This window comes from Microbacterium canaveralium, assembly GCF_047238045.1.
Classification (GTDB): domain Bacteria; phylum Actinomycetota; class Actinomycetes; order Actinomycetales; family Microbacteriaceae; genus Microbacterium.
The window spans coordinates 1,641,746-1,698,825 of record NZ_JBDFMA010000003.1; the positions used below are offsets into that span (position 1 = coordinate 1,641,746).

Genomic DNA, 57,080 nt, shown 5'->3' on the forward strand with positions numbered 1-57,080 from the left:
CAGCTGGGCCGTCGATTCTCCTCGGTCAGCCAGACGGATTCCGGCGCGACCGTCGTCCTCGACGACGGAACGTCGCTCGATGCCGACTACGTTCTCGTGGCCGTCGGGCGCGGACCCGCGACGGCGGGGATGGGCTTCGAAGAGTCCGGCGTGACCCTCGACCGCGGATTCGTTCGAACCGACGACCGCTTGCGCACGGCGACCCCGCACGTGTGGGCCGTGGGCGACATCGTTCCCGGGCTGCAGCTGGCCCATCGCGGATTCCAGCAGGGCATCTTCGTCGCCGAGGAGATCGCGGGTCTTTCCCCGGTCCTGGTGCCGGACGTCGACGTGCCGCGCGTCGCGTATTCGCATCCCGAGGTCGCCTCCGTCGGATTGACCGAGGAGCAGGCGCGTGAGCGGTTCGGCGCCGACGCCGTCCGCGCGTACGAATACAACCTCGCCGGCAACGGGCGCAGCGAGATCATCGGCACAGCGGGCATCGTGAAGGTGGTCCGCCGCGTCGACGGTCCGATCCTGGGCACGCATCTCGTGGGCGACCGCGTCGGTGAACTCATCACCGAGGCGCAGCTCGCCGTGGGGTGGGAAGCCCACCCCGAGGACATCGCTCCGTTCATCCACGCCCACCCGACGCAGAGCGAAGCCCTCGGCGAGGCCTACCTCGCACTGGCCGGCAAGCCTCTGCACGCACTCTGATCCCCCAGCCGTCACTAAGCTAGACACCGCATCCGGTACGAAGGAGACATATCCATGAGCACTTCCGTCGTCCTCCCCGCTCTCGGCGAGAGCGTGACCGAGGGAACGGTCACCCGCTGGCTCAAGCAGGTCGGTGACACCGTCCAGGAGGACGAAGGTCTCTTGGAGATCTCGACCGACAAGGTCGACACCGAGATCCCCTCGCCCGTCTCGGGCGTGATCGAGGAGATCCTCGTCCAGGAGGACGAGACCGTCGAAGTCGGCGCCATCCTCGCCAAGATCGGCGACGGCTCGGGTTCCGCGCCTGCCGACGACGCTCCGGCGGCCGCCCCCACTGAGGAGACCCCCGCCCCCGCGGAAGAGGCTCCCGCCGCGGAAGCAGCCCCCGCCGCGCCCGCGCCCACCGAGCAGCCCGCCGCCGCCCCCGCGGCCTCGAGCGACGCCACCGAGGTCACGCTGCCCGAGCTGGGCGAGAGCGTCACCGAGGGCACCATCACCCGCTGGCTCAAGGCCGTCGGCGACGACGTCGCCGTCGACGAGCCCCTTCTCGAGATCTCGACCGACAAGGTCGACACCGAGATCCCGTCGCCCGTGGCCGGCACGCTGCAGGAGATCCTCGTCCAGGAGGACGAGACGGTCGCCGTCGGGTCCGCTCTCGCTCGCATCGGCAGCGGTGCGGCCGCGCCCGCTCAGGCACAGCCCGCGCCCGCCATCGAGGAAAAGCCCCTCCAGCAGCCTCAGCCGTCCGAGGTGCAGGAGCAGCCCGCTGCCCCCGCCGAGGAGAAGCCCGCTGAGCCTGCTCCCGCTCCGGCCGCCGAGCCCGCTGCCGCACCGCAGCCGGCCGCACAGCCCTCGGCGCCCGCCTCCAGCGGCGACGAGATCACCTACGTCACGCCGCTCGTCCGCCGCCTCGCGCAGCAGCAGGGCGTCGACCTCGCCACGGTGACCGGCAGCGGCGTGGGTGGACGCATCCGCAAGGAGGACGTCCTCAAGGCCGCCGAGGCCGCGAAGAGCGCTCCCGCCGCGGCGCCGGCCGCTCCGGCCGCAGCTGCTCCCGCCGCGCCGGTGGAGGTTTCGCCGCTGCGCGGGACCACTCAGAAGATGTCGCGTCTGCGCAAGGTCATCGCCGAGCGTGCCGTCGCTTCGATGCAGGCCACGGCGCAGCTCACCACGGTGGTCGAGGTCGACGTGACGAAGGTCGCGGCGCTTCGCGATCGTGTGAAGGGCGAGTTCCAGCAGAAGACGGGCGACAAGCTGTCGTTCCTCCCGTTCTTCGCCCTGGCCGCCGTCGAGGCACTCAAGACGTACCCGATCGTGAACTCCACGGTCGAGGGCGACGAGATCGTCTACCCCGCGCACGAGAACGTCGCGATCGCCGTCGACACGGAGCGTGGCTTGCTCACGCCCGTCGTGAAGAACGCCGGTGAGAAGAACATCGCACAGCTCGCCCGCGAGATCGCCGACCTGGCGGCCCGCACGCGCGACAACAAGCTGAAGCCCGACGAGCTCGCCGGCGGCACGTTCACGCTGACCAACACCGGCTCGCGTGGCGCGCTGTTCGACACGCCGATCGTCTTCCTGCCGCAGTCGGCCATCCTCGGCCTCGGCGCGGTGGTGAAGAAGCCTGGCGTCGTGTCGGTCGACGGCAAGGATGCGATCTCGGTCCGCTCGTACGTCTACCTCGCGCTGTCGTACGACCACCGGATCATCGATGGTGCCGATGCGGCTCGTTTCCTGGGAGCCGTGAAGACCCGCCTCGAGGCTGCGCAGTTCGAAGGCGATCTCGGGATCTGATCTCCCCTTCGGCCGCCTCATGATGGCTGGTCCGCGACCTCTTCGAGGGAACGGACCAGCCATCGGTCGTTGTGCCGAACGAGAGTGACGTACTGCGTCTGCTCGTCGCCGGTCAGGCGAACGACGGCCACACCGCCGAAGTCGTCGATCACGTCGAGTTCGGCGCCCGTCGGATCCAGAGGCGCGAGCGCTTCCGGGGGCCGCGACTCCCACAGTGCGGAAGAGCAGTCGTCGTCCGCGCAGGAGGCGAGGGTGCGGAGGAGAGCCAGGGCAGCGGTTCTCACGTCCCCGTCCGGCGGGACCGACGTCTCGCTCGGCGGCGTGCTGATCCGGGCCGCTTCGGGGCCTTCCGGCGCCGGCTCGGGACCGGCCGTGGCGACTCCACCTGGCGCGATGGGCATCACCGTCTCGTCGGCACCGGGCGATCGGCCCGCGCTCGGTGACGACAGAGATGCACCGCTCCCGTTCCGCGCGTCCGCCGGCGCCGCGGGCTGGGATATCACCGTGGCCCCGACCACGAGAGCCACCGTGACGCCGACGCCGACGAGGAGGGCTCGCGGCGAGACACGGCGCACCGCGTCACGAAGACGATCGAGGAGCGTCTCGGCACCTTCACGCGAATCTTCATGGGCGCCACGAGACAGTTCCTCGTCGGCGACAGGGGTCAGCGGCCCGAGGACGAGGGGTCGAGGCTCGACGACCGAGAGCAGCCGTCTCACCGAGATGTCCCACGCCGGCGGAGGGTCGGTCAGCACGCCGTCGCGAAGTCGCGCGAACCCGGGTCGGACATCGGCGTCCACGAGCGAGACCAGCTCGTCCAAGACGGCGACCGTAGCCGTCACGATGTCGGCACCACCCGGATGATCCTCGAGAACGGGACGCCCTTCCGCCGTCAGGCGCCACTCCCCTCCGGCCGCACGAGAAGGCGCCGCGGCACAGCCGCGCACGACGCCGATCGCGAGTGTGGCGGCCTCGCCGGTCGTCAGGGCGAAGGCACTGCGACGCCGACGGTGCAGATAGCCCGCGACGCTGTCGATGGTGGTGTCGAGCGGAGTCCAGTGCATGGTCCGATGCTCGCGTGCCGACGCAACGGGCGTGGGCGAAGGCGACGCATTCGGGGGACGGGACTGCGATCCGCGCCGATGGGGAGGAGGCGTGCCGGGGGCGAAGATAGAATCGACGGCATGGCCGCTCGCACCTCCACCCCCGAGAAGCGTCCGGGATTCTTCTCCCAGCTTCGCACCCTCTACACCTTCACGCAGAAGGAGTACCGCTGGCTGCCCTTCGCGTTGGCGGGCATCGTGCTCGTGGGCACCGCCCTCGGTGTCCTCGTCGGCTTCCTCATCCCCGGATCCGCCGCGTGGAGCATCGTTCTGTGGGGTGTCACGGGGCTCCTCGCCGGCATCCTGGTCGGCATGATCGCCATGACGCGGTTGTCGACGAGTGCGATGTACCGGAAGATCGATGGAATGCCGGGTGCGACCGGTCAGGTGCTCTCCTCGTCGCTGGGGCGCAACTGGCAGGCCTCCGAGACGCCGATCGGTGTCAACCCGCGCACGCAGGAGGCGGTCTATCGTGCCATCGGTCGCGGCGGTGTCGTCCTGATCGGCGAGGGTTCGCGGACGCGTCTCTCGCGCCTCGTGAACGAGGAACGCGCACGTGTGCAGCGGGTCGCCGCGGGCGTGCCCGTGACGGTGCTCTACGTCGGGCACGGTGAGGACGACGTGCAGATCAAGGACTTGGCGTCCGCGATCAAGTCCCTCCCGAAGAAGGTGAACCGCACCACGCAGGCCGCCGTCATCAAGCGCGTGTCGTCCGTGTCGCAGGGGCTGTCGTCCCTCCCGATCCCGAAGGGCGTCGACCCGACCAAGATGCGGGCTCCGCGCCCCCGCTGACCACGATGAACGGCCCCGCACCCGCGGGGCCGTCTTCGTTTCAGCTGCGGACGAGAACCGTGCCGGCGGCCTTGTCGTGCAACCCGCGCTGATCGGCATCCCACACCACGGCGGGAATGATGAGCCCGAGCAGCAGCGTGCGGACGATCGGCCGCCACAGCCCGACCCAGCCCCCGGACGCCCGCTCGAGGCGCATGCCGAGCAGCCGATGCCCCGGGCTTCCACCGATGAGCGGAATGAAGACGATCTGGACGAGGAAGAAGATGATGTTCGTCGCCACCGGGTTCGCGAACGGGACGCCGGTTACGGGATCGGGCGCGGAGAAGAAGGCGTACCCGATCAATCCGGCGCACGCGACATCGACGAGCAGGGCGGCGACACGCCGTCCGGGACGGGCGATGGAGCCGCGTCCTTCGCGAGGAAACCCGAGCCGCTGGCCCGGATAGTCGTTGTCTGCGGGGGCGGTCACACCTCCAGCGTAATCGGGGCGGTGTAACACGCCCGAAACATCCGAGATATCGCCGAGACACCGGTTCTGGATAGGGTCAGGGAGGCTGGCCGAGGTCGGCCGATCCCGAATGTTCTACCTCTGGAGTCTTCATGTTCAAAGATTCGTCCGAGGTGCTGAAGTTCATCCAGGACGAGGACGTCAAGTTCCTCGACATCCGTTTCACGGACCTTCCTGGTGTGCAGCAGCACTTCAACATTCCCGCGTCGACCGTCGACGAGGAGTTCTTCACCGTCGGACAGCTGTTCGATGGCTCGTCGATCCGCGGGTTCGCGAACATCCACGAGTCGGACATGCAGCTCATTCCCGACGTGACGACGGCGTACCTCGACCCGTTCCGCGAGGCGAAGACGCTCATCATGGTCTTCGACATCTACAACCCGCGCAACGGCGAGATCTACTCGAAGGACCCGCGTCAGGTCGCCAAGAAGGCGGAGAAGTTCCTCGCCTCCACCGGCATCGCCGACACGGCCTTCTTCGCTCCCGAAGCCGAGTTCTACATCTTCGACGACGTCCGCTACGAAGTGAAGCAGAACTCGAGCTTCTACTCGGTGGACTCCGAAGAGGGTGCCTGGAACACCGGTCGCGTGGAAGAGGGCGGAAACCTCGCCAACAAGACGCCCTACAAGGGCGGCTACTTCCCCGTCTCGCCCGTCGACAAGCAGGCCGACCTGCGTGACGACATCAGCCTGAAGCTGATCGACGCCGGTCTCATCCTCGAGCGTGCACACCACGAGGTGGGCACCGGTGGACAGGCCGAGATCAACTACCGCTTCGACACCATGGTGCACGCGGCTGACGACATCCTGAAGTTCAAGTACATCGTCAAGAACACCGCCCTCGAGTGGGGCAAGGTCGCGACCTTCATGCCCAAGCCCCTCTTCGGCGACAACGGTTCGGGCATGCACACGCACCAGTCGCTGTGGAACGACGGCAAGCCGCTGTTCTACGACGAGGCCGGCTACGGCGGTCTCTCCGACATCGCTCGGTGGTACATCGGTGGCATCCTGGCCCACGCGCCCGCGGTGCTCGCGTTCACCAACCCGACGCTCAACAGCTACCACCGTCTGGTGAAGGGCTTCGAGGCTCCCGTCAACCTGGTGTACTCGGCCGGTAACCGCTCGGCGGCCATCCGTATCCCGATCACGGGTACCAACCCGAAGGCCAAGCGCATCGAGTTCCGTGCTCCGGATGCCTCGGGCAACCCGTACCTCGCCTTCGCTGCGCAGCTGATGGCCGGTATCGACGGCATCAAGAACCGCATCGAGCCGCACGAGCCCGTCGACAAGGACCTCTACGAGCTCCCCCCCGAGGAGGCCAAGAACATCCCGCAGGTGCCGAACTCGCTGCTCGACTCGCTCGAGGCGCTCCGCGCCGACCACGAGTTCCTGCTCGCCGGCGGCGTCTTCACGGAAGAGCTCATCGAGACCTGGATCGAGTACAAGATCGAGAACGAGATCCAGCCGATCGCTCAGCGCCCGCACCCCTTCGAGTACGAGCTGTACTTCGGGGTCTGATCGCCGGATCATCCACGACGAAGCCCGTCCCCGCCGTTTCGCGGGGGCGGGCTTCGACGTTCGCGGGGCGGCACTGTAGAGGATTTTGCCCGTCAACGGGAGTGCCCCTGGTGGTTCGGACGGGATCCGGCATAGTGAAAATCCGATGAAGGGGGCCATCGTGAGCGACTACCGGGTGGATCCCGACCGCGTGATCGGCGTGCTGGCGGGCGTGGACGACGCTGGTGCGGGGATCGCGCAGGCGATCGACGACATGGATGCCCTTGCACTCGAAGGTCTGAGTCTCACCGTCGACGGCCGGCATTCCCTCGCGAGTGCCTGGAGCGACCTGCTCGACGAACGGCGGTATGTTCCGGGGAAGCTCGCCCACGTGGTGGCCGGCGCGGCGTCGGCCGTGAGCGAGGCCACGACCGCCGTCGTCACCGGTGACGTGGACATGTCCGTCACGACGGCGGAGGCGGAGTCGCGTGCGCTGGACGAGTGGGGCATCGATTCGTCGGTGTCTTACGGGCAGGGGTACTGATGAGCACTCCGAGCGTCGATGATCTGCCCCAGGTGGTCGACCCCGCCGTGCTCACGGGTCTCGGCGACCGACTCGTCTCCGTCGCGAATGCGACGCAGACGTCGATGGCCGATGTGCAACAGCGGTGGAGTGTCCTGGGCGACACCGAGGTCTTCCATGTCACCGGTGCGGAAGCGGTGCCGCGCATGCTCGACCGCCCTGCCTCCGATGCGCGGGGCTTCTTCGAGGCGCTGGTCGAGGCGCGCAACGCGCTGTGGGATGCCGGGTCATCGGAGTTCCCCGATCTGAAGCAGCGCCGTGAGGAGTTGGCATCCCGGATCCCGTCCGTGGTCGCCGCCTACGATTCTGCGGCGGACGCCTCGGCTCGCGCGAACGCCACCTATCGTTCGACGCGGGGATCCGACGTGGATGCCTCGGTTGCGGCGGACGCGTCGCTCGCCCGCCTGAACGCGTCCACGACGCTGAACTCCGCCGAGAGCGCACTCGACACCCTTCGCTCCGATATCGACCGCTTCCGCCGGGACGTGGAGGATGCCGAGGACCGGCTCGCATCGCGCCTGCGCAACGTTTCGGGCGGAACGGAGGTGCTCGGTGCCGGCGGTGAGCCCGTGCGGGTCGCACAGCTGTTCTGGGGATTCTCGGAGTCCGCGTACCCGGGCGCACCGTCCGCCGCGTCGGTGAGTCGTTCGCTCTCGGAGCAGTTGACGTACGACCTCGGGCGGGCGGCCGAACGCCGCATCGACTGGCTCTCCACGGCAGACACCGACGACGCGCAGCGGTGGCTCGACGCCCACCCCGACTTCGTGCAATCCGTCGCGTTCGTCGAACCGGAGCGCGCCGGCGATTTGTTCACCGATCTCGCGGCCGCCTCCGCCGCGGCACCGAACGGCGAATGGAATGGCGGTCCGCTCGGGCAGCTGCTCGCCTTGGCTCCGCTCGTCGTCGGGAACCTCAACGGCATCCCCGCCGATCAGCGCGGCATCTTCAACCGCGCGGGTCTCGCCGACGTCCTGGCGCGGGACGACCTCGACGACGAGACCCGCAGCAAGCTCGACCAATTGCGTTCGGTCGTGGAGAAGCGTTCGGACGACGGTTCCCTGCCGACGTTGTTGAGCTTCTTCATCGATACCGAGGGGTCTCCGCGCGCCAACATCGCGTTCGGGGACGTCGACACCGCCGATCAGGTGACGACCCTGACGCATGGCATCCGGACGGATCTCGGTTCGCTGCAGGAGTGGGCACGCGGCAGTGCAGACCTGCAGTCGGCGCTTTCGAGTGAGCTGGAGCGAACCGGTCAGAGCAGCACCACGGCTGTCGTGCTGGTCATGGACTGGGATTCCGGCGGCGCCCTCAGCGTCGGCGGCATCGATCGGCCCGATGCAGGAGCCGCGCGTCTGTCCGAGACGCTCCGAGGCCTGCACGCGGTGAACCCCGGCGCGCAGCTCAACACGGGCGCGCATTCGCTCGGCACGACGATGACCGGTCAGGCCGTCGCCGACAATCCCGGACTGGTATCGCACGTGTGGTTCTTCGGTTCGGCGGGGATCACCGCGCAGACGGGCGACGAGCTCGCGGAGCAGATCCGCTCGGGCGAGACGACGGTGTCGGCCACGCACGCCGACGATGACAGCATCGCCGCGTGGGGACGCAAGGACTGGCTCGGCAGCCTGCACGCGGAGGACCCGCGGGACGTGCCGGGGGTTCAGTCGTTCGGGTCGAACGGCGGTGTCGTCGCTGATTACGGATCACCTCGGGGCGAGTACGGCGAATCGACCGACAGCCACGATGCCCACAACAGCACGAAGGACGAGTTCGTCGGGTGGGGCGTGGGCGGGGACGGGTCACCCATCCCGCTCTACGAGCCCACCGAACAGACGGGGTACCTCGACCCGTCTGCCGAGTCGTTCAAGCACTTCGTGGTTGGCTTGCGCGAGGCACTCGACACGACAGGAGCGAGCCGATGACCCAACGCAGGTGGGGAACCCTCCCCGTACTCGTCGCGAGCGCCGTGGTCACCGCGACCGTTCTGTCCGGATGTGGAGGTCCGCAGATGTCCCCGAATGAGACGCCGAGTCCGGCGCCCAGCAGCACCGTGGGCTTCGACGATGCGAAGGCGGTGAACCTCGAATACAAGGCGGCCGTCGCCGCTGTGCAGAAGCAGATCTTCGACGGGGACTGGCGTGTCGGAGAGTATGGCGACGTTCCCGATCAGTGCGAGGGCGGCTACCAGTTCTTCCTGCGACGCAAGCTCCCCGAGGGCTTTTCGTTCGATGGTCAGGGACCGCAGAGGATGGAACAGCTCCGTACCTGGATGTCGGAGAACGGGTGGCAGGTCGAGCCGGCACCCACCTACGGGGAGGGCATCGACAACATCGTGATCGTCGCGGGAAAGCCCGAGGCGAAGGTGTCGCGTCTGGACGTCGACATGATCCCGGCGGATCCTGCCGGGGGCACGGTCGACGTGCTGGAACTCCGCGCGACTTCTACGTGCGAGCCGGGTGACGCTGCGGCGCTCCTCGAGCAACTGCGCGGGCCGTTGACCGCGGTGCCGGACGACAGTGGCATCCCGGATCTGGAGAGCCCGGATGCCACTCCCCTGTTCGACCCATTCCAGGAGGGCTGAGCTGGCTCAGGACGCCGAGCGCGCCGCGCGCTTCTGCTCCTGGAACACGCGAATCGCCTCGTAGCGTTCGGCCGAGCGCGCCTGGCGCTTCGCCGCCTCGACCTCGCGCGTCTTCGGTGGCGCCGCCGTGACGAGATCGTCGAGCAATCGTCGAGTCGCGGCCGCGATCTCGTCGACGGCGCGCTCGAACACCTCTTGGTTCGCGCGCGAGGGCTTCGTCGTGCCGCTGATCTTGCGCACGAACTGCAACGCGGCGTCGTGGCACTCGTCATCGGATGCCGGCGGCTCGAAGTTGTGGAGGGGAACGATGTTGCGGCACATGCCGACAGAGTAGGCCGCTCCCCCGCGTCGCGAAAGCATCGCGGAAGGGGTGCGGGCGGGGAAAGCTCCCGGCATCCCCACAGGCGGCGCGTCACCACGGCATCGGCCGGGCACGGGAGGATGGATGCCATGCCCTCCCCGTACGCGTCGCGTCCCTGGCTCAGCTCCTACGCCGAGGGCGTGCCGCACGACATCGACGAGCCGTCGCAGACTCTGCCCGAGATGATCGCCGCCTCCGTCGACCGCTACGGCAAGGGCGTCGCGCTGGAGTTCTTCGGCGCGCAGACCACGTATCGCGAGCTCGGCGACCACATCACGCGCGCGGCCGAGGGGCTGCGCCGCCTGGGGGTGAAGGCCGGCGACCGTGTCGCGCTCGTTCTGCCCAACTGCCCCCAGCATGTCGTGGCGTTCTACGCGGCGTTGCGGCTCGGCGCGATCGTCATCGAGCACAACCCGCTCTACACCGCTCGTGAGCTGCGGCACCAGTTCGAGGACCACGGTGCGACTTTCGCGATCGTGTGGGACAAGGTCGCCGACATGGTCGCCGACTTCCCCTCCGACCTCGCGCTCCAGCACATCGTGAGCGTCGACATCACCCGGGCGATGCCTCTCGGAACCCGCCTGGCGCTGCGGCTGCCCGTGAAGAAGGCGCGAGAGTCGCGGGCGCAGCTCACCGCCGCGCCGACGTCGAAGCGCCCGACGCCGTGGGAGAAGCTGCTCACCCACGGGAAGCTGTCGCGCAAGCACCAGGGGCCCCTGCTCGGCGACATCGCCCTGCTGCAGTACACCAGCGGCACCACCGGGACCCCGAAGGGGGCGGTCCTCACCCACGCCAACCTGCGGGCCAACGCGATGCAGGGGCGCGCGTGGGTGCCGGGACTCCACGACGGTGAAGAGACGTTCTACGGCGTCCTCCCCCTCTTCCACGCGTACGGCCTCACGCTGTGCCTGACGTTCGCGATGAGCATCGGCGCGAGGCTCGTGCTCTTCCCCAAGTACGACCTCGATCTCGTGGCATCCGCGGCGAAGAAGAGCCCGCCGACCTTCCTCCCGGCCGTCCCCCCGATCTACGACCAGCTCGCGCGCGCCGCCACCCGCGGCACCGTCGACCTGTCGACCGTGCGTTTCGCCATCTCCGGGGCGATGAGTCTGCCCGACGCCACCGTCGACCGGTGGGAGGCGGCGACCGGCGGTCTGCTCGTCGAGGGCTACGGCATGACCGAGTCCTCGCCCGTCGCGCTGGGCAACCCCATCGGGCCGTCCCGCCGTCCCGGCACGGTCGGCGTGCCCTTCCCCAGCACCGACATCCGGGTGGTCGACCCCGAAGACCCCGAGACGGACCTCCCGCTCGGCGAGGTCGGCGAACTGCTGCTGCGCGGACCCCAGGTGTTCGAGGGCTACTGGAACCGTCCCTCCGACACCGCAGCGACGCTGCTCGACGGAGGCTGGCTTCGCACCGGCGACATCGCCTCGGTCTCGGCCGACGGCTTCGTCACGATCGTCGACCGGCTCAAGGAGATCATCATCACCGGCGGCTTCAACGTCTCACCGAGCGAGGTCGAAGACGTCCTGGTGTCGCACCCCGACATCGAGGGTGCCGCGGTCGTCGCTCTGCCGAAGCCCCGCGGTGGGGAGGACGTCGCGGCCGCGATCGTCGTCCGCGACGGCGTGCAGATCGAGCCCGAGGCGATCCGCGACTACTGCAAGTCGCGGCTCGCGGCGTACAAGGTCCCTCGCCGCGTGGTCGTCGTCGACGACCTGCCGCGTTCCCTCATCGGCAAGGTGCTGCGCCGCGAGGTGCGGGAACGACTGATGGCATCCTGAGCCGGGTCACCCGTAGAAGAGCTTCTCGAACACGCGACGCGCGCGCCGCGTGGCGCCGAGATAGTCCTCCTCGACCTGTGTGGCCGAGCGCGGCGGGTACTCGAGGATCCGCCCGATGCCATCGAGCCGCGCTCGATCGGAGGGGAGCACGTCGCTCGTCTGCCCTGACAGCAGCGTGTTCGCCGAGCGCAAGCGACTCGCGAGATGCCAGGATGCCGCGAGCTTCGCGGCGGCGTCGGGAGCGATGAGGCCGGCCTCGACGGCGACCTGCAACGCGCCGAGGGTCGACGTGGTCCGCAGCGCCGGGATCGCCCGCGCGTGCTGCAGCTGCAGGATCTGCACGAGCCACTCAACGTCGCTGATCGATCCGGGACCGAGCTTGAGGTGCCGCGCGGGATCCGCGCCCTGCGGCAGGCGCTCGTTCTCGACGCGGGCCTTGATGCGGCGGATCTCGCGCAATCCGTTCGGGTCGGCGGTGGCGGGGTAGCGCACGTCGTCGGCGAGGGCGATGAAGTCCGCGATGAGCTTGACGCTTCCCGCGACACCGCGGGCGCGGAGCAGCGCCTGCGCCTCCCACGACAGCGACCACCGGCGGTAGTACTCGGCGTAGGCGTCGAGCGAGCGGGCGAGGGGGCCGCTGCGGCCCTCGGGACGCAGCTCCGCGTCGAGGTCGAGCGGGAGGCGGTGGTCCTCGGAGTGCTCGCGCAGGCCCGCGACGATCTTCAATGCCAGCGCGCTCGCGCGCTGCGGATCGACACCGTTCGCGCGGTAGACGTACATCACGTCGGCATCCGAGCCGAACCCGATCTCGCGGCCGCCGAAGCGTCCCATCGCAATGACCGAGAAGTCGAGGGCGTTGTCCTCCGGCGGAACGACTTCGCGGCGGACGGCCCGCAGTGTCGCCTGAATCGTCACCTCGGTGATCGTGGTGAGAGCATCGGAGAGCTCTTCGATCGACACGACCTCGAGGACGGCGGCCATCGCGACGCGGAGCATTTCGCGGCGTCGGAGCGCGCGCACCGAGCGCATGGCATCCTCGATGTCGTCCCAGCGCGTCTGGATCGCGCGCGCCTCTTCCTGAAGCGCCGCGCCCGAGCGGGGGCGGAGCAGAGCGTCGTCATCGAGCCACGCGACCGACTCGGGGATCCACTCCATGAGTTCGCCGATGTACCGCGATCCCGACAGCACGCGCGTGAGGCTTTCCGCGGCGCCCGCGGAGTCGCGCAACATCCGCAGGAACCACGGGGTGTTGCCGAGCCGCTCGCTGATGCGCCGGAACACCAGCAGGCCGTAATCGGGATCGACGCCATCGGCGAACCACCGGATCATGATCGGCATCAGGTGCCGCTGGATCGTCGCCTTCCGGCTGAGGCCGCTCGTGAGTGCCGCGATGTGACGCAGGGCACCCGCCGGGTCACGGAAGCCGATGGCGGCGAGACGGTCGCGGGCCTGCTCGGTCGAGAGCGAACGCTCGCCTTCGGGCAGCGAAGCGACCGCCGAGAGCAGCGGACGGTAGAAGAGGCGGACGTGGATGTCACGGACCTCGCGCTTGATGTTCTCCCACGCCGACTGCACGCCCGCGGCGGAGTCCGCGAGCCCGGTCGCGCGCGCGAGAACACGGAGGTCGTCCTCCTTCTCGGGAAGCAGCGCCGTGCGGCGCAAGCCACGGAGCTGGAGCCGGTGCTCGATCAGGCGCAGCAGCCGGTAGTCGCGGCCGAACGCCTCGGCTTCGCTGCGCCCGATGTATCCCTCGGCGACGAGCGCGTCGAGAGCCTCGAGCGTTCCGCGCTGGCGGATGCGTTCGTCGGTGAGCCCGTGGACGAGCTGAAGCAGCTGCACGGTGAACTCGACGTCGCGGATGCCACCGGGCCCGAGCTTGACCTGCCGGTTCACCTCCGATCCGGGGATGTTCTCGGTGACGCGCTCGCGCATGCGCTGCACGCCCTCGACGAAGTTCTCACGCGCGGCGCTGTGCCACACCAGAGGCTGCACCGCGGCGATGTACTCCGCGCCGAGGGCGGCGTCGCCCGCGATCGCCCGCGCCTTCAGGAGAGCCTGGAACTCCCAGCTCTTGGCCCACCGGTCGTAATACTGGCGGTGGGCGCTGAGGCTGCGGACGAGAGCCCCCTGCTTGCCCTCGGGGCGCAGGTTCGGGTCGACCTCCCACAGCGGGGGTTCGATCTCGGGGCCGGAGATCCCGCGCATCGTCTGCACCGCGAGCCGCGTGCCGATGTCGATCGCGCGCGCCTCGGTGACGACTTCCTCGTCCGACGTGCCGCCGACGAAGATCACGTCGACGTCGCTGACGTAGTTGAGCTCGCGGGCGCCGGTCTTCCCCATCGCGATGATGGCGAACCGCGTCGCCGCCACCTGGGCGCGAGGGAACGTGCCGGGGCCCGTGCCCGTCACGCGCGCGCGGGCCACGCTCAGCGACGCCTCGAGGGCGGCGCCCGCGAGGTCGGCGAGGGCCGCCGAGACCATGTCGATCGCGCCCGCGGGGTCGTCCTGCCCGAGGTCGTATGCGGCGATGCGGGCGAGCAACCGGCGGTATCGCACGCGCAGCGCGACCCACGCCGCATCCGAGGCGTCCGCGGCGAAACCGTCCTCGTCGCCGACGGATGCCAGCAGCTCGGCGCGCATGGACTGCTCGTCGGGCACGGTCAGACCTGCGCCGGCGAGGTGGGCGATCTCGTCCGGATGCCGGAGGTAGAACTCCGCGAAGCCGTCGGACGCGCCGACGATGTCCCACAGGGCGCGCCACGTGCCCGGGTCGTTCGCGGCGGCGCGGACGGCCCCGGCATCGCGTCGTGCGATCTGCACGAGGGCCGAGAGCGCGCGGTCCGGGTCGGCGACGCGGTGCGCCAGGTCCATGGCATCCACGCGCCCGGCGCCCGTGAGCTGTTCGAGCTCGCCCAGACCCGCATCGGCTTCCGCGAGACGCGAGAAGCCGGTGCGGGCCAGGGCGGTGAGCGCCGTCGATCGATCGCCCGAGATCACCACGGCGGGGTCAGAGCGCCTCGAGATTGCTCTGAAGCTCGAAGGGCGTGACCTGCGCGCGGTACTGCTGCCACTCGCGACGCTTGTTCAGGAGCACGTACTTGAAGACCTGCTCCCCCAGCGTCTCGGCGACGAGCTCGGACTCCTCGAGGAATCCGAGCGCCTGGTCGAGGCTCGCCGGAAGCGGTGCGTAGCCGAGGGCGCGGCGCTCGGAGTCCGTGAGCGACCACACGTTGTCTTCGGCCTCGGCGGGCAGCTCGTAGCCCTCATCGATGCCCTTGAGTCCCGCGGCGAGCATGAGCGCGTACGACAGGTACGGGTTCGCCGCCGAGTCGAGCGCGCGGTACTCGACACGCGTCGACTGGCCCTTGTTCGGCTTGTACAGCGGGACGCGCACGAGCGCCGAGCGGTTGTTGTGGCCCCAGCAGATGAAGCTCGGTGCCTCGTCGCCGCCCCAGAGGCGCTTGTACGAGTTGACGAACTGGTTGGTCACGGCGGAGATCTCGCTCGCGTGACGCAGCAGACCCGCGATGAATTGGCGACCCACCTTGGACAGCTGGTACTGGCCGCCCTCTTCGTAGAAGGCGTTCATGTCGCCCTCGAACAGCGACATGTGCGTGTGCATGCCGCTACCGGGCTGACCGCTGAGCGGCTTCGGCATGAACGTGGCGTACACGCCCTGCTCGATCGCGACCTCCTTCACCACCGTGCGGAAGGTCATGATGTTGTCGGCCGTGGTGAGCGCGTCGGCGTAGCGCAGGTCGATCTCGTTCTGGCCCGGGCCGCCCTCGTGGTGGCTGAACTCCACCGAGATCCCGAGGTCTTCGAGCATGCGCACCGAACGGCGACGGAAGTCGTGCGCCGTCCCGCCGGGGACGTTGTCGAAGTACCCGGCGGAGTCGACCGGCTCGGGGCGCCCGTCGGGGCCGAGCTGAGACGACTTCAGCAGGTAGAACTCGATCTCGGGGTGCGTGTAGAAGGTGAACCCCGCGTCGGCGGCCTTGGCGAGCGTGCGCTTGAGCACGTGCCGCGGGTCGGCCACCGCGGGCTGACCGTCGGGCGTCGTGATGTCGCAGAACATGCGCGCGGTCGGGTCGATCTCGCCGCGCCACGGCAGGATCTGGAACGTCGTGGGGTCGGGGAGCGCCAGCAAGTCGGACTCGTACGACCGCGTCAGACCCTCGATGGCCGAACCGTCGAAGCCCAGGCCCTCGCTGAACGCCCCTTCCACCTCGGCCGGGGCGATCGCCACCGACTTCAAGGTTCCGACCACGTCGGTGAACCACAGGCGTACGAACTTCACGCCGCGTTCCTCGATCGTCCGCAGGACGAAATCGCGCTGCTTGTCCATCGTCATCCTCGTCTCGGTCGGGAGGGGTCAGCGGCCGGAGCCGGATCCCCAGTCGGAGTCGCGGGCCTCGTCTTCGGCCCACTTCTTCGAGCGTTCCTGCAGCAGCTGGGGGGCGCGTGCCGCTTCCTCGGCGGTGTCGAACGGACCCGCACGGTCGATCGCCGGCGACTCGTACCCCTGCTCGACCTGACCGGTTTCGAGGTTGTACCAGTACTTCTGATTCTCGTCGCTCACGATCGCTCCTTGCGTGATCTCGCTCCGCAGCGGACGTCTGGCGGGCGCTCTCCCGATCCTACTGATCCGGGCCCCCAGCCTGGCTAGGCTGGAGGGTATGGCAACGAATGCGTCGCGTGCGGTCGGAGTGGACATCGGCGGTACCGGGATCAAGGCGGGAATCGTCGACCTGGATGCCGGTGAGCTCATCAGCGATCGGGTGAAGGTCTCCACCCCGAAGGGCGCGGAGCCCGCCGATGTGCTCGAGGCGGTGAAAGAGGTGCTCCAGACACTGGAAGCGCCGGACGACCTGCCGCTCGGCGTGGCGTTCCCCGCCATCGTGAAGAACGGTCGAACGCTGTCGGCCGCCAACGTCTCTTCGTCGTGGATCGGCTTCGAGGCCGAGAAGTTCTTCGAGCACGGCCTGTCTCGTGACATCCACTTCGCGAACGACGCCGATGTCGCCGGCATCGCCGAGGTCCGCTACGGCGCCGCGAAGGGCGTGAACGGTCTCGTGATCCTCACGACGCTCGGCACAGGCATCGGCTCCGCCATGATCTACGACGGTGTTCTCATCCCCAACAGCGAGCTCGGCCACCTGCAGCGCGCCGAGCACAAGAGGGATGCCGAGGGCTACGCCGCGTACTCGGCCATGGAGCGCGAGGAGCTGTCGTGGGAGAAGTGGGCGAAGCGTCTGCAGTGGTACTACGACTACGTCGAGTTCCTCTTCAGCCCCGACCTGATCGTCGTCGGCGGCGGGGTGTCGAAGCACTCGGAGGAGTTCATTCCCCTCCTGAAGCTGCGGGCACCCATCCTTCCGGCGAAGCACCGTAACAACGCGGGCATCATCGGTGCGGCGTCGCTGGCGGTTCCGGTGGTGGAGGCGCTTCCTGCGGTGAAGTGAGCACCTGACCGACGTCCTGACGCGGTCCGCGATCGAGCGAGAGAGCTCGATCCGGGCCGCGTCGCTTTGTGAGCGTGAAGCGGCAGGGCGAATGGGTCGGCCTGTACGCCGGGTTCTGTCCGGGGGCGTGAGCCCCGTGGACGGTCATCTCTCTCGGCGACACGTTGCCGTGCCGCTCCAGCGGCCTACCCGGGGACTCGGCGAGCCGCGTCGTCATCCCCTGTCTGGCCTTGCTCCGGACGAGGTTTACCTTGCGGGTCGTGTCACCACGACCCCGGTGGTCTCTTACACCACCCTTTCACCCTTACCCGCGCCGTGAAGCGCGGGCGGTCTGCTCTCTGTGGCACTGTCTCGCGGATTGCTCCGGGTGGGTGTTACCCACCGTCCTGCCCTGTGGAGCCCGGACGTTCCTCGGCACGGGCGAACCCGTGACGCGACCGTCCAGCCGACCCATTCGCATTGTCGAGTCTACGGGGGCAGCTCACTCCTTCTCGGCCGTCTCGCCGATCCGCAGATCGAGGGGGAAGTCGATGGGAAACGTTCCGAACAGCAGGCGACCGGCGGATGCCGCGGACTCCCGCACCGCGTTGGCGACGGCGTCTGCGTGCTCGATCGGAGTGTGCACCACGATCTCGTCGTGCAGGAAGAACGCCAGGTGCGGCACGCGCGCGAACGCCGGACCGGACGCCGGCGCGGAGCGGGTGGCATCCACCGGATCGAGGGCGGAGAGGCGGGTGCGGAGGTCGGCGAGCCACGCGAGAGCCCATTCGGCGGCCGTGCCCTGGACGACGAAGTTCCGGGTGAAGCGGCCGCGGTCGCGGGCGGCGCGGCGCGCACGGGTCTCGTCGACTCCGGATGCCTCGGCGTCGCTCGCCTGCGACTGAACCGCGCGCCACAGCTCGCCGGCGGGCGGTGAGGTGCGCCCGAGCCACGTCTGCACGCGGCCGCCCTCCTCGCCGACGCGCGCGGCATCGTCGACGAGGGCCATCGCGCGAGGGAACGTGCGCCGCAGGCGCGGAACGAGACGTCCGCTCTCGCCGCTGGTTGCGCCGTACATGGCGCCGAGCATCGCGACCTTGGCCTGGGCGCGGGTGCCGACGGCTCCGGCATCCACGATTCCGGCGTACAGATCGCGACCGGATGCCGCCTCCGCCAGCGCCGTGTCGCGGGCCATCGCCGCGAGCACGCGCGGCTCCAGCTGTGCGACGTCGGCCGTCACGAGCGTCCAGCCGGGGTCGGCCCGGACGGCCGTGCGGAGCTGCCGCGGGATCTGCAGTGCTCCCCCGCCCGACGACGCCCAGCGGCCGGTCACGACACCGGCGGAGACATAGACGGGACGGAATCGTGCGTCGCGCACCCACTCGTCGATCCATGCCCAGCCGTTCGCGGTGTAGAGGCGCATGAGCTTCTTGTACGCGATGAGCGGCGCGACGGCGGGGTGGTCGTGCTCGGCGAGCTCCCACCGGTTCGTCGACTCGACAAGGAGCCCCGCGCGGTGCAGCGCGCGCAGCAGGCGCGGCTGGGAGTCGAGCGAGACGGACGGGTCGCCGAGGGCATCGCGCACGGCTGCCGCAGCCCGCTCGACCCGCGTGGGAAGACCGCCCGCGACCCGTGTGCCGAGCTGTTCCTCGAGCATGCGCTCGTGCGTCGGGACGCTCCAGGGCAGTCCGGCGGCGTGGAGTTCCTCCGCGATCAGAGCCCCGGCCGACTCGGCCGCGGCGAGGAGTCGGAGCGCTCCGGGCGTGCGGGCGCCGGCGATCGCGGCGCGCTGGCGGCGGTACTCGGCCGCGGCTGCCTCCACGTCGCCGGGCGGGCCGTCGCTCGCCGCGCCGAGTGAGAACAGCGTGTCGGTGTCGTCGGTGGCCGAAGCAGCGGCATCCCATTCCCCGTGCGCGCGTAGGCCGTGGTCGTCGGCGACGGCCTCGGCATCACGCAGCAACGCGTGCACGAGGCGCAGGTCCCACGCCCGCGCCACCCGGACCCCGGATGCCAGCACCGACCCGTACCACGTGGGGGTGTCGCTCCACACCCAGCGAACGTCTCCCCCGGCCTCGCGGGTGCGGATCGCGGCGGGCAGGTCGTCTCGCGCGACGGTGACGGTATGGGCGACGGAGCCGTCGGCATCCAGGTCGCTCAAAGCGATGGCTCCGGATACCGTGCGCCCGACGACGACCTCAGTCGAGGAGGACGCCAGGGCGGGTCACCGCGATTCTTCGGTGCGGACGAGGATCGCGCCGCACTCGGGGCAGAACACGACCTCGTCGGTCTGCGCGCGGCGGACCTCGGCGAGGTCGCTCGGCGGGAGGACCATGCGGCACGCCTCACATGCGCCGGCGCGCAGGAGTCCGGCGCCGTTGCCACGGGAGGCCAGGCGCTCGTACAGGGCGAGAAGGTCGGCGGGCACGGCACCGGCGACGGCCTCGCGATCGCGACGCGCGGCCTCGAGCCGGTCGGTGGCCTCGGCGACGACCCGCTTCGCCTCGGCGCTGAGCTCAGCGCCCTGGGCGTTGGTGTCGGCGATGATCGCCTCCTGCTCGGCGACGGCCGCGTCGGCGGCTTCGAGCTGCTCCATGAGGGCGATCTCGGCGTCTTCGAGGTCGCTCTTGCGGCGAGCGAGCGACGTCAGCTCCGCCTCGAATCCCTGCGCCTGCTTGGCGTTGGTCGAGGCCGCCAGACGCTCGGTGTCGCGCTTGACACGAGCCTCGACGACCGCGACGTCGGACTCGACCCGGGCCAGCTCGGCCTTGAGGTCGTCACGGACGTTGGCGCGGTTGCCGAGCTCTTGCGAGAGCGACGAACGCTGCGCGATCAGCTCGCGCACCTTCGCGGCCTGCGGCGGGTTGCCCTTGACGTGCTCGTCGCGCCGGATCCGGGCGTCCAGGTCGGCGAGATCGAGGAGTTTGCGCTGGTCGGCGGGGTCGGCGTTCACAGGCTTTACGCTACCCCGGGGGTACGACAGCCGTGTTCCGGTTAACGTGGAGCTTTCGACCGACCCGAGGGATGCCGTGAACGTCTTCGCCGCACTGTTGGGCCCGGCTTTTGTGATCATGGGTGTGCTCGCTTACACGGGCCGGTGGAAAGGGTGGATCGCCGTCCGCCGGGGCTACGGCAGCACGATGGGATTCGCCTGGCTGTATCTGGGGATCGCATTCACGTTGGGTGCCTGCGCGGTGGCGGTGTCGTCCCTGCGGCCGCTGTTCTCCTCGCTCAGTGTCGTGGCCGCGCTCTTTCTCGTGATCGCCCTGATCGCCATGTTCTGGTTGCCGCGCGGGCTCTTGCCGTCGTGGTACCTCGAGTTGCGCGACGGCACAGGCCGCCGACCTCGATAGACTCGAGGCTTCCAGGGCCTTTAGCTCAGCTGGTAGAGCGCCACGTTTACACCGTGGATGTCGTCGGTTCGATCCCGGCAGGGCCCACCGTTCCCGTCTCGCGTCTACGACCTGGGGCTCAGCGCTGCCGCGTGGGCCGGACGATGATCTCGTTCACGTCGACATCGACCGGCTGTTCGATCGCGAACTTCACGGCTCGAGCGATGGCGTCGGGTGAGATGGCCGCCGCGCGGTAGTCGACCATGAGGTCGGCCGCGTGAGGGTCCGTGATGTGATCGGCGAGTTCGGTCTCGACGACACCGGGAGAGATCGTGGTGACACGGATGTACGGGGCTGACTCCTGCCGAAGTCCCTCCGTGAGTGCCCATGCGGCGTATTTCGTGGCGGAGTAGATCGCCGAGGTCCCGACCACCTCGTGAGCTCCGACCGACGCGATCGTGACCACGTGCCCCGACTCTTGTGTGCGGAAGTGTGGCAGCACTCCGGCGATTCCGTTGTAGAGCCCGCGCACGTTGACGTCGAGCATGCGGTCCCATTCGTCGACGAGCAGTGCGTCCATGCGCGAGAGCAGCATGACCCCGGCGTTGCCGACGAGCACATCGAGGCTGCCGTGGGTTGCGACGATGTCGGCGATGAGCGCAGCGAACGCATCCCGGTCGGTCACGTCCAGCGCGCGCGCTTCCGCGGCGTGGCCCTCGCGAGAGAGCTCGTCGGCGATGCCTTTCAGCCGCTCCGTTCGTCGCGCCGTGAGGATCACCCGGTGCCCCTCGGCGGCGAGGCGGCGAGAGATGCCCTCGCCGATACCGCTGCTCGCCCCCGTGACAAGTACGACTTTCGACGTGGCGGCCTTCGTTGCGGATGTGGTGACGCTGTGTGCGGTGTTTCCTGTCATGGCCACGAGCCTCGCGGGTGTCCCACCAGCGGAGAAGGCCGCGGCGAGCCTGGGAGCACCGCACCCTGCCTGCGCGTCGACACCATTCGTACAATCGCGGTATGCCCGACAACCGACTCGGCGAGTACCTCACCGCACGCCGTGGGCAGCTGCGTCCCGAGGCGATCGGCTTCGCCACGCACGGCCGTCGGCGAGTGCCCGGCCTGCGCCGCGAGGAGATCGCCACGTTGGCCGGCCTCAGCGTCGACTACTACACCCGGCTGGAGCAAGGGCGCGAACGTCGTCCCTCGCTGCAGGTCGTGGAAACTCTCAGCAGGGCTCTGCGCCTCGACGACGATGCACGGCTGCACCTGTTCCGCATCGCCGGTCTGATACCCGTGGCCAGTCGCGGCTTGGACCAGGAGCGCGTCGCGCCCGGGCTGCTGAGCCTGATGGACATGTGGCCGGACAACCCCGCGATCGTGCTGGGACGGGCCTACGACGTGCTCGCCGGTAATCGCCTCGCCCACGCCCTGTTCGAGGGCTTCCACTACGGACCGAATCTGCTCGCGAAGCTATTCCGCGACCCGGCCGCCCGCACCTTCTACATCGACTGGTCAGACGCGGCCGCGAATACGGTCGCGGGTTTTCGAGTTCTTCACGGCGCCGCACCGAACGACCCGCGCGTCGTCGAGGTCCTGAACACCCTGTTGACACGCAGCCCCGAGTTCGCCGACCTCTGGAGTCTCCACGACGCGCGCGGCAAGCGACTCGAGACCAAGAGGCTCCGCCACTCCCAGGTGGGGGAGCTGACTTTGCACATGAACGCCTTCGACGTGAAGGCTGCGCCAGGGCAGGAGCTCGTCGTCTACTCCGCGACGCCGGGCTCCGAGTCCGCAGACGCTCTGACGTTGCTCGGGACGCTCGCGGCCACTCCGAGGACCTGAGCCGACGGAGAGGCGACGCCGGCTTCCAAGATCAGCTCAGGACGTTCACACTCCGCGCGATCACCAGCGCGAGCAGCACGAATCCCGTGATCGCCTGCACCATCATGAAGAGCTTCGCGCGGACGCTCAGCGGCATGACGTCGGTGGGGCTGAATGCCATCGCATTCGATGCCGAGAAGTACAGGTAGTCGATATATCCCGGCGCCCAATCGCCGGTGTTCGATGATCGACGCTTCACTTCGCTGACCGCGTCCCCGTCGGAATCCTGCGGGAATTGGAAGTCCGCGGGCGGCAGCTCGTCGCGGGGATCGCGGCGACGGGCCACGGGTCCGCCGCGGTCCATCTCTCAGTAGACGACGGCGTATCCGATCACGTTGATGGCCCAGACCTGTGCGGCCCCGAGGAGCACGACCGCTCCGCCGCTCTCCCCGTTCAGGAGTTGCTGAACGAGCAGGAAGAACGTCACCTGGTTCGCGGCGAGCAGCACCGCGACGAATCCGAGCGCGAATCCGCGCCCCACCCAGGTCTCGCGGCTCAGCCGCCGGGGGTTGGTGATGACCATCGGAATCGCGCACAGAATGCCGGCGCCCACGACGATGTACCGCAGGGCGCCGGACACATCGCTCGGCAGGACCGCGTACAGCCCCGTTCCTACGCCGAGTGCGATGAGCACGGGCCACCGGTGTTCGGGGCGGGTGCGGAAGCCCTCGTGCTCAGTCGACGTCACGCGCTCAGGCTAGACCCGCCGTCGTTCTCGGCGGTCTCGGCGCGGCCGGAAGGGGCGGATGCCTCGTCGCCGAGGCATCCATTCGCCCTCGCCTCCGTATGCGCATCCGGAGGGGTCCCGACTGACTAGGCTGGACGACGGTGAATTGTGCGGAGCAGACAAGGGTTGCCGCACACGTATGGCGATTCTCTGGCATGACCTGCCAGACGACGAAAGGTCTTCCGTGACTGTTCACGATCAGGATCCGTATTCGCAGGGGCCGCAGGACAGCGACCCGGAAGAGACCGCTGAATGGCAGGAATCCCTGCGTCAGCTGGTCCAGGCGAAGGGGCCCGGCCGCGGGCGCGAGATCATGCTGAGCCTGCTCAAGGGCTCGAAGGATCTGCATCTCGGCGTGCCGATGGTGCCGACCACCGACTACATCAACACGATCGCGCAGTCCAACGAGCCGGAATTCCCCGGTGACGAAGAGCTCGAGCGCCGCTACCGCAAGTGGATCCGCTGGAACGCCGCGGTCACCGTGCACCGTGCGCAGCGCCCCGGCATCGGCGTCGGCGGCCACATCTCGACGTACGCGTCGTCGGCCGCGCTGTACGAGGTCGGCTTCAACCACTTCTTCCGAGGCCTCGACGACCCGTCCGGCGGCGACCAGATCTTCATCCAGGGCCACGCCTCCCCCGGCACGTACGCCCGCGCCTTCCTCGAGGGTCGCCTGACCGAGGCGCAGCTCGACGGCTTCCGCCAGGAGAAGTCGGCCGCCCCCAACGGCATCCCCTCCTACCCGCACCCCCGTCTCATGCCGGAGTTCTGGCAGTTCCCGACGGTGTCGATGGGTCTGGGCCCGATCAACGCGATCTACCAGGCGATGTCGAACAAGTACCTCAGCAACCGCGGCATCAAGGACGTCGCCGACTCGCACGTCTGGGCCTACCTCGGCGACGGCGAAATGGACGAGGTCGAGAGCCGCGGTCAGCTCCAGGTGGCCGCGAACGAGGGCCTCGACAACCTGACGTTCGTCGTCAACTGCAACCTGCAGCGCCTCGACGGCCCCGTGCGCGGCAACGGCAAGATCATCCAGGAGCTCGAGAGCTTCTTCCGCGGTGCCGGATGGAACGTCATCAAGGTCGTCTGGGGCCGCGAGTGGGACGACCTGCTCGCCCGCGACACCGAGGGCGCGCTGCTGAATCTCATGAATTCGACGCCCGACGGCGACTACCAGACGTACAAGGCCGAGAACGGTGCGTACGTCCGCGAGCACTTCTTCGGTCGCGACCCGCGCGCCCTCGAACTCGTCAAGGACTACACCGACGAGCAGATCTGGGGCCTCAAGCGCGGCGGCCACGACTACCGCAAGGTCTTCGCGGCGTTCAAGGCGGCCAAGGAGCACAAGGGCCAGCCGACCGTCATCCTCGCCAAGACGATCAAGGGCTACGGCCTCGGCCCCCACTTCGAGGGCCGCAACGCCACGCACCAGATGAAGAAGCTGACGCTGGACGACCTCAAGGCCTTCCGCGACGCGATGGACATCCCGGTGACCGACGCGCAGCTCGAAGAGAACCCGTACCAGCCGCCGTACTACAACCCCGGCGAGAACGACGAGACCATCAAGTACATGCTCGAGCGCCGCCGTGCGCTCGGCGGCTTCCTGCCCGAGCGTCGCACGACGCACGTGGGTCTCGAGCTCCCCGGTGACCAGGCCTACGCGCTGCCCAAGAAGGGCTCGGGCACGCAGGAGGTCGCCACGACCATGGCGTTCGTGCGTCTGCTCAAGGACCTTCTGCGTGTCAAGGGCTTCGGACACCGCATCGTGCCGATCATCCCCGACGAGGCCCGTACCTTCGGTATGGATGCCTACTTCCCGACGGCGAAGATCTACAACCCCAAGGGTCAGCACTACACCTCCGTCGACCGCGAGCTGCTCCTGGCCTACAAGGAGAGCCCCGAGGGGCAGATCATCCACGTCGGCATCAACGAGGCGGGCGCCGTCGCGGCGTTCACCGCAGCCGGCACGTCGTACGCCACGCACGGCGAGCCGCTGATCCCGGTCTACGTCTTCTACTCGATGTTCGGCTTCCAGCGCACGGGCGACGCCCAGTGGGCGGCGGGCGACCAGATGGCGCGCGGTTTCATCATCGGCGCGACCGCCGGCCGCACGACCCTGACGGGTGAGGGTCTCCAGCACGCCGACGGACACTCGCAGCTGCTGGCATCCACGAACCCCGCCACGGTGTCGTACGACCCCGCGTATGGGTACGAGATCGCGCACATCGTCCGCTCGGGCATCGAGCGGATGTACGGCGGCGAGCACTCCGACCCGAACGTCATGTACTACATCACGGTCTACAACGAGCCGCTGGTCCAGCCGGCCGAGCCCGAGGGCGTCGACGTGGACGGGATCGTCCGCGGCATCCACCGCGTGTCGGTGGGTGAGGGCGAGGGTCCTCGCGCGCAGCTGCTCGCTTCCGGCGTCGGTGTGCCGTGGGCGCACGAGGCCCAGCGCCTGCTGAAGGACGACTGGGGCGTCGTCGCCGACGTGTGGTCGGTGACGTCGTGGACCGAGCTGCGTCGCGACGGCCTCGCCGCCGACGAGCACAACTACCTGCACCCCGACGAGGCGCCCCGTACGGCCTACCTGACCGAGAAGCTCCGGGATGCCGAGGGTCCCGTCGTCGCGGTCAGCGACTGGATGCACGCCGTCCAGGACCAGATCCGTCAGTGGGTGCCGCAGCGGTACCTGACGCTCGGTGCCGACGGGTTCGGTTTCTCCGACACCCGTGCCGCCGCGCGTCGCTTCTTCAAGATCGACGGCCCGTCGCTCGTGGTCCGCACCCTCCAGGGTCTCGCGGACGAGGGCAAGGTGGACCGCGCAGTGGTCGCCCAGGCCATCGAGAAGTACCGCCTGTACGACGTCAACGCCGGCACGAGCGGGAACGCCGGCGGCGAGGCCTGATCGCGTGACGGACTCCGCGGCCATCGACGGTTCGGGAGGGAGCGGGAGCACCGCCACCTCCCGGGCCGCCGAGGAGAAAGCCGAGACCCTGGTGTGGCTGCGCCGGATCTCGGGCGATCTCGCGACCGCGACGATTCAGCGGCTCGAAGAGACGCTGCCCTGGTACGCCGAGATGCCGCCGGCCCGCCGCTCCGCGGTCGGGCTGGTGGCTCAGGCGGGCATCACCTCGTTCCTCCAGTGGTTCGAGGAGCCCGCGTCCACCCCGGCGATCGCCGCCGACATCTTCGCTGCGGCTCCCCGCGAGCTGCTGCGCAGCGTCAGCCTGACGCAGACCCTGCAGCTCGTCCGCGTCACCGTCGAGGTGATGGAAGAGCGCGTCGCGGGCCGGAGCGAGCGCGTCCGCGAGGCGATGCTGTCGTATTCGCGCGAAGTGGCGTTCGCTGCCGCGGATGTCTACGCGCGCGCTGCCGAGGCCCGCGGTCTGTGGGACGCGCGGCTCGAAGCCCTCGTCGTGGACTCGATCCTCACCGGTGAGGCCGACGACGAACTGCCCAGCCGCATCGCCGCCCTCGGCTGGCACGGCCACGGCGAGGTCGCGGTGCTCGTGGGCACGACTCCCCCGCAGCTCGATGTCGATCACGTCCGGCGCACCTCGCGGAAGCTCGGTGTGGACGTGCTCATCGGGGTACAGGGGTCCCGCCTCGTGCTCGTCGTGGGACGGGCGGACTTGCCGGTGCGCGGCCGCGAGGACTCCGGCGAGTTGCCGTTCACCGAGATCGCGAAGCGTCTCGAACCGAGCTTCGGCTCCGGTCACCTGGTTCTCGGTCCTCCTGTCGCGGCGCTCGTCGACGCCGGGCAGAGCGCCCGAGCCGCCCTCGCCGGGTTCGCGGTCGCGCGCGCATGGCGTCACGCCCCGCGACCGGTCGAGGCCGATGATCTGCTGCCCGAGCGCGCCCTGGCGGGTGATGCGGTGGCCAAGCAGACGCTCGTCGACCGCGTGTACCGTCCCCTCCACGCGCACAGCGCCGACCTCGTCGCGACACTGTGGAGTTACCTCGACAACGGGCGGTCGCTCGAAGCGACGGCGCGCGAGCTCTACGTGCACCCGAACACCGTGCGCTACCGCCTGAAGCGCGTCTCCGAGGTGATCGGGTGGGATGCCACGGGCCCCCGCGAGGCGCTGATCCTGCAGACGGCGTTGATCCTCGGATCCATGGGATCGGATGCCACGCGCCGACGAGGATCGGCCAGTCGGCGCGCACCGATCACGCGCTGATGCACGGCGCGCACAAAGACACGCCGATTTCTTGTGCCGATATCTCCAGAACGACCCGCCGGATCCTTGGCAGGATGGGACGGTGATCATCGCCGTCTTCCCCGGTCAGGGCTCTCAAACCCCCGGGTTCCTCTCGCCCTGGCTCGAGATCGACGGGACGCGTGAGCGTCTTGCCGAAGCTTCCGAGCACGCCGGTGTCGACCTCCTCGCCGCCGGCACGGACTGGGACGCCGACCGGATCCGCGACACGAGCGTCGCGCAGCCGTTGATCGTGGCCGCGAGCCTGGTGTCGTGGAGCGTTCTGCGCGACCGCGCCGGCCAGGGTGCCGACGGCGTCGCGGGACACTCGGTGGGCGAGTTCGCCGCGCTGGCGGCATCCGGTGTCCTGTCCGAGGCCGACGCGCTGCGGCTCGTCGGAATCCGCGGTCGCGCGATGGCCGAGGCCGCGGCGACCGTCGAGACCGGCATGAGCGCCGTGGTCGGCGGTGACGAGCAGACGGTACTCGACCGCCTGGCGGAGCTGGGGCTGACGCCCGCCAACTACAACGGCGGCGGCCAGATCGTCGCAGCCGGTGAGCTGTCGGCCCTCGCCGAGCTCGCCGCCGAGGCCCCACGCGGATCGCGCGTGATTCCGTTGCAGGTGGCCGGTGCCTTCCACACGCGGTTCATGGAGCCCGCCGTCGAGACGCTTCGCGTGGCCGCGGCCGACGTTCCGGCCTCCCCGCCGCAGACGACGCTATGGACCAACTCGGACGGCTCGGTCGTCAACGACGGCCGCCGCGCCGTCGACCTCGTGGTCTCCCAGGTCGCGTCCCCGGTGCGCTGGGACCGCAGCATGGCGTCTTTCGCCGAGCACGGCGTGACCGGCATCATTGAACTCGCGCCGGCCGGCGCCCTCACGGGCCTGGCGAAGCGCGCTCTGCGCGGCACCCCGACCGTGGCAGTCAAGACTCCGGACGACCTCGACGCGGCCGTCGCACTCCTGAAGGGAGAGCAGGCATGAGCACCCCCACCCTCCGTCAGCTCCAGGGCCCCGCCCACACGCGCATCTACTCGTACGGAGCCGCCCGCGGCGAGAACTACGTCCCCAACGACGATCTGGTGGGTCCGATCGACTCCAGCGACGAGTGGATCCGCCAGCGCACCGGAATCGTGACGCGTGTTCGCGCCGACAAGGACACGGATGCCATCGACCTGGCATCCGACGCCGCCCGCGAAGCGGTCGAGAAGTCCGGGGTCGCCCCGAGCGAGATCGACGCCGTCATCGTCGCGACGATCAGCAATCCCAAGCAGACTCCCTCGGCGTCGGCGATCGTCGCCGATCGCATCGGAGCCAACCCCGCCGCCGCCTACGACGTGAACGCCGCGTGCGCCGGCTTCGCCTACGGGGTTGCCCAGGCCGACGCCCTCATCCGTGGCGGGCTCGCGAAACTCGTCGTCGTGGTGGGTGCCGAGAAGCTCAGCGACGTCGTCGACCCGACCGACCGCAGCATCTCGTTCCTCCTGGGAGACGGTGCCGGTGCCGTCGTCATCGGCCCGAGCGACACCCCCGGCATCGGTCCCACCATCTGGGGCTCGGACGGCTCGAAGGCCGACGCGGTGGGCATGAACCACACGCTCACCGAGTTCCGCGACGGCGTCGCCCCGTGGCCGACCCTCCGCCAGGAAGGACCCACCGTGTTCCGGTGGGCCGTCTGGGAGATGGTGAAGGTCGCTCGGCAGGCCATCGAGGCCGCCGGCATCCAGCCCTCCGACCTGGCCGCGTTCGTGCCGCACCAGGCGAACATGCGCATCATCGACGAGTTCGCCAAGCAGCTGGGTCTGCCCGAGACCGTGGTGATCGGTCGCGACATCGAGACCACCGGAAACACCTCGGCCGCGTCGATCCCGCTCGCCACCCACCGCCTGCTCGAGGAGCACCCCGAGCTCAGTGGCGGCCTCGCTCTGCAGATCGGTTTCGGTGCCGGTCTCGTCTTCGGCGCGCAGGTCGTCGTCCTCCCCTGACGCGCGAGCGTCGAACCCTAGACTGATCGGGGCTCGGGACGACTCCCCGGGCCCGCCCCCAACAACAGGAGAAATCATGGCATTCACCAACGACGAGGTTCTGGCCGGCCTTGCCGAGCTCATCACCGACGAGACCGGCATCTCGGCCGACGAGGTCGCCCTCGAGAAGTCGTTCACTGACGACCTCGACATCGACTCGATCTCGATGATGACGATCGTCGTCAACGCCGAAGAGAAGTTCGGCGTGACCATCCCCGACGACGAGGTCAAGAACCTCAAGACCGTCGGTGACGCCGTCACGTTCATCACGTCGAACCAGTCCTGACCCTCCCGGTGGGGGCTCCGGCCCCCACCGGTCACGACCCTTCCCGGCCGCACCAAGGATCACACCATGAGCACATCCCGCATCGTCGTCACCGGTATCGGTGCCACCTCGCCCATCGGCGGGACGGCCCCCGAGAGCTGGGACGCACTGCTGTCCGGTGCCTCCGGCGCGCGCACCCTCGAGCACGACTGGGTCGAGGAGTACCAGCTGCCCGTCACGTTCGCGGCTGAGGCGCTCGTGCGGCCCGAGACCGTCCTCGAGCGTCCCGTCGCCAAGCGCCTCGACCCGTCATCGCAGCTCGCGATGGTCGCGGCCAAGGAGGCGTGGGAGGACGCGGGCAGCCCCGACATCGATCCCGACCGGCTCGGCGTCGACTTCGCGACCGGCATCGGTGGCGTGTGGACGCTCCTCGACGCGTGGGACACCCTGCGCGAAAAGGGTCCGCGACGCGTCATGCCGATGACGGTGCCGATGCTCATGCCCAACGCCGCAGCCGGCAACCTCTCGCTGCACTTCAATGCCCGCGCCTTCGCCCGGACCGTGGCGTCGGCGTGTGCGTCGAGCACCGAGTCGATCGTGAACGCCGTGCAGCACATCCGCGACGGGCTCGCCGACGTCGTGATCGCCGGCGGTACCGAATCGGCGATCCACCCGATCACGATCGCATCGTTCGCGTCGATGCAGGCGTTGTCCAAGCGCAACGACTCCCCCGAGACCGCGTCGCGCCCCGGCAGCATCGACCGTGACGGGTTCGTCATGGGCGAGGGTGCCGGCGTTCTGATCCTCGAGACCGAGGAGCACGCGAAGGCCCGCGGCGCGAAGATCTACGCGTCGATCGTCGGCGGCGGCGTGACGGCCGACTCGTACCACATCACCGCCAACGACCCCGAGGGTCGCGGTGCCGCCCGTGCCGTCCGCCTCGCGCTCGACATGGCAGGTGTGTCGGTCGACGACGTCACCCACATCAACGCCCACGCCACCTCGACCCCCGTCGGTGACCCGAACGAGTACCAGGCGCTGCGCGCCGTGTTCGGTGCCCGCGTCGACGAGATCCCGGTGTCGGCGACGAAGGCATCCACGGGTCACCTCCTCGGAGGCACCGGCGCCCTCGAGGCCATCTTCACGGTGCTGGCGCTGCAGAACCGCGTCGCCCCGCCCACCATCAACCTCACCGAGCAAGACCCGGAGGTGCCGTTCGCCATCTCGGGTTCGCCCGTCGAGCTCGGGTCCGGCGACCAGCTCGCCATCAGCAACTCGTTCGGCTTCGGCGGTCACAACGCCGTCGTCGCGATCGCTTCCGTCTGACCACGGCCGAACGCCCCCGGCATCCCCCGACTGCTACGGGGATGACGGGGGCGTTCGGTGTGTCATCGGGAGGGGATACGCGGTCCCGGTGCCGGGATTGTTCACCGGCCTCCGGTAGTGGCGCCTCCCCCACCCGACATCTCTCAGCCGACCTTGTGCAACCAGACCACGTGCTGGTCTTCGCCGGCGTGGCGGAAGGGTTCGAGCTCTTCGTCCCAGGCGGAGCCCAGGGCGACGTGGAGCTCGCGCTGAAGTTCGAAAGCGTCCCCGGCGGCGATATCCATCGCGTAGCGCACGCGCTCCTCGCCGATGAGGATGTTGCCGGCCGAGTCCGTCTGGGCGTAGTGGATACCGAGCCCCGGGGTGTGCATCCAGCGCCCGCCGTCGCTGCGGGGCGTGGGGTCCTCGCTGACTTCGAAGCGGAGGTGCTCCCAGCCGCGGATCGCACTCGCGAGGGCGGCGCCGGTCCCGACCGGTCCCTCCCAGTAGAACTCGGCGCGTCGGCTTCCGGTGAGCACCGGCTGATCCGCCCAGTCGAAGTTGACCGCACGGCCGAGAGCGCGTCCTACCGCCCACTCCAGGTGGGGGCACAACGCGCGCGGCGCCGAGTGGATGAGGATCACTCCGCGCGAAGACGTGGTCGCCATGGTCTCTCCTTCGTCAGGTACGTCTTCCCCTACGACCTGCGCGAGAGCGGTGGCGGCTGTTCGGTTGTCTCGGTCATTATCTCCGCTTCATAACGAAATCACAACACTGTGATTCCTCACGAGAACCAGAGCTTCCAATACAGCGCGAAATTGCGGTTGCCGTAGGAGGAACAGGAGTCCCCCGTGTCCCATCGAGCCGCGATCGCCGCGGCGTTCGGCTGGTAGGGCGTGTAGTTGTACAGGGCGGCGGTGGCGTGGTTGCGGATCTCGATGTCGGTTCCGCCGCAGTCGGGGTTCGGCGAGTACGCGATGTAATGGGTGCCGGGCTGCCGCATGAACTGCGACGCCCGGTACGCCTTGAGGTCGGTCGCGCCCTGCGCGATCTGCGCGGCGAAGCCGGCTCGACCGGGATCGCAGGGGGCGTCGTCGGGACACCGCGCGCCCATCGCGGCCCCCAGGGCCTCGGACGACGGGGCTCGGGCCGCACGACCCGACACGAGGCTCTGCTCCTTCTGCAGCGTCACCAGCAGCACTTTCGCGGAGATGCCGCAGGCGCGCTGCACGCGGTCGATGATCTGCGCCGCCGTGAGCTCGCCGCCGTCGTACGCCTCGCAGATCGTCTCGCCGGTGTCCTTCGACACGATGGCCTCGCGCGCTGGAAGCTCTGCGCGAAGCACGTTGAGGCAGGAGTCGTTAGCGCACTCGTCGATCTGGTCGTCGAGGAAGCGCTGGATGGCGTCGGCATCCATCGCGTTCCCGTCGTAGAAGTCCGCGTCGTCGATGAGGAACCCGGGGTCGAATTCGGCGAGATCGATGGACGCCTTCCGGGTCTCGACGTTCCACTCGGAGACGAGGTGTACGAGCGGGACGGTCGCCGTCACGATCAGCCCGACCACGACGGTGGCGAGGATGCCGAAGACGATCCGCCGGCGGCGAAGCTGGCGCGCGCGGGCGGGGGTGCGTCGAGGGCGGCGAGCGGCGGGGCGCCTGGTTGCGGATCGGGCTTCCGCGGGGCGTGGCCGGGGCGTTCGGGAGCGGGCGTTGGCCGACGGGGTGACGCGGCGACCTCCGTTCCCCTGCTTCGCCATGCATCGATCGTGCCGCACCGCGCTGACCGCGTGCTGGACGCGGTCGGCGCGGCGCGGCTTGCGCGGGCTCAGCTGCCGGTCGACGCGGGCGGAGTGGCACCCGGCGTGGGCGCTTCGCCGGGGGTGGGCGGGGTGGGCGCGGCGCCGTCGGTGGGCGGAGTGGGCGCTTCGCCGGGGGTGGGCGGCGTGGGCGCGGTGCCGTCGGCGGGCGGGGCGGGCGGTGTGTGCCCATCCGCGTTGGGGCCCCCGGGGTGCGCCGGTGCTCCGCCCGGGCCGCAGTCCGCCGACGTCGGCCCGTTCTCTGGTGCGGCCGGAGCCGTCCCGTCCGTCGGGGGCGTCGGCGCGGTGCCGTCACTCGGGGGCGTCGGCGCGTCGGTCGGGGCGGCGCTCGGGGCGATGGTGCCCGGACCCGTGGAGGCGCCGTCGGCGCTCGGGGCGTTCGTCGCGGCGGCCACAGTGGTGGCTGTGTTCGACTGCGCGGCCAGCGCCGCCGTGCCCCCGGTCAGTCCGAGCGCGGCGACCACCGCGGCGGTGATCACGGCCGGGCGTACCCACGACCGACGAGGCGGTTCCGGGTTCGACTCGTCGTGTCGGGGCAGGGGCAGGGTGGGGTTTTCGTCCTCGGACATGGGTTCCTCTCGTGCCGGCGAGTGTCGTCGGCGTCTGCAGATCAGCCTCGGAACCGGAACTGAAGCCGGCCTGAAGCGGTCGGGACGCGGGCGAACACCTACCGTTCGCATAAGCGGCATCCAGTGTGCGCTCGTATCGTCGGCCGGATGTCCGCCCCCGCACGCGTCCTCGTCCTCGACGACGACGAGACCATCCGTCTCGCCGTCGTCCTCGCGCTGCGCGCGGACGGGTTCGTCGCCGAGGGCGCGCCCGACGGAACCGACCTCCCGGATCGCCTCGACCGGTTCCGTCCCGACCTGGTGGTGCTGGACTGGATGATGCCCGGGCCGAGTGGCATCCGTCTGCTCCCGGTGATCCGTGCGGCGGGTGACACCGCCGTGATCATGCTCACCGCGCGGGACGAGGTGGACGATCGGCTGCGCGGGTTCGCCGAGGGCGCGGACGACTACGTGGTGAAGCCGTTCACGATGGCGGAGCTCGTGGCGCGCGCGAGCGCCGTGCTCCGCCGACGCGGGCGGCTCCCGCAGACCGTCGCCGTCGCGGACCTCGTCGTGGATGCCGATGCCGCCACCGCGCACCGGGCGGGAGCGCTGCTCGATCTCACGGCGACAGAGTTCCGTCTGCTGTGCCTGCTCGTCGAGAGCCGGGGGCGGACGCTGTCGAAGACGCAGATCCTCACGCAGGTATGGGGGTACGAGGACTACGACGTCAACCTGGTCGAGGTGCACATGAGCGCGCTGCGTCGCAAGATGGAGGCGCACGGGGAACGCCTGGTCCATACCGTGCGAGGGCTCGGCTACCGGTTGAGCGAGCGCGCATGAGCGGGACGCGGGCGCTGCGATCGGGGTCGCTGCGGCGGCGGACGATCGTCTCGGTGCTGACCCTGGTGGCGCTGCTGCTGGTCGTGCTCGCCGTCATCGTCGATGTGGCCCTCGGCGCTCGCCTACGCGGGCAGATCGAGGACCGCCTCCGGGACCGCACGGCCGCGACCGCGTCGCTGGTGGGGATCGTGGATGCCACGGAGCTCGCCGATCGCCTCTCGGCTCAAGGGTTGGCGGTGCGCATCGACGAGGCCGGCGGCGATTCGGTCGTCGCGGGTCCGAGTCCCGAGCAGCTTCGCGGGGGTCCGGCGGGCCCGCCGGGTGGTCCGCGCGGCAACGAGACCCCGGCGACGGCGACGCCGGGCGCCGTGACGGTCACGGCCTCCGAGCTCAGCGGCGACGCCGACCTCGTGACCCTGCGGTCGACACTCAGTGACGGATCGACGCTGACGCTCACCGCGTCCGCCGCGGGCGTCGGCGAAACGCTCGCACAGGTGCGCTGGATCATGGCGGGCGCGTCCGTCGTCGTGCTGCTTCTCGCGGCGGGCGCGGTCATCCTCGTGGTGCGCGCGACACTGCGTCCGCTCGACGAGGTGTCCGACGTCGCGCGCGCGATCGGAGCCGGAGAGCGAGATCGGCGCCTCCGGCCGACTCATCCCGACACCGAGATCGGACGCGTCGCCACGGCCCTGGACGACATGCTCGACGACGTGGTCGGTGCCGAAGTCGCGGCGCGGGCCGCGGAGGAGCGCCTGCGAGCGTTTCTTTCCGATGCCGCACACGAACTCCGAACGCCGGTCGCCGGCATCCGGGCCGCCGCCGACACCCTCGTGCGCGCTGAACTCGACGGCCCGGAGCGCGAGATGCTCGCCGGTCACGTGGTGCGCGAGGCGACGCGCGCGTCGCGGCTCGTCGACGATCTGCTCCTCATGGCCCGCGTCGATCGGGGTCTCGAGCTGTCGCTCGCGGACACCGATCTGCGTGACGTCGTGGCCGCCGAGGTCGACCGGGCGCGTCTCGTCCATCCTGAGCTGACGGTGCGAACGGATCTCCCGGGTGCGGCGGTCTCGGTGGCGATCGATCGGGATCGAATCGCGCAGGTGCTGTCGAACCTCGTCGAGAACGCCGCGCGCGTCACCGCGGGACGCGGACGTGTGGTGCTCGGCATCCACTCGTCCGGGAACGACATCGAGGTGCGCGTGCACGACGACGGTCCCGGTGTCGCCGCGAGGGAGCGCGAGCGGATCTTTGATCGCCTCGTCCGGCTCGACCCGTCCCGCGGAGGTTCCGGTGGCGTCGGACTCGGCCTGCCGATCGCGCGCGGCATCGCCCGGGCGCACGGGGGCGACGTGGCGTGCGTGCCCGCCGAGAGCGGAGCACTGTTCGCGCTCCGGCTCCCGCGGTCCGCGATCCGCCCGGCTCAGCGTCCCGGGCGCGCGGGTGTGGGACGGACGGGCGTGGTCTGAGGCGAGGCGACGCCCGACCCGGTCAGCGTCAAGCCGTCGGCGCCGCTGGCGTCGTGCATCATCTGATCGACGAGCTCGCGGTCGATCGCCGGTTCCCGTCCGCCGTAGAACTGCAGCACGAGCGCGTTCGAGGCGTGGATCCACAGACTGGCCTGACGCACCCCCTCGTTCACGGGCAGTTGGAGCATGAAGCCCTCGTTGCGGCGCAGCTTGTTCATGATCACGATGCGCAGGTGCGCGAGCAGTCGGTCATCGATGTCGAACGTCGCACGGTCGCGATAAATGAGGCGTCCCACGGCAGGTCCTTTTCTGGCGCGCCGAAGCGTACCGGTTGAGCAAAGGGCGGGACCACGCCGGGAAGCGAGGCAATGCGGGGACAACCATTGTGCCATCTCGAAGCGTTCGGGAACGGCCTCAGCGCTTTCCAAGCGACGGCGGATACGGTTCTCCTCACCATCGACGACCCACGAGAGAGAATCCCCCGTGAGCCTTCCCCGCACCTCCCCCGACCAGGAGGGCCGATCTTCGAGCCCCCTCGTTTCGAGAGGGGGTGAGATCCGATGCTCGCTGCTGTCCTGACGCTGCTCGTCGGCGTCGTCGTGACGCTGGCGATCATCGCCGCCTGCGGCTTCTTCGTCGCACAGGAGTTCGCGTACATGTCCGTCGATCGGGCGCGCTTGGCGGCGCGCGCCGAGAAGGGCGACGTGCAGGCGAAGCGTGTGCTCGCGATCACGCAGCGCACGTCGTTCATGCTGTCGGGCGCGCAGCTGGGCATCACCGTCACGGGCCTTCTGATCGGCTACGTGGCCGAGCCGCTCATCGGGGCCTCGATCGGGACCCTGCTCGGCGGCGCGGGCGTCGACCCCGGCGTGTCGATCGCGATCGGGACGGTTGCGGCGCTCCTGCTCGCGACCATCGTGACGATGATCTTCGGTGAGCTATACCCGAAGAACCTCGCCATCGCGAACCCCGAGCCGCTCGCCCGGGCGCTCGCGGTGCCCACCCGCATCTACCTGCTCGCCTTCGGCTGGCTGATCACCGTGTTCGACGTCGCCGCCAACGCGCTGCTGCGCCTGGCGCGCATCGAGCCGCTGGAAGACGTCGACGAGAGCGCGACCGCGCGCGATCTGGAAGCGATCGTCGAGGAATCCCGCGCGAGCGGCGACCTGCCCGACGACCTCTCGATGATCATCGACCGCATCCTCGACTTCCCCCGGCGGGACGTCGAACACGCCATGATCCCCCGGTCGCACGTCGACTCGGTCCGTCCCGACACCACCGTCGGCGAGGTGCGGACGCTCATGGCCACCGGGCACACGCGCTACCCCGTGATCGGTGACGAAGACTCCCCCGTGGGAGTCGTCGAGCTCATCGACGTCCTCCGCGAGAAGCCGGATGCCGATACCCCGGTGTCGTCGGTCATGCGTCCGGCCGTCGTCCTTCCGACGTCGATGCTTCTGCCCGTCGCCCTCGACCGCATGCGCCGCAGCCGCAACGAGCTCGCGTGCGTGGTGGACGAGTACGGCAACTTCGATGGCATCCTCACGATCGAAGATCTCACGGAGGAAGTGATCGGCGAGCTGTCCGATGAGCACGACGTCGAGGTCGACGAGGTGGCCTCCATGGGCGAGGCCGCGTGGACCGTTCCCGGTGACCTGCACCTCGACGAACTGGAACGACTGATCGGGTACGACCTCGCGGACGGCGACGTCGAGACCGCCGCCGGCCTCGTGATCGACACCCACGGCGACCTCCCCGTCGTCGGCGCGGTCGTCCGGGTCGACCTGCCCGAACGGGCCGGCGAGGTGGTCCAGGGAATGCACGTGGATCGCTGGCTCGACATCGAGGTCATCGAGGTCGACCGGCACGTCCCGTCGCAGCTCGTCGTGCGTCTGCGCGAGAGGGACCGGGATGTCGACCCGGTCGAAGCCGCCGATGAGGAGGTGGCCCGATGAGCTGGTGGGTCGTCACCCTGATCACCGCGGCGCTCATCGTCGCGAGCGCGTTCTTCGTGATCGTCGAGTTCGCGCTGCTCGCCGCCCGCCGTCACCGGCTGGAAGAGGAGGCGGCGACCAGCGCCTCCGCGCGTGCGGCCCTGCGAGGAGTCAATGAGCTGACGGTCATGCTCGCGTTCGCGCAGCTCGGAATCACGGCCTGCACGTTCCTGCTCGGCGCGATCACGAAGCCGGCGATCGACTACGCCCTGGCGCCCGTCCTCGCGCAGTGGGGTCTGCCCGCCGTGCTCGCCGACGTGATCGCCTTCCTGCTGGCGCTGATCGTCGTGACGTTCCTGCACCTCGTCATCGGCGAGATGGCACCGAAGTCGTGGGCGATCGCGCACCCCGAGACGGCGGCGAAGGCCACCGGCATCCTGGCCCGCGCGATGACGTGGCCGCTGCGCCCGTTCCTTCTGTGGATCAACCGCATCGCGAACCGTCTCGTGCGCGCGTCCGGCGTCGAGCCGGTGGACAAGGCGGCGGCCGGCGGGCAGGACGCCGACACGATCCGCGAGCTCGTCGCGCACTCGCGGCGCGCGGGCACCCTCGACGAGCAGTACTCGGGGCCCATCGCCCAGGCCATCGAGATGGGCACGGTCACGGTCGGCGATATCGTCCGCACCGACCGGACGCCGACGGCGGTTCCGGCGGATGCCACGGCGGCCGACGTGCAGGCGGCGGCCGCGGCATCCACGCACCTCCGGATCCTCGTCGGAGCCGGTGCCTCGGCGCGTGTCGCGCACGTCCGCGACACGCTCGACGCAGCCCCCACGACGCCCGCGGCGGCGATCGCGCGCGATGCGCTCGTCCTTGCCCCGGACACCTCGGCGTACGACGCTCTCGGCCGCATGCGCCGTGGCCGCGTGCAGCTGGCGACGGTGGTGGACGGCGAGCGGCTGCTCGGCGTCGTGACCCTCGATGACCTGCTCACGCGGATCCTGCCCGGGGCGGGACAGGTGGCGGACGCCGCGCGCTGAGCGCTCCGTGCCCCTCACCGCAGATACGCGTCGACGAGCAGCGGACCCCGGATGCCGCGGAACGTCTCGACCAGCCGGTCGAGCGCTCCGCGGTTCCAGGCCGTGAGCTGCAGATCGTGGGGGCCGAGGGGCTCGAGCCTGCCGGTGCGCAGGCGGACGACCTCCCAGCCGATGGCGCGGAGGGCGCGGTCTTTGCGGCGGTCGGCCTGCTCGCGTCGGCCGACGTGCTCGAGCCCGTGCCGCCCGATCGAGTCGTACTCGACGGCGATGCGCAGCTCGGGGAGCACGAGGTCGGGCCAGATCTCGAGGTGCTGGAAGAACGGCCGGGCCGCGCGGACCGCGTTCACCCCCTCGGTGAGGGCGAAGCGACCGAACAGGTCTGCGCGGAGGCGGTCTTCGACCGCGGAAGCCGGTCGGGGGGCGCAGACCGAGACGAACGCGTCACCGGGGGGTAGCTCCGGTGTCTTCTCGCACACCGGCGGGGCCTTGCGCGGCCGTCGCGCGCGCAGCACGGCGGCTTTCGGCGGTGAGGGGTCGTCGACGGACTCGCGCATCGGCAACGCCACGACCCGGGTCGGCGCGGCGAGTTCGCTGCACTCCGGACACCACGCGCTGCGCCGCCGCTCGCGGCCCGGCCGGAGCCGCTGCTCGGTCGGTGTGGCCGCGAACCGATGCCCGGAGTCGCACTGCCACAGCAGCAGCACGTCCGCGGCGGGCGGCACTTGACTCAGCGCGATCCCCGCATTGAGGTCGGGGTGGTACTGACGGATCAGCGCCGGGAATGCGGCCCACGCCTCGCGGTATGCCCCGACCGCGTACGGCACGTCAGCACCCTTCGACCACTGCCGCCGGGCCCACCACGCTTCGACTCGCTCCGCCACGCGAAGACGGTAGCGGCGACCACCGACACCGGGTCTCAGTCGTCCCAGCGGTCAGCGGCATCCCCGTCATCCGCCCGATCCCACGCGAGCCGGAAGCCGCACTCCCGGCACTCGTCGGCGTCGATGCCCTCGTCGATGAGCGGGTGCATCGTGATGCCGCACGACGGACAGATCGGCTGCGCGCCGTCGTCGGGGTAGTCGGGGTAGCTCATGGTCACTCCGCTCGGGTCCGGCCCCACCCATCGCGGGTGCCCTCGACGAGAACGTTCCTGGCCCGCGGCGTGTTCCCGTCGTGCGCCCCCCGCCCGGACGTCGGACGCGAGATCACTCGCGTTTCCCGAGATGACCCGCCCTCGTCTGGAATGGCGGGTCATGTCGGCGAAGGGCGGTGATCTCGGCGGCGGGCGCCGGCCGCGCCTCAGCCCCGCGCGCCGGCCGCGGCCAGCTCTGCGCGCGTGCGGGCGCCGTGCTTCCGGAGGAGGTTCGCGACGTGGAACTTGACGGTGTTCACGCTGATGCCGAGTCCTTCGGCGATCTCGCGATTGCCCACGCCGGTCGCCACGAGCCGCAGGACGTCGCGTTCGCGTTGCGTGAGGTCGGAGTCGGCCGCCGCTTCGGCCGAGCGCGGCGACGGGTCCAGCGGGAGCGAGATGTCGAGGGTGGAACCCCATCCCGGTGTGGACGCGATCGCGAGGTTCCCCTCGAGGGCGACGACTCGCTCCGCGATCGGACGTACGGCGTCGTCGTGCGCGCCGAGGGTGCCGGCTCCGTCGTCGCGCAGCTGCATGAGGAGATTCCGCCCGTCGCAGTCCCACTGGATGCGAACGCGGCGCGCCTCGCCGTCGTCGACGAGCGCCAGCACGGCGGTGCGCACGATCGCCCGCGCGCTGTGCGCGACGTCGCCGGGGAGTGCGCGACCGGTGGTGGGCGGTTCGACGAACTGCACGTCGAGGTCGCCGAACCGCACGAGGGGCCGCAGATCGGCGCGCAGGCGCGAGAACGCACCGGTCACCGGCTCGAGCAGGGTGCTGCGCTGCCGGTCGGTCGCGGTGCGCAGCTCGATGAGGGCGGCGGAGGCGATCTCGACGGCTTCGGCGCGGGCGGCCGCGTCCGACAGACGCCCGGAGCGGAGTGCCGCGAGGATCGACTCGAGCGTCAGGGCGTGACGGTCGGCCTGGTCCGCGACGGTGCGGGCGTGCTCGGACGCGGCCGTGCGGCTCGCGTGGATCTCTCCGTCTGTCGCCATGCGCTCGAACCTACTCGTCCTACCCGAAAGAGCGGTCCCACCCGATCGGATGGGGATGCCGCCTGGCCGGGCAGCAGCGGATGCCGCGGATCACGACGAGCATCGAGCCATGCCCCCCACCACGATCGCGGACGCCCTCGGCACCATCGGCAGCGAACTGCAGGACGTCGTGTCGGCTCTCCGCCACGCCGATCCCGTGCCGTTCGAGAGCGCGCTCCTGCTCCTGAGCGATGCCGACCGGGTGTTCGTGCACGGCGCCGGCCGATCCGGGTTGGCACTGCGCTCGACGGCCATGCGCCTCATGCACCTGGGACTCACCGTGCACGTCGTCGGCGAGGTCACGACCCCGGCGATTCGCCGCGGTGACCTCCTCCTCGTGGCGAGCGGTTCGGGCACGACCGGGGGCATCGTGCAGGCAGCGCGGACCGCGGCCGAGGCCGGAGCGCGCGTGCTCGCCGTGTCGACCACCGATTCGTCGCCGCTGTCCGACCTCGCGGACACCACCGTCGTCATCCCGGCGGCGACGAAGACGGATCGGTCCGGCACGGCATCCGTCCAGTACGCCGGAAGCCTCTTCGAGCAGGCGGTCGCGCTCCTCGGCGACGCCGTCTTCCATGCCCTGTGGCAGCGCAGCGGTCGATCCGCCGACGACCTGTGGCCCCGCCACGCGAATCTCGAATGACCCGCGCCGGAGACCCGGCGGCACACCCCACTGAAAGGACATCCCCCATGCAGCTCCAATTCGCCATGGACACCCTGACCACCGAGCACGCGCTCGACCTCGCGGGCAAGGCCGCACCCTACGTCGACGTCCTCGAGCTCGGCACCCCGCTGATCAAGAGCGCCGGCCTCTCGGCGATCACCGCGGTCAAGCAGGCTCACCCCGACAAGATCGTCTTCGCCGATCTCAAGACGATGGATGCCGGCGAGCTCGAGGCAGACATGGCCTTCCAGGCCGGAGCCGACCTGGTGACCGTGCTCGGCGTCGCCGGTGACAGCACGATCGCCGGTGCCGTGAAGGCCGCGAAGGCGCACGGCAAGGGCGTCGTCGTCGACCTCATCGGGGTGCCCGACAAGGCCGCTCGTGCGAAGGAGGTCACCGCGCTCGGCGTCGAGTTCGTCGAGATGCACGCGGGACTCGATGAGCAGGCCGAGGACGGCTTCACGTTCGAGACGCTGCTGCGCGACGGCGAGGCATCCGGTGTCGCGTTCTCGGTCGCCGGAGGCATCACCGCCGGCACCGTGCGCGCCGTGCAGGAGTCCGGCGCCCGGATCGCCGTCGCCGGCAGCGCGATCTACAGCGCGGACGACGTCGCCGCCGCGGCCGCCGAGATCCGCGCCGCGATCACCGCGGCTTGATCCGTTCGAACCGAAACGGGGGCTCGGCGCCGAAAGGTGCCGGGCCCCCGTCGCTCGTTCGGGCCTCTGCGGCTGGGCCGCGGGAGTAGGGCGGGTGGGACTTGAACCCACGATCGTCGGGTTATGAGCCCGCTGCCTTGACCAGCTTGGCCACCGCCCCTCGCGGTTCCCGAGCCTACCGGCATCCCTCCCCGGCCGTGCGGCCGTGCTTCGAGCGCCGAGGACACACGATCCGGCCGAAAGCGCACGCCCGGGCCGTCCCCGACGTGTGTCGTCGACCCGAACGTGTGCCTTCGACCGATCGTGAGCGCGGGACGGACTCGGGTCAGTGGACGCGCGGCTTCTTCGGCTTGCCGTCGGCCGTCAGCTGCGGGTGGTGGCGGGTCAGCTGGATGACGCCCCACGTGGCGATCGCGCCGGCGATGACGAAGCCGATCAGCGCCCACGCGGGGGCCGTCGACGCCTCACCGAGCACCGAGAGGCCGATGAGCACGGCGACGATCGGGTCGATCACGGTGAGACCGGCGATCACGAGGTCGGGCGGACCGACCGAGTACGCGGTCTGCACGAAGTAGGCCCCCACGGCGACCGCGGCCAGCAGCGCCACGACGCACAGCAACGTCAGCCACTCGAAGTTGCCGGCCTGGATGCGGCTGATGATGACCTTCGCCAACGTCGCGACGAAACCGTAGATCACGCCCGCGGCCATGATGTAGAACAGCGCCTGCGCGCGACGCCGCACGAGGAACCAGAACACCCCGAACACGACGACGACCACGGCCAGGATGCCGAGGATGATCAGCAGCTCGCGCGAGGTGACGACGTGCTCGGTGGCGAAGAACGCCGCGATCGTGACGAAGATGAAGATGCCGCCGACACAGGCGGCGATCGCGATGAGCGACTGCCGCGTGGGTTTGTGGTGGGTGACGCGGGCGTTGAGGATCGTCGTGATCACGAGCGCGATCGCGCCCAGGGGCTGCACGAGGATGAGCGGCGCGACGGACAGTGCCGCGAGCTGACACACGATCGCGAGACCGAGCATGACCGTGCCGGCGACCCACGACGGGCGCGTGAGCAGCGACGTCATCTGCGAACGCGACAGTCCGCCCGTCGTCTTGCCGGACAGGCGCTCCACCTTCTGCACGCCCCGGTGCTGATACTGCGCGCCGAACGACATGAAAACCGCGCCCAGCAGCGCCAACGGGATACCGAGCAGAATGCGGGGATCGCGGAAGACGCCTACGAGCTGATCGATACCGTCGGTGAGGGAGACATCGAGCGGAATCACCCTCCGACGATAGCCGCCGCATCGCCGCATAGGCTGGTGACGTGGCCGTTCTCGCTATCCGCATCATGGGCGATCCCGTGCTGCACGCCCCCGCTTCCCCTGTCGACGAGATCACCGACGACATCCGCACCCTCGTCGCCGACATGTTCGAGACGATGGATGCCGCTCCCGGCGTGGGCCTTGCCGCCCCCCAGGTCGGCGTTGGCCTGCGGATCTTCACGTACTCGTACGAGGACGACGAGGGCGAGCCGTGGCGCGGTGTCGTCATCAACCCCGAGCTGTGGATCCGTCCGCTCGAACCGGGCTACCCCGACCCCGATGAGGAGTCGGAAGGATGCCTGTCGTTCCCCGGCGAGCGGTTCCCGCTGCGTCGATCCGATGCGGCGCTGCTGACCGGCGTCGACCTCGACGGAGCGCCGGTGCGCATCGAGGTCTCGGGGTGGCGTGCTCGCATCCTGCAGCACGAGTTCGATCACCTCGACGGCGTGTTGTACGTCGACCGTCTGGACGAGGAAGACAGCCGCGCCGTCGCGAAGATCGCGAAGAAGCGCAAGTGGGGGAAGCCCGGCGCATCCTGGATGCCGGGCGTCGACGACATCGACGCGTGACGGGCTTCAGTACAGTCCGCGTGCCTGCAGCTCCTGCTGAAGGATGGGCGCGAGACGCTCGGCGAACGCCGGCGTCAGATGCGTCTCGTCGTACCGCACGGGGGTGTCTCCGGCGAAAGCCGGGCAGACGTTCTGCCAGCACGTGAACGGCAGCGCGCTGATCGCGTTGTTCCCCGTGGCCGCGGCTTCGGCCTCGGTGGCCGACTCCATCTGGGTCCACACGTCGTCCACGGCGGCGAGGCACGCGGACGGCCCGGTCACGGGGGAATAGCACCGGTCGAGGTCGGCGCCGTGGGGCGGCGGTGACAGGAAGACCGTGCGGCCGGGTGGTGCCCAGGCCCCGACCTCGGCGAACGTCGCCGTGGCCAGTTGCGCGGCGTCGAGCGACGCTCCGCCCACCGCCGTCCCGAGCGTGAACGCGTTGGACACGATCACGAGATCGGCCGGGTCGGCCGCGACCATCGCCCGCACCTGCTCCTTGCGCGCCGCGCAGTTGGCTGCGACCGCCGGATCACGGGTCTCGATCATGACGTCGGTGAAGCGGCATCCGTACATTCCGACCGTCGTCGCGCGCCACGCTCCCCCGCTCTGCTCGGCGAGGGCCGCGATCGTCGGCGCGTACGCCATCGCACTGGAGTCACCGACGAGATAGAGATGGTGGGATGCCGACGGGTCGCCGAACGTGCAGCGTCCGGGGTCGGGCGTGGCATCCGGCGTGAAGCAGTCGTGGGCACGGTTGTCGGAGGACGACTCGCGGATGACCTCGTCGAGTCCTGGATGCAGTTCCGGCCAGGCGTCGGCGCTCACGGCCGCGGCGAGCTGCGCCTGCAGCGTGGGCAGCGCGTCGGCGACTTCGGCCGGGTCGGGCGCGGCGACGGTTGTGATGCCGGGCAGCTGCAGGACCGGCGCACCGTAGGTCACGAAGACGGACAGCACCGTTGCTCCCGCCCCGATGGTGAGCACGGCGGCGGCCAGCCCGATGCGGGCCGAGAAGCGCTCGCGCCACGCGGCCCAGGTGAGCGGACGCGAAGGCGGAGCCGTCTCGGCGGCGGGCTCGGGCTGCGGATCGGGCGCGGTGGCGCTCGCGTGGTCGAGCGCGGCGGCGGGGACCGGCGCGGGCTCTGGCAGCGCCGAGGTCACGTGTTCCGGCTCCGGCAGCGCCGGGGTCACGTCCTCCGCCGGCCGTGGACGCGCGCCCGGGTAGTAGCGCTGGCCGGGCACCCATCCGGCAGGTCGGGATGCCAGCGCCGCCGGCCGAGCGACCGGTGCCGGCTCCGGCGCGACAGAGACGGGTTCGGAAGCGGCCGGGTTCTCCTCCGCGGCGGGGCGATGGCGCTCGAGCCACGGCGACCGGTGGATGGGCTGCTCGAGGCCCAGGTAGGTGGCGACCGTCAGCACGACCGTGGCGAGGAGCACGATCGGCATCCACGCGGGTCCGGCGGGCAGAAGGACGCCCGCGAACACGATCACGGGGAGGTGCCAGAGGTAGAGCGAGTACGAGACGTTGCCGACGGCCACGCTGAGGGGGTTCGTCAACGGGAAGAGATGCCGATGGCGCGGGTCTCCCCCGATACCGGCGGCGACGACCAGGGCGGCGCCCGTCACCGGCAGGGCAGCCCACGGTGCCGGGAACGGCGACGTGGGGTCGATGACGACGAACGCGGCGACGACGGCGCCGACGCCGGCCCAGGCGAGCAGGACACGCAATGTCGCCGGCAGCCGTCCCAGGACGGGCGCGAGCGCAGCGAGGGCGGCTCCGACGCCGAGCTCCCCCACGCGGGCGAGGGTCGAGAAGTACGCGCCGGTCGGGTCGCTCGCGGTCAACTGCACAGCGGCGACGGCGGAGGCGGCGACGAGGACGATCGCCACCCCGCCGACGAGCCAACGCCCCCCGACGCCCCGGCGGGAGGTGCGCGGGAGCAGCGCGATCACGACGAGGAGCAGCAGCGGCCACACGAGCGAGAACTGCTCTTCGATGGACAGCGACCAGAAATGCTGCAGCGGCGAGACGTCGGTGGAGGAGAAGTAGTCGCGCCCCTGGAGACCGAACCGCCAGTTCGACACGAGCCCCAGCGCGGACAGGGCGTCACCGAGCGTCTGTTCCGCGCGGGTCTGGTGGAAGAGGGCGAACCCCAGTGCCACGACGGTCGACAGCACGAGCAGTGCGGCCGGGAGCAGCCGCCGGATGCGTCGAGCGAAGAAGGCGCGCAGATCGATCGTCCCGGTGGCCGCGAGATCACGGAGCAGGATGCCGGTGACGAGGAACCCCGACACGACGAAGAACACGTCGACCCCCGCGAAACCGCCGGTCGGCCATCCCGTGAGATGGCTCGCCACGACGCCGAGAACGGCCAACGCCCGAAGCCCCTGGAGGTCGAGGCGGGTACGGCGGGGAACGACGGGCACGGGCGGGGCTTCCTCTCGGGTCGCGCAAGACGACCACAGAGAGCTTAATGGAACCGCTCCCAGTGTGCCCTTCGGGATCGTGGAAAGAGCGCGTGTCGTGCGGGAGTCGCCGCTCAGCCGACCTCGAAGCTGTGGATGGCGAGGTCGTCACTCAGCGCCTCGCTCATGATGCGCCCGCGGACGCTCGTGCCCTGCTCATCGAGCGGCGGGCTCACGGTCGCGGCGCCGAGTCGTCCCGGGGCCGACAGGACGATCGCGCCGGACACGCTCGATTTCGCCGGGATGCCGACCGCTCGCATCCACCGACCCGATCCGTCGTAGACGCCGCACGTCGCCATCACGGAAACGACGTCACGAGCCACACGACGCGGGACGACGCGCTCGCCCGTGCGCGGGTTGAGCCCACCGAAGGCGAGCGTGGCGCCCATGACCGCGAGGGTCTCTGTGTCGACGAGGGTCGCGCACGCGCGGGCGTACACGGCGACCGCGTCGTCGGCGCTCGGCGTGAGTGTGCCCTCGGCCCGCATGAGGTGGGCGAGCGCGTGATTGCGATCGCCGAGCAGGTGCTCGTTGTGGGCGACGTCATCGTCGACGTCAAGGGTCCGTCCGGCGAAGGCGGAGAGCCCCCGGGCGATGCGGTCGGCTCGCGCCTCCGCGTCCGAGCCGTCGACGAGAGAGGCCGTCAGCAGCGCACCGGCGTTCACCATCGGGTTCGGCGGACGCCCGGTGTCGCTCTCGAGCTTCAGTGCGTCGAAGGCCTCGCCGGTCGGCTCGATGCCGACGCGGTCCAGCGCCTCGCCGTCGGTGTCGAGGAGCGCAAGGGCGAAGAGGAACGGTTTGACCGCCGACTGGAGACTGAACGTCACATCGCAGCCGGTGCTCGTCCGCGCCGTGCCGTCGGGCAGCACGAGCGCGATGGCGACCAGGTCCGGATCGGCCTCGGCCAGCTGCGGGATGCTGTCGTCCACCCTCCCGCCGCGTTCGTCGCGCACACGTGCGCGCAGCGCTTCGAGGTCGTACCGGCGGGGGTCCGAGGGCGGGTTCACTCCCCCACCCTCGCAGTGATCGGTCGCATCGGACACCGTCCGGCCCCTCGCGGGTCCCCGATGTGCAAAGGGGACGGGCGAGCGCGCGACTCTCGGAAGGGCGCGCGGACGGCGTGTGAAGCACCGAAACTTTCGCGAACAGGCCGTAGAATCGCCGCATGAGCGCCGCAACCGGAGGGTCTCGCGTCCGTCTCGCCGACATCGCCGCCGAGGCGGAAGTGTCCGTCGCGACGATCTCCAAGGTGCTCAACGGCCACGGCGACATCTCCGCCGCCACGCGTGCCCGCGTCGAGGAGTTGCTGACCGCGCGCGGCTATTCGCGCCGTGCCGTCGGCGAGAAGCCCCGCGGGGATCTCATCGAACTCGTCTTCCACGAGTTCGAGGCGAGTTGGTCGATGGAGATCATCGCCGGCGTCGAGGAGGTCGCGAAAGAGCGGGGACTCGCGGTCGTCGTCACAGAGAGCGGTGGCGCGCACTCCCTCGGCGAGGATTGGCTGGAGGGCGCCCTCCGACGTCGTCCTGCCGGCATCGTCCTGGTCGCCTCCGCGCTCGTCGGCCGTCAGCGGTTGCGCCTGGCCACCCGTGGCATCCCCCTCGTGATCGTGGACTCCGCGGGCGACCCGCCGGCGGACATCCCCTCGGTGGGTTCGGCGAACTGGTCGGGCGGTCTCGCCGCCACGCGGCATCTCATCGAACTCGGACACCGGCGGATCGCAGCGATCAGCGGGCCGAAGGACATGCTCTGCTCGCTCGCCCGCGTGGACGGGTATCGGTCCGCGATGGCGAGCGCGGGTCTGGACGTCGACCCGCGATGGGTGCGCTTCGGCACCTTCTACGTCGAGGGCGGGCGCGACGCCGCGCGCGAGCTCTTGTCGATGGACGACGCGCCCACCGCGATCTTCGCCGGGAACGATCTGCAGGCGCTGGGGGTCTACGACGCGGCGCGCGAGCGGGGAATGCGACTCCCCGACGATCTCTCCGTCGTCGGGTACGACGACATCGCTCCCGCGCGGTGGGTCAGCCCCGCCCTGACGACCGTGCATCAACCGCTGCGGCGGATGGGGGCGGAAGCGACGCGGATGGTCCTGGATGCCGCCACGCGCAGCGCCCCCGAGGTGGTCCCCCGCATGGATCTCGCGACGCATCTCGTCGTTCGCGGCAGCACCGCGCCGCCGCGCTGACCGCCTCCGGAAGGTCCGCGAGGCCGTGGGAGCGCGCCCACGGAACTTTCGCCGTGGTTTCGTAACGTTTGCGTAACCTGGCGATACGAGACCGTGGTCCGCGCGCATATGTTGTCTGCCACAACCAAACGCGCAAAGGAGCGCTCGTGCACAGACGCATATCCCCCCTGGTCTCCCTCGCCGCCGTGGGAGCCCTCATGCTCGGCGGTGCCGCCCCCGCGGCCGCCGCCCCGACCACCGTCAGCTCAGTCGACTTCGAAGACGGCACCACCGGCACCTGGACCCGCAGCGGCGGGACCGATGACACCCTGCGCGTCATCGACCTCGACGGCGGGAAGGTGCTCGAGGTCGCCGGACGCGACGCTGATTACGTCGGCATCCAGAGTCCGACCGGCATCTACGAGGCCGGCGCCACCTACGATTTCTCGCTCCGGGTGCGGTTGGCTCCCGGCACCCCCGACACGAGCGCCCGCCTGGTCATGAAGCCGGCGTACACCTGGATCGGCAACACCACGGTGACCGCATCGGGGTGGACGACGATCTCCGGCAGCTACACCGCCGAGGCCGGTGACGTCTCGGGGCTGCAGGCGTACATCGGCACCTCCGACATCGCCGGCACGCCCGCGTTCACCTACTACGTCGACGACATCCTCGTGACCTCCGAGGCCGCCCCCGGGGGCGGCGAAGCGCCCGACGTCGCACCGGGCGGTGCCGTCAACCCCACGGCGACGCCCGTCTCCGCCGCGCAGGGGACCGGGAACGTCGCCGCGCTCACCTTCGATGACGGGCCGAACCCCGGAACCACCCCCGCGCTGCTCGACTTCCTCGCCGAGAACGACATCACGGCGGTGTTCTGCGTCATCGGCCAGAACATCACCGCCCCCGGTGGTGCCGACATCCTCCGGCGCATCGTCGCCGAGGGGCACGTGCTCTGCAACCACTCGACCACCTACGACGACATGGGCTCGCTGACGCAGGCGCAGGCGTCCGCACGCATGGCGGAGAACCTCTCCCTCATTCGGACGGCGTTGGGGGACGACGACTTTCCCGTGCCGTTCTTCCGCGCGCCGAACGGTTCGTGGGGCAACACCCCTGCCGCGGCCGTGTCGCTCGGGATGCAGCCTCTCGCCGTGACCAACACGATCAACGACTCGGAGACGCAGGACGTCCCGACCCTTACGACGAACCTGCGTGCCGCGACCAAGGCCGGCCAGGTCGTGCTCGTGCACGACGGCGGAGGTGACCGCAGCGGGTCGCTCGCCGCGGTGCGCACGGTCGTGCCCGAGCGGCTGGCCGACGGCTGGACGTTCTCCCTTCCGGTGGGGGCGCCCGCCGCGCAGCCCGGTGGTGGCGAGGGCGATCCGCAGCCCGGGGACGTCCTCATCGAGTCCGACTTCGATTCCGGTGACCTCGACGGCTGGTCGGCTCGCGCGGGATCGGACACGTCGGACCCGGAGATCACCGTCGTCGACGGCGGTGCCGACGAAACCGTCTCGGCGGTTCAGGTCGGGCAGCGCACCCACGAGGGTGACGGCGTGCAGCATGACATCGCGGGTCTCCTCGAGCCGGGCGAGACCTACGCCGTGAGCGCGGCCGTGCGCTTCGCGCCCGGATCGACCACCGGCCAGGGGCTCACCCTGTCGGCACGGACCGTCTCCGGCGGCACGCCGAACTTCTCGAACCTGCTCCAGATCGAGAACGCGACCGCCACCGGGTGGACGACCGTGCGCGGCGAGTTCACGGTGCCGACCTACGACTCGGACGCCGAGATCTACTTCGAGGCTCGCTACAACAGTGGCAACACCTCGACCTTCCTCGTGGATCAGGTCCGGATCTCGGTCCCGGAGGCCGCGCAGGTCGACACGGACCTCACCGGGCTGAAGGAGACGGTGGACTTCCCCCTGGGCGTCGCGATCGACTCCCGCGAGACGACCGGTGCCGCGTCACAGCTCCTGCTGCACCACTACGACCAGATCACTCCCGAGAACCACATGAAGGTCGAGGCCTGGTACACCGGTCCGGGGCAGTTCGCGCGCAACCCCGAGGCGACCGCCCTGCTCGACTACGCGCAGGCGGAGGATCTGCGGCTGTACGGGCACGTCCTGGTCTGGCACTCGCAGACCCCGGCGTGGTTCTTCCAGGACGACGCGGGTCGTGAGCTCACGACTTCGGATGCCGATAAGGAGCAGCTGCGCGAACGTCTGCGGACGCACATCTTCCGGGTGGCGGCATCCATCGCGGACGACTACGGACTGTACGGGTCCGACACGAACCCGCTCGTCGCGTGGGACGTGGTCAACGAGGTGATCTCGGATCAGGCGACGCCGGACGGTCTGCGCACCAGCCGGTGGTATCAGGTGTTGGGAGAGGAGTTCATCCGGCTCGCTTTCCGATACGCGGACGAGGCGTTCAACGATGAGTATGCGGCGCCGGGCACGGATCGTCCGGTCAAGCTCTTCATCAACGACTACAACACCGAGATCGACGCCAAGGGCGCACAGTACGAGGCTCTCGTCCGGCGACTGCTCGACGCGGATGTGCCGATCGACGGCGTGGGCCACCAGTTCCACACCTCGATCAACACGCCGATCTCGGCGCTGCGCGGTGCACTGGAACGGTTCGAAGGACTGGGTCTCCTGCAGGCGGTCACCGAGCTCGACGTGACGATCAACCCCGCCGACGACCCCAACCGGGTCCGGCAGGGCTACTTCTACCGCGACGTGTTCGCCCTCCTGCGGGAGTACCAGGCCGCGGCACCGGCAGCGGAGAAGATCTTCTCCGCCACGGTGTGGGGTCTCACTGACACGCGCTCGTGGCGTGCCGAACAGCAGCCGCTGCCGTTCACGGGCGGACTCCAGCCGAAGCCCGCGTACTACGGTGCGATCGACGACAGCGCGGGACTCCCGCCGCTGGTCACGACCGCAAATGTGTTCGAGGGCGACGTGCAGCCCGGTGCCGGGTTCACGGACGCGCCGGAATGGCGCAACCTCCCGTTCCACCCGCTGACGGCGGATGCGGGCGGGTGGCAGGCGCGCTGGAACGACGACCACCTCGCGGTGATCGTCCGGTCGGCGGCGACGCCCGATCGGGTGGCCTTCACCTACGGGGGTCAGGAGTACTTCTTCGCCCCGGGTGTCTCCGGCTCGGTCGCGGGCGCGCAGGAAGTCGTCGACGGGGTGACCTTCACTCTGGCCCACCTGCCGCACTCGGGCGTGGAGGCCGGACAGGGCGCCGACTTCGACGTGCGTCTCCTGCGCGGAGGCGAGGTCGTCGGAGGGTGGAACTCCCCCGGCGCCACCGGCCGGCTCTCCTTCCTCGAACCGCTCTCGTTCCTGCAGGTGCCGGAGCTCGCGGCGCCGACAGTGGACGGGCAGGGGGATGCCGCTTACGCCGACGCCGCGGTGGCGACCACCGGTCGCACGGTGGAGGGGTCGGACGAGGGGGCGAGCGCCGAGGTGCGCACGCTCTGGCAGGGCAACACGCTCTACGCTCTGTTCGACGTGACCGACCCGGTCATCGATCTGTCGGGGAGCGATCCGTGGCAGCAGGACAGCGTCGAGCTCTTCCTGGACCTGGGGAACGCCAAGGCGGGCACCTACGGTCCGAACGACACCCAGATCCGCATCTCGGCGGACAACGTGCTGTCGTTCGGCTCGGGCAACACCGCCGTCCAGCAGGCGCGGGTGTCGTCGAGTGCCACCGCGCGCACCGACACGGGGTACCGCGTCGAGGTCGCGATCGATCTGGTGGGGCAGTCGGGCGGGCAGAGCAACGTGCCTCTGGGCGGCCTCGAGACCGTGCACGGCATCGACTTCCAGGTCAACGATGGTCGCCCCGACGGGCGGTTCTCGGTGAAGACCTGGGCCGACCCCACCGGCACCGGGTATCAGAGCACCGCCCGCTGGGGCGTGGCCGAGCTGGCGGCTGAGGTCACGGATCCGGGCACGGACCCCGGCACGGACCCCGGAACGGATCCGGGCACGGACCCCGGAACGGATCCGGGCACGGATCCGGGCACCGACCCGGGAACTGACCCCGGCACGGACCCCGGTACGGACCCGGCTACAGATCCCGGCACCGTTCCGGCCCCCGGTTCGGCATCCGGACCCGTGCCGCCCTCCCGCGGCTCGGCGGACGAACTGGCGACCACGGGCGGCGCGACGTCGCTGGGTGCCGTGGTTCTGGGCGCTCTGATGGTGCTCGGCGGCGCGGGGCTCGTCATCCATCGGCGACGGCAGCGCACCTGACCTTCCCCCCGGGTCAGGCAACACGGAAGGGGGCGACCGCTCAGGCGGGCGCCCCCTTTCGCCGTGCTGCTCGACGTCGAGCTCACCGGCGAAAGGCGAAAAGAAAGGCCCGGGGTGGAAGCCCGGGCCTAAGGTGAGAGCCGCGCTAGATCAACGCGGGTCTCTCGCTCCCCGGCTTGGACTCGAACCAAGAACCTATCGGTTAACAGCCGATTGCTCTGCCAATTGAGCTACCGAGGATCATGCCCACCTGGCGGCGGGCAACCAGACGATACTAACAGCACCGCGGCGTCGCGAGAAAATCAGCCGGCCGAAATCCGTCGGTCGGGCGCGCCGCCCGGCGTCCACTGCAGGTCGTCGGTTCCGTGGCCGTAGGCGACGACATGACCGGCGCGCAGCACGAGAACATCGGCATCCAGGTCTCGGGGGGCATCGGAGTCGTTCGTGACGATGAGGGCGGACATTCCGCGCTCGTCTCGACGGCGAACGATCGCCGTCCGCACCGCCTGACGCACCTCGACATCGAGGTTGGCGTAGAGGTCGTCGGCGACGAAGAGGCGCGGCTCGAGGATGAGGGCGCGCGCGAGCGCGACGCGCTGCCGCATGCCCGCGCTCAGCTCGTAGGGGTATTTCGGTGCGGCCCCGAGCGGCAGTTCCATCTCGTCGAGCAGGGTCGCGACGCGCACCGCCAGGGCACGCGCGTTGACGCGGCGATCGCGTGCCGTGATCGGTTCGGAGATGACCTCGGACACCGTGAGACGCGCCGGCAGGTTCGCCCCCGCCCCCTGCGGGAGATATCCGGTGTGGAAGGTCCACTCGCGAACGGCGCGCCCGGGATGCCGCGCCGAGATGCCGTGAACGCGGGCGTCTCCCCCGACGACGGCGAGTCCTTCGTCGGGCCGTCCCGCCAGGAGCGACGCCAACGAGCTCTTCCCCGATCCCGTCGGTCCCATGACCACGAGGGTGTGTGCCGCCGCCAGGGTGAGGGTCACGCCGTCGATGACGCGGACGCCGCTTCGGGCGAGCGAGAGGTCATCGGCGCGGACGGCGACGGCGGTGTCGAGGGACCGGGGCATGTGAACATCCTCCCTGACCGGCGGCGCCGATGCCACCGCGACGTTTCAGGACTCGGTCAGCCGCTGGCGATCGGCGTCCAGCTCGCGAAGCCGCAGACCCAGCTGGCGCGCCTCTTCGGAACCCGGCTGCACGCGCTGGATTCCTCGGACGAGTTCGGCCTTCTGCCGATCGAGCTCGCGCAGGAGGACGCGCCGCGCGAGGTCGTTGGCGGCCGCGACCGCACCTTCCTCGTTCCGCGCCGGGAAATCCGCCGTCAGCAGTTCGACGCCGAGCGTACGGAACGGTTCGCGGACCGCCTCGACCGCAGTGACGGCCCATCCCGGTTGAGACAGATCGGTGGATGCCAGGGTGCTGCGCACCGCTTCGAGGGCGGGGTGGCCGAAGGGTGTCTGCAGCGCGCGGACGAACAGGTCGGGTTCGATCCGGTGGCCGTACTGCAGGAAGGCCATCATCGCCCCGCGCTCGAGGGCGACGTCGCGGGTGTTCGGCAGAGACGCCAGCGTGACCGACACGGCGACGGGCGCCGGAGCCTCGGTGCCTCCTCCGCGCTGCGCCTCGCGCTTCTCGGCTCTGTCGGCACCACGGGCGGCACGCTCGACGGCGCTCTGGACTTCGGGGATGTCGAGTCCCAGGCGCCGCGCCAGTACGCGCACGTACCCGGGGCGAAGGGCGGGGTCGCGGATGTCGGACACGATCGGAGCTGCAGCTCGCAGCGCGCCGGCGCGCCCCTCCACGCTGGAGAGGTCGTAATCCTTGAGGCGCTGGTCGATGACGAACTCGAACATCGGTGCTTTGTTGTCCATCAGCGCGCGCACCGCGCCGTCGCCGCGCTGGAGCCGCAGATCGCACGGATCGAGGCCCCCGGGGGCGACGGCCACGTACGTCTGGGCGGCGAAACGCTTCTCTTCCGCGAAGGCGCGGAGCGCCGCCTTCTGGCCCGCGGCATCCGGGTCGAAGGTGAAGACCACCTCACCCGAGGCACTGTCGTCGCCCATCACGCGCCGCAGCACCGTGATGTGGTCGCTGCCGAACGCGGTGCCGCACGACGCGATCGCGGTCGTGATGCCGGCGAGGTGGCAGGCCATGACGTCGGTATACCCCTCGACGACGACGACCCGGTGCTCGCGTGAGATGTCGCGCTTGGCCAGATCGAGGCCGTAGAGCACCTGCGCCTTCTTGTAGATCGGCGTCTCGGGGGTGTTGAGGTACTTCGGTCCTTGATCGTCGTCGTACAGCTTCCGGGCGCCGAACCCGATCACCTGCCCGGTGACGTCGCGGATCGGCCAGACGACGCGCCCGCGGAAGCGGTCGTAGACGCCGCGCTGCCCCTGCGACACCAGCCCTGCCTGCACGAGCTCGTCGCGCGAGAACTTCTGGGCGAGCAAGTGGTCCATGAGCGAGGACCAGCCCTTCGGCGCATAGCCCACGCCGAAGTGTGCGGCGGCTCCCGCGTCGAATCCGCGGTCGCCGAGGAAGCGGCGAGCCGTGTCGGCCTCGGGCGACATCAACTGCCCGCGGTAGTACTCGGCCGCGGCCGCGTTGGCGGCGTAGAGGCGGGATCGCCCCGTCGTCTCTGGTGCGGCTCCACCGTCCTCGTAGTGGAGCGTGTATCCGACGCGTGCGGCCATCCGCTCGACCGCCTCGGTGAAGGACACGTGGTCCATGGCGCGGAGGAACGAATAGACGTCGCCGGATTCGCCGCACCCGAAGCAGTGGTAGTAGCCGACCTGCGGGCGCACATGGAAGCTCGGGCTGCGCTCGTCGTGGAAAGGACACAGCCCCTTCATCGAGCCGACGCCGGCGGGCTTCAGCGCGACGCGCTCACCGACGACGTCGGCGATGTTGACCCGCGCCTTGACCTCGTCGATGTCGGCCTGCCGGATGCGCCCCGCCATCAGGCATCCGCTCCCCGCGGCGGTCGGGCGCCGGGCGCCCAGACGCCGAGCTCGGCGGCATCGACATCGCCCACCAGACGCCCGTACCAGGCGATCGCGAGCTGGTCCGTGAGGCTCGCGACCTGGTCGACGACGACGCGTCGACGGGCGACGTCGTCGGGGGCGTTCTCGAAGTCGGGTCCGTGCAGGGTGTCGAGTGACCCCGGGTTCTCCCACAGGGCGGATGCCAGTCGCTTCAGCACGCGGCGCTGCTCACGGTAGAGCGCCTTGCGGCCGTCGATCGACACGACGGTCGCGCCGATGATGCCCTTGAGGACGGCCATCTCGGCCTCGACGACGCGCGGGACGACGACATGCGCGCGATACCGCGTGAGATCGCGGACGGCGTACGCGTCACGGGTCGCCGTCGTGGCGGCGCGTGCGAAACGTCCGATGAGGTCGGAGGTCAGGTTCTTCAGCCGGGCGAGCGCGGGGCGCGAGCCGTCGAACGCGTCGATCCATTCGGGCAACCGCATGAGGCGGTACAGGGCATCGGCGAGTTCGTCGCGCGAGAAGTCGTAGCCGACCCACGTCTGGATCGCGGTGAGGAGCGACTCGTAGCCCGCCGGGGATGCCAGGGCGGCGGGGTCGATGTATCGATTGACGACCGCGTCCTCGAAGTCGTGCACGGAGTAGGCGATGTCGTCGGAGAGGTCCATGACCTCGGCCTCGATGCACCGCACGCGGCCGGGGGCGCCCCCGCGCATCCAGTGGAAGACGGGTTCGTCGTCCGGGTAGACGCCGAACTTCAGACGGCCGCCCGGGTCGGGAAGCGGCGCGTCCGCGGTCCACGGGTACTTGCACGTGGCATCCAGGCTCGCCCGCGTGAGGTTGAGACCGAAGGAGTGGCCGTCGGGGCTGATGACCTTTGGCTCGAGGCGCGTGAGGATGCGGAGCGTCTGGGCATTGCCCTCGAAGCCGCCGATGTCCTCGGCCCACTCGTTGAGCGCCCGTTCGCCGTTGTGGCCGAAGGGCGGATGGCCGAGGTCGTGGCTCAGGCATGCGGTGTCGACGACATCGGGCGAGAGCTCGAGCGCCGTGGCGAGCTCGCGACCGACCTGCGCGACCTCGAGCGAGTGAGTCAGGCGGTTGCGCGCGAAGTCGGCGGGGCTCGCGGGGCTCAGCACCTGGGTCTTGGCGGCGAGGCGCCGCAGCGCCGCCGAGTGCAGCACGCGGGCACGATCGCGCGCGAAGTCGTCGCGCAGCGAACGGTGCTGCTCTTCGTAGAACCGGGCGGCGTCGACGTCGTCGTACCCGGAGGGTCGAGCGAGGCCCGACGCG

General features: G+C 70.0%; 50 protein-coding genes, 3 tRNA genes and 1 other RNA gene (2 of these 54 running past the window's edge). 27 read left to right on the plus strand and 27 right to left on the minus strand.

Annotated elements, in window-relative coordinates; genetic code table 11:
* Together lpdA and sucB are read left to right on the plus strand one after the other, a co-directional pair.
* A protein-coding gene (lpdA, locus tag ABC271_RS08800) for a dihydrolipoyl dehydrogenase (RefSeq protein WP_412924509.1) crosses the window boundary here: on the plus strand, nt 1–696 show its 3' portion. The gene continues 678 nt to the left of window position 1, outside the view; 696 of the gene's 1,374 nt are visible here — the last part of the coding sequence; its start codon lies off the left edge, out of view; its stop codon occupies nt 694–696.
* Between the two features lie 54 nt (nt 697–750).
* Nucleotides 751–2,490: a 2-oxoglutarate dehydrogenase, E2 component, dihydrolipoamide succinyltransferase gene (gene sucB, locus ABC271_RS08805; RefSeq protein ID WP_412924510.1), complete on the plus strand. Its 1,740-nt coding sequence runs from the start codon at nt 751–753 to the stop codon at nt 2,488–2,490.
* Between the two features lie 17 nt (nt 2,491–2,507).
* On the opposite strand, the gene ABC271_RS08810 is transcribed toward sucB, so the two are convergent.
* Complete coding sequence (locus ABC271_RS08810) at nt 2,508–3,554, minus strand: hypothetical protein (protein ID WP_412924511.1); 1,047 nt, start codon at nt 3,552–3,554, stop codon at nt 2,508–2,510.
* A 120-nt stretch (nt 3,555–3,674) separates the two neighbouring features.
* Here ABC271_RS08810 and ABC271_RS08815 point away from each other — a divergent pair, with 120 nt between their 5' ends.
* Nucleotides 3,675–4,385, plus strand: coding sequence for a DUF4191 domain-containing protein (locus tag ABC271_RS08815; RefSeq protein ID WP_412924512.1), 711 nt, complete (start codon nt 3,675–3,677; stop codon nt 4,383–4,385).
* Nucleotides 4,386–4,425: 40 nt separating this feature from the next.
* Here ABC271_RS08815 and ABC271_RS08820 read toward each other — a convergent pair whose 3' ends face one another.
* The gene (locus ABC271_RS08820; RefSeq protein ID WP_412924513.1) at nt 4,426–4,854 is read right to left on the minus strand and encodes an RDD family protein; all 429 of its coding nucleotides are present in this window, start codon (nt 4,852–4,854) and stop codon (nt 4,426–4,428) included.
* A 131-nt stretch (nt 4,855–4,985) separates the two neighbouring features.
* On the opposite strand from ABC271_RS08820, the gene glnA reads away from it, so the two are divergent.
* The 4 genes from glnA to ABC271_RS08840 all read left to right on the plus strand — a co-directional run bounded on the left by glnA (nt 4,986) and on the right by ABC271_RS08840 (nt 9,556).
* Complete coding sequence (gene glnA / locus ABC271_RS08825) at nt 4,986–6,410, plus strand: type I glutamate--ammonia ligase (protein ID WP_412924514.1); 1,425 nt, start codon at nt 4,986–4,988, stop codon at nt 6,408–6,410.
* Nucleotides 6,411–6,570: 160 nt separating this feature from the next.
* Entirely contained in the window at nt 6,571–6,933 is a 363-nt protein-coding gene (locus tag ABC271_RS08830; RefSeq protein ID WP_412924515.1) for a DUF6507 family protein, read from the plus strand.
* Entirely contained in the window at nt 6,933–8,897 is a 1,965-nt protein-coding gene (locus ABC271_RS08835) for an alpha/beta hydrolase (protein WP_412924516.1), read from the plus strand. Before ABC271_RS08830 ends, ABC271_RS08835 begins: the two co-directional genes overlap by 1 nt.
* Entirely contained in the window at nt 8,894–9,556 is a 663-nt protein-coding gene (locus tag ABC271_RS08840) for a hypothetical protein (RefSeq protein ID WP_412924517.1), read from the plus strand. The genes ABC271_RS08835 and ABC271_RS08840 overlap by 4 nt, the downstream gene beginning before the upstream one ends.
* 6 nt (nt 9,557–9,562) lie before the next feature.
* Here ABC271_RS08840 and ABC271_RS08845 read toward each other — a convergent pair whose 3' ends face one another.
* Nucleotides 9,563–9,877, minus strand: coding sequence for a DUF2277 domain-containing protein (locus tag ABC271_RS08845; RefSeq protein WP_412924518.1), 315 nt, complete (start codon nt 9,875–9,877; stop codon nt 9,563–9,565).
* 129 nt (nt 9,878–10,006) lie between these two features.
* Here ABC271_RS08845 and ABC271_RS08850 point away from each other — a divergent pair, with 129 nt between their 5' ends.
* Complete coding sequence (locus tag ABC271_RS08850; RefSeq protein ID WP_412924519.1) at nt 10,007–11,701, plus strand: long-chain-fatty-acid--CoA ligase; 1,695 nt, start codon at nt 10,007–10,009, stop codon at nt 11,699–11,701.
* 6 nt (nt 11,702–11,707) lie between these two features.
* Here the strand turns inward: ABC271_RS08850 and ABC271_RS08855 are convergent, their stop codons facing one another.
* Genes ABC271_RS08855 through ABC271_RS08865 form a run of 3 tightly spaced genes read right to left on the minus strand, consistent with a single transcriptional unit; the run spans nt 11,708 to nt 16,283 of the window.
* A complete protein-coding gene (locus tag ABC271_RS08855) occupies nt 11,708–14,698 on the minus strand; it encodes a bifunctional [glutamine synthetase] adenylyltransferase/[glutamine synthetase]-adenylyl-L-tyrosine phosphorylase (protein ID WP_412926125.1) in 2,991 nt (996 codons plus the stop codon).
* Between the two features lie 10 nt (nt 14,699–14,708).
* A complete protein-coding gene (locus tag ABC271_RS08860; protein WP_412924520.1) occupies nt 14,709–16,049 on the minus strand; it encodes a glutamine synthetase family protein in 1,341 nt (446 codons plus the stop codon).
* A 27-nt stretch (nt 16,050–16,076) separates the two neighbouring features.
* Nucleotides 16,077–16,283 (minus strand): SPOR domain-containing protein, encoded by a 207-nt coding sequence (locus ABC271_RS08865; protein ID WP_412924521.1) that lies wholly within the window; start codon nt 16,281–16,283, stop codon nt 16,077–16,079.
* Between the two features lie 97 nt (nt 16,284–16,380).
* On the opposite strand from ABC271_RS08865, the gene ppgK reads away from it, so the two are divergent.
* Complete coding sequence (ppgK, locus tag ABC271_RS08870) at nt 16,381–17,166, plus strand: polyphosphate--glucose phosphotransferase (RefSeq protein WP_412924522.1); 786 nt, start codon at nt 16,381–16,383, stop codon at nt 17,164–17,166.
* 88 nt (nt 17,167–17,254) lie between these two features.
* Here the strand turns inward: ppgK and rnpB are convergent.
* From rnpB to ABC271_RS08885, 3 genes are all read right to left on the minus strand, one after another.
* An RNA gene (gene rnpB, locus ABC271_RS08875) (RNase P RNA component class A) lies at nt 17,255–17,619 on the minus strand.
* Nucleotides 17,620–17,647: 28 nt separating this feature from the next.
* Entirely contained in the window at nt 17,648–19,360 is a 1,713-nt protein-coding gene (locus ABC271_RS08880) for a bifunctional 3'-5' exonuclease/DNA polymerase (RefSeq protein WP_412926126.1), read from the minus strand.
* Between the two features lie 6 nt (nt 19,361–19,366).
* Nucleotides 19,367–20,095 (minus strand): zinc ribbon domain-containing protein, encoded by a 729-nt coding sequence (locus tag ABC271_RS08885; protein ID WP_412924523.1) that lies wholly within the window; start codon nt 20,093–20,095, stop codon nt 19,367–19,369.
* A 76-nt stretch (nt 20,096–20,171) separates the two neighbouring features.
* Here ABC271_RS08885 and ABC271_RS08890 point away from each other — a divergent pair, with 76 nt between their 5' ends.
* Complete coding sequence (locus tag ABC271_RS08890; RefSeq protein ID WP_412924524.1) at nt 20,172–20,495, plus strand: hypothetical protein; 324 nt, start codon at nt 20,172–20,174, stop codon at nt 20,493–20,495.
* 14 nt (nt 20,496–20,509) lie between these two features.
* Nucleotides 20,510–20,582: transfer RNA gene (locus ABC271_RS08895), tRNA-Val, on the plus strand.
* A gap of 31 nt (nt 20,583–20,613) precedes the next feature.
* Here ABC271_RS08895 and ABC271_RS08900 read toward each other — a convergent pair.
* On the minus strand, nt 20,614–21,387 hold the full coding sequence (locus ABC271_RS08900; protein ID WP_412924525.1) for an SDR family oxidoreductase: 774 nt from the start codon (nt 21,385–21,387) through the stop codon (nt 20,614–20,616).
* Nucleotides 21,388–21,488: 101 nt separating this feature from the next.
* Here ABC271_RS08900 and ABC271_RS08905 point away from each other — a divergent pair, with 101 nt between their 5' ends.
* Complete coding sequence (locus ABC271_RS08905) at nt 21,489–22,313, plus strand: helix-turn-helix transcriptional regulator (RefSeq protein ID WP_412924526.1); 825 nt, start codon at nt 21,489–21,491, stop codon at nt 22,311–22,313.
* 31 nt (nt 22,314–22,344) lie between these two features.
* Here ABC271_RS08905 and ABC271_RS08910 read toward each other — a convergent pair whose 3' ends face one another.
* On the minus strand, nt 22,345–22,656 hold the full coding sequence (locus ABC271_RS08910) for a hypothetical protein (protein WP_412924527.1): 312 nt from the start codon (nt 22,654–22,656) through the stop codon (nt 22,345–22,347).
* 3 nt (nt 22,657–22,659) lie between these two features.
* Nucleotides 22,660–23,040 carry a hypothetical protein gene (locus tag ABC271_RS08915; protein ID WP_412924528.1) on the minus strand — a complete coding sequence of 127 codons (381 nt, stop codon included), beginning with the start codon at nt 23,038–23,040 and terminating at the stop codon, nt 22,660–22,662.
* A 223-nt stretch (nt 23,041–23,263) separates the two neighbouring features.
* On the opposite strand from ABC271_RS08915, the gene aceE reads away from it, so the two are divergent.
* From aceE to ABC271_RS08945, 6 genes are all read left to right on the plus strand, one after another.
* The gene (gene aceE / locus ABC271_RS08920; RefSeq protein WP_412924529.1) at nt 23,264–25,990 is read left to right on the plus strand and encodes a pyruvate dehydrogenase (acetyl-transferring), homodimeric type; all 2,727 of its coding nucleotides are present in this window, start codon (nt 23,264–23,266) and stop codon (nt 25,988–25,990) included.
* A gap of 22 nt (nt 25,991–26,012) precedes the next feature.
* On the plus strand, nt 26,013–27,266 hold the full coding sequence (locus ABC271_RS08925; RefSeq protein ID WP_412926127.1) for a PucR family transcriptional regulator: 1,254 nt from the start codon (nt 26,013–26,015) through the stop codon (nt 27,264–27,266).
* Between the two features lie 82 nt (nt 27,267–27,348).
* Nucleotides 27,349–28,269, plus strand: coding sequence for an ACP S-malonyltransferase (locus tag ABC271_RS08930; protein ID WP_412924530.1), 921 nt, complete (start codon nt 27,349–27,351; stop codon nt 28,267–28,269).
* Nucleotides 28,266–29,270, plus strand: coding sequence for a beta-ketoacyl-ACP synthase III (locus tag ABC271_RS08935; RefSeq protein ID WP_412924531.1), 1,005 nt, complete (start codon nt 28,266–28,268; stop codon nt 29,268–29,270). The genes ABC271_RS08930 and ABC271_RS08935 overlap by 4 nt, the downstream gene beginning before the upstream one ends.
* Nucleotides 29,271–29,346: 76 nt before the next feature.
* Nucleotides 29,347–29,595, plus strand: a complete 249-nt coding sequence (locus ABC271_RS08940; protein ID WP_022880558.1) for an acyl carrier protein — start codon at nt 29,347–29,349, stop codon at nt 29,593–29,595.
* A gap of 66 nt (nt 29,596–29,661) precedes the next feature.
* Entirely contained in the window at nt 29,662–30,900 is a 1,239-nt protein-coding gene (locus ABC271_RS08945; RefSeq protein WP_412924532.1) for a beta-ketoacyl-[acyl-carrier-protein] synthase family protein, read from the plus strand.
* Between the two features lie 143 nt (nt 30,901–31,043).
* Here ABC271_RS08945 and ABC271_RS08950 read toward each other — a convergent pair whose 3' ends face one another.
* The 3 genes from ABC271_RS08950 to ABC271_RS08960 form a co-directional block, all read right to left on the minus strand.
* Entirely contained in the window at nt 31,044–31,547 is a 504-nt protein-coding gene (locus tag ABC271_RS08950; RefSeq protein WP_412924533.1) for a DUF3145 domain-containing protein, read from the minus strand.
* Nucleotides 31,548–31,663: 116 nt separating this feature from the next.
* Complete coding sequence (locus ABC271_RS08955; protein WP_412924534.1) at nt 31,664–32,635, minus strand: hypothetical protein; 972 nt, start codon at nt 32,633–32,635, stop codon at nt 31,664–31,666.
* A gap of 68 nt (nt 32,636–32,703) precedes the next feature.
* On the minus strand, nt 32,704–33,264 hold the full coding sequence (locus ABC271_RS08960; protein WP_412924535.1) for a hypothetical protein: 561 nt from the start codon (nt 33,262–33,264) through the stop codon (nt 32,704–32,706).
* Nucleotides 33,265–33,411: 147 nt separating this feature from the next.
* Here ABC271_RS08960 and ABC271_RS08965 point away from each other — a divergent pair, with 147 nt between their 5' ends.
* Nucleotides 33,412–34,086 carry a response regulator transcription factor gene (locus ABC271_RS08965; RefSeq protein ID WP_412924536.1) on the plus strand — a complete coding sequence of 225 codons (675 nt, stop codon included), beginning with the start codon at nt 33,412–33,414 and terminating at the stop codon, nt 34,084–34,086.
* Nucleotides 34,083–35,552 (plus strand): sensor histidine kinase, encoded by a 1,470-nt coding sequence (locus ABC271_RS08970; protein ID WP_412924537.1) that lies wholly within the window; start codon nt 34,083–34,085, stop codon nt 35,550–35,552. Before ABC271_RS08965 ends, ABC271_RS08970 begins: the two co-directional genes overlap by 4 nt.
* On the opposite strand, the gene ABC271_RS08975 is transcribed toward ABC271_RS08970, so the two are convergent.
* Nucleotides 35,507–35,848, minus strand: a complete 342-nt coding sequence (locus ABC271_RS08975) for a DUF7882 family protein (RefSeq protein WP_412924538.1) — start codon at nt 35,846–35,848, stop codon at nt 35,507–35,509. The genes ABC271_RS08970 and ABC271_RS08975 overlap by 46 nt on opposite strands.
* Nucleotides 35,849–36,112: 264 nt before the next feature.
* On the opposite strand from ABC271_RS08975, the gene ABC271_RS08980 reads away from it, so the two are divergent.
* Both ABC271_RS08980 and ABC271_RS08985 read left to right on the plus strand, forming a co-directional pair.
* On the plus strand, nt 36,113–37,507 hold the full coding sequence (locus ABC271_RS08980) for a hemolysin family protein (protein WP_412924539.1): 1,395 nt from the start codon (nt 36,113–36,115) through the stop codon (nt 37,505–37,507).
* Entirely contained in the window at nt 37,504–38,526 is a 1,023-nt protein-coding gene (locus tag ABC271_RS08985) for a CNNM domain-containing protein (protein WP_412924540.1), read from the plus strand. Before ABC271_RS08980 ends, ABC271_RS08985 begins: the two co-directional genes overlap by 4 nt.
* 14 nt (nt 38,527–38,540) lie before the next feature.
* On the opposite strand, the gene ABC271_RS08990 is transcribed toward ABC271_RS08985, so the two are convergent.
* The 3 genes from ABC271_RS08990 to ABC271_RS09000 form a co-directional block, all read right to left on the minus strand.
* Nucleotides 38,541–39,407: a zinc-ribbon domain-containing protein gene (locus tag ABC271_RS08990; protein ID WP_412924542.1), complete on the minus strand. Its 867-nt coding sequence runs from the start codon at nt 39,405–39,407 to the stop codon at nt 38,541–38,543.
* Between the two features lie 35 nt (nt 39,408–39,442).
* Nucleotides 39,443–39,619 (minus strand): TFIIB-type zinc ribbon-containing protein, encoded by a 177-nt coding sequence (locus ABC271_RS08995; protein ID WP_412924543.1) that lies wholly within the window; start codon nt 39,617–39,619, stop codon nt 39,443–39,445.
* A 206-nt stretch (nt 39,620–39,825) separates the two neighbouring features.
* On the minus strand, nt 39,826–40,653 hold the full coding sequence (locus tag ABC271_RS09000; protein WP_412924544.1) for a helix-turn-helix transcriptional regulator: 828 nt from the start codon (nt 40,651–40,653) through the stop codon (nt 39,826–39,828).
* Nucleotides 40,654–40,762: 109 nt separating this feature from the next.
* Between ABC271_RS09000 and hxlB the strand changes: the two genes are divergently transcribed.
* Entirely contained in the window at nt 40,763–41,335 is a 573-nt protein-coding gene (hxlB, locus tag ABC271_RS09005) for a 6-phospho-3-hexuloisomerase (protein WP_412924545.1), read from the plus strand.
* A gap of 47 nt (nt 41,336–41,382) precedes the next feature.
* Nucleotides 41,383–42,012 (plus strand): 3-hexulose-6-phosphate synthase, encoded by a 630-nt coding sequence (hxlA, locus tag ABC271_RS09010; protein ID WP_412924546.1) that lies wholly within the window; start codon nt 41,383–41,385, stop codon nt 42,010–42,012.
* 86 nt (nt 42,013–42,098) lie between these two features.
* Here the strand turns inward: hxlA and ABC271_RS09015 are convergent.
* Both ABC271_RS09015 and ABC271_RS09020 read right to left on the minus strand, forming a co-directional pair.
* Nucleotides 42,099–42,172 (minus strand) — tRNA-Ile (locus tag ABC271_RS09015).
* A gap of 165 nt (nt 42,173–42,337) precedes the next feature.
* Nucleotides 42,338–43,300 (minus strand): DMT family transporter, encoded by a 963-nt coding sequence (locus ABC271_RS09020; RefSeq protein WP_412924547.1) that lies wholly within the window; start codon nt 43,298–43,300, stop codon nt 42,338–42,340.
* Nucleotides 43,301–43,341: 41 nt separating this feature from the next.
* Here ABC271_RS09020 and def point away from each other — a divergent pair, with 41 nt between their 5' ends.
* Entirely contained in the window at nt 43,342–43,908 is a 567-nt protein-coding gene (gene def / locus ABC271_RS09025; protein WP_412924548.1) for a peptide deformylase, read from the plus strand.
* A 6-nt stretch (nt 43,909–43,914) separates the two neighbouring features.
* Here def and ABC271_RS09030 read toward each other — a convergent pair whose 3' ends face one another.
* Together ABC271_RS09030 and glsA are read right to left on the minus strand one after the other, a co-directional pair.
* Nucleotides 43,915–46,314, minus strand: coding sequence for an acyltransferase family protein (locus tag ABC271_RS09030; RefSeq protein WP_412924549.1), 2,400 nt, complete (start codon nt 46,312–46,314; stop codon nt 43,915–43,917).
* A gap of 113 nt (nt 46,315–46,427) precedes the next feature.
* On the minus strand, nt 46,428–47,360 hold the full coding sequence (gene glsA, locus ABC271_RS09035) for a glutaminase A (RefSeq protein WP_412924550.1): 933 nt from the start codon (nt 47,358–47,360) through the stop codon (nt 46,428–46,430).
* Nucleotides 47,361–47,518: 158 nt separating this feature from the next.
* Here glsA and ABC271_RS09040 point away from each other — a divergent pair, with 158 nt between their 5' ends.
* Together ABC271_RS09040 and ABC271_RS09045 are read left to right on the plus strand one after the other, a co-directional pair.
* The gene (locus ABC271_RS09040) at nt 47,519–48,541 is read left to right on the plus strand and encodes a LacI family DNA-binding transcriptional regulator (RefSeq protein WP_412924551.1); all 1,023 of its coding nucleotides are present in this window, start codon (nt 47,519–47,521) and stop codon (nt 48,539–48,541) included.
* Nucleotides 48,542–48,687: 146 nt separating this feature from the next.
* Nucleotides 48,688–52,788 carry an endo-1,4-beta-xylanase gene (locus ABC271_RS09045; protein WP_412924552.1) on the plus strand — a complete coding sequence of 1,367 codons (4,101 nt, stop codon included), beginning with the start codon at nt 48,688–48,690 and terminating at the stop codon, nt 52,786–52,788.
* 167 nt (nt 52,789–52,955) lie between these two features.
* Here ABC271_RS09045 and ABC271_RS09050 read toward each other — a convergent pair.
* The 4 genes from ABC271_RS09050 to ABC271_RS09065 all read right to left on the minus strand — a co-directional run.
* Nucleotides 52,956–53,028 (minus strand) — tRNA-Asn (locus tag ABC271_RS09050).
* A 62-nt stretch (nt 53,029–53,090) separates the two neighbouring features.
* Nucleotides 53,091–53,864, minus strand: a complete 774-nt coding sequence (locus ABC271_RS09055) for an ATP-binding cassette domain-containing protein (RefSeq protein ID WP_412924553.1) — start codon at nt 53,862–53,864, stop codon at nt 53,091–53,093.
* 45 nt (nt 53,865–53,909) lie between these two features.
* Entirely contained in the window at nt 53,910–55,760 is a 1,851-nt protein-coding gene (dnaG, locus tag ABC271_RS09060; RefSeq protein WP_412924554.1) for a DNA primase, read from the minus strand.
* Nucleotides 55,760–57,080, minus strand: the 3' portion of a protein-coding gene (locus tag ABC271_RS09065) for a deoxyguanosinetriphosphate triphosphohydrolase (RefSeq protein WP_412924555.1). It continues 32 nt past the right edge of the window; 1,321 of the gene's 1,353 nt are visible here — the last part of the coding sequence; its start codon lies beyond the right edge, outside the window; the stop codon is at nt 55,760–55,762. The genes dnaG and ABC271_RS09065 overlap by 1 nt, the downstream gene beginning before the upstream one ends.

Bases quoted from the DNA above. Each gene is read 5' to 3' on its own strand.
- ABC271_RS08810 (WP_412924511.1), bottom strand. From the start codon at position 3,554: ATGCACTGGACTCCGCTCGACACCACCATCGACAGCGTCGCGGGCTAT.
- ABC271_RS08980 (WP_412924539.1), top strand. From the start codon at position 36,113: ATGCTCGCTGCTGTCCTGACGCTGCTCGTCGGCGTCGTCGTGACGCTG.
- hxlA (WP_412924546.1), top strand. From the start codon at position 41,383: ATGCAGCTCCAATTCGCCATGGACACCCTGACCACCGAGCACGCGCTC.
- ABC271_RS08860 (WP_412924520.1), bottom strand. From the start codon at position 16,049: ATGGACAAGCAGCGCGATTTCGTCCTGCGGACGATCGAGGAACGCGGC.
- ABC271_RS08955 (WP_412924534.1), bottom strand. From the start codon at position 32,635: ATGGCGAAGCAGGGGAACGGAGGTCGCCGCGTCACCCCGTCGGCCAAC.
- ABC271_RS08970 (WP_412924537.1), top strand. From the start codon at position 34,083: ATGAGCGGGACGCGGGCGCTGCGATCGGGGTCGCTGCGGCGGCGGACG.
- sucB (WP_412924510.1), top strand. From the start codon at position 751: ATGAGCACTTCCGTCGTCCTCCCCGCTCTCGGCGAGAGCGTGACCGAG.
- ABC271_RS08965 (WP_412924536.1), top strand. From the start codon at position 33,412: ATGTCCGCCCCCGCACGCGTCCTCGTCCTCGACGACGACGAGACCATC.
- ABC271_RS09040 (WP_412924551.1), top strand. From the start codon at position 47,519: ATGAGCGCCGCAACCGGAGGGTCTCGCGTCCGTCTCGCCGACATCGCC.
- ABC271_RS09000 (WP_412924544.1), bottom strand. From the start codon at position 40,653: ATGGCGACAGACGGAGAGATCCACGCGAGCCGCACGGCCGCGTCCGAG.
- ABC271_RS08935 (WP_412924531.1), top strand. From the start codon at position 28,266: ATGAGCACCCCCACCCTCCGTCAGCTCCAGGGCCCCGCCCACACGCGC.
- ABC271_RS08995 (WP_412924543.1), bottom strand. From the start codon at position 39,619: ATGAGCTACCCCGACTACCCCGACGACGGCGCGCAGCCGATCTGTCCG.
- ABC271_RS08905 (WP_412924526.1), top strand. From the start codon at position 21,489: ATGCCCGACAACCGACTCGGCGAGTACCTCACCGCACGCCGTGGGCAG.
- ppgK (WP_412924522.1), top strand. From the start codon at position 16,381: ATGGCAACGAATGCGTCGCGTGCGGTCGGAGTGGACATCGGCGGTACC.
- ABC271_RS08945 (WP_412924532.1), top strand. From the start codon at position 29,662: ATGAGCACATCCCGCATCGTCGTCACCGGTATCGGTGCCACCTCGCCC.
- ABC271_RS08840 (WP_412924517.1), top strand. From the start codon at position 8,894: ATGACCCAACGCAGGTGGGGAACCCTCCCCGTACTCGTCGCGAGCGCC.
- ABC271_RS08835 (WP_412924516.1), top strand. From the start codon at position 6,933: ATGAGCACTCCGAGCGTCGATGATCTGCCCCAGGTGGTCGACCCCGCC.
- ABC271_RS08815 (WP_412924512.1), top strand. From the start codon at position 3,675: ATGGCCGCTCGCACCTCCACCCCCGAGAAGCGTCCGGGATTCTTCTCC.
- ABC271_RS08985 (WP_412924540.1), top strand. From the start codon at position 37,504: ATGAGCTGGTGGGTCGTCACCCTGATCACCGCGGCGCTCATCGTCGCG.
- ABC271_RS09055 (WP_412924553.1), bottom strand. From the start codon at position 53,864: ATGCCCCGGTCCCTCGACACCGCCGTCGCCGTCCGCGCCGATGACCTC.
- ABC271_RS08910 (WP_412924527.1), bottom strand. From the start codon at position 22,656: ATGGACCGCGGCGGACCCGTGGCCCGTCGCCGCGATCCCCGCGACGAG.
- ABC271_RS08850 (WP_412924519.1), top strand. From the start codon at position 10,007: ATGCCCTCCCCGTACGCGTCGCGTCCCTGGCTCAGCTCCTACGCCGAG.
- ABC271_RS08940 (WP_022880558.1), top strand. From the start codon at position 29,347: ATGGCATTCACCAACGACGAGGTTCTGGCCGGCCTTGCCGAGCTCATC.
- glnA (WP_412924514.1), top strand. From the start codon at position 4,986: ATGTTCAAAGATTCGTCCGAGGTGCTGAAGTTCATCCAGGACGAGGAC.
- dnaG (WP_412924554.1), bottom strand. From the start codon at position 55,760: ATGGCGGGGCGCATCCGGCAGGCCGACATCGACGAGGTCAAGGCGCGG.
- ABC271_RS08845 (WP_412924518.1), bottom strand. From the start codon at position 9,877: ATGTGCCGCAACATCGTTCCCCTCCACAACTTCGAGCCGCCGGCATCC.
- ABC271_RS08900 (WP_412924525.1), bottom strand. From the start codon at position 21,387: ATGACAGGAAACACCGCACACAGCGTCACCACATCCGCAACGAAGGCC.
- ABC271_RS08950 (WP_412924533.1), bottom strand. From the start codon at position 31,547: ATGGCGACCACGTCTTCGCGCGGAGTGATCCTCATCCACTCGGCGCCG.
- hxlB (WP_412924545.1), top strand. From the start codon at position 40,763: ATGCCCCCCACCACGATCGCGGACGCCCTCGGCACCATCGGCAGCGAA.
- ABC271_RS08960 (WP_412924535.1), bottom strand. From the start codon at position 33,264: ATGTCCGAGGACGAAAACCCCACCCTGCCCCTGCCCCGACACGACGAG.